The sequence below is a fragment of the Sphingobium sp. EP60837 genome (assembly GCF_001658005.1).
Taxonomy (GTDB): domain Bacteria; phylum Pseudomonadota; class Alphaproteobacteria; order Sphingomonadales; family Sphingomonadaceae; genus Sphingobium; species Sphingobium tyrosinilyticum.
The window spans coordinates 1940015-1995479 of record NZ_CP015986.1; the positions used below are offsets into that span (position 1 = coordinate 1940015).

The 55465-nt window shown below is 63.7% G+C and carries 57 protein-coding genes and 2 tRNA genes (2 of these 59 cut by a window edge); 29 read left to right on the forward strand and 30 right to left on the reverse strand.

Annotated elements, in window-relative coordinates; genetic code table 11:
- Positions 1–76, forward strand: partial view of a DUF1176 domain-containing protein gene (locus EP837_RS09400; RefSeq protein WP_066526747.1) — the 3' end only. It extends 977 nt beyond the left edge of the window; only the last 76 of its 1053 coding nucleotides appear in the window; its start codon lies beyond the left edge, outside the window; it ends in the stop codon at positions 74–76.
- An 11-nt stretch (positions 77–87) separates the two neighbouring features.
- Here the strand turns inward: EP837_RS09400 and egtD are convergent, their stop codons facing one another.
- From egtD to gluQRS, 5 genes are all read right to left on the reverse strand, one after another.
- On the reverse strand, positions 88–1047 hold the full coding sequence (egtD, locus tag EP837_RS09405) for an L-histidine N(alpha)-methyltransferase (RefSeq protein ID WP_066526750.1): 960 nt from the start codon (positions 1045–1047) through the stop codon (positions 88–90).
- A gap of 3 nt (positions 1048–1050) precedes the next feature.
- Entirely contained in the window at positions 1051–2319 is a 1269-nt protein-coding gene (gene egtB, locus EP837_RS09410) for an ergothioneine biosynthesis protein EgtB (protein WP_066526752.1), read from the reverse strand.
- Positions 2320–2398: 79 nt separating this feature from the next.
- Positions 2399–2968, reverse strand: a complete 570-nt coding sequence (locus tag EP837_RS09415) for a cob(I)yrinic acid a,c-diamide adenosyltransferase (RefSeq protein ID WP_066526755.1) — start codon at positions 2966–2968, stop codon at positions 2399–2401.
- Positions 2969–2975: 7 nt separating this feature from the next.
- Positions 2976–3209, reverse strand: a complete 234-nt coding sequence (locus tag EP837_RS09420) for a twin transmembrane helix small protein (RefSeq protein WP_066526757.1) — start codon at positions 3207–3209, stop codon at positions 2976–2978.
- Positions 3210–3218: 9 nt separating this feature from the next.
- Positions 3219–4151 carry a tRNA glutamyl-Q(34) synthetase GluQRS gene (gluQRS, locus tag EP837_RS09425; RefSeq protein WP_082919598.1) on the reverse strand — a complete coding sequence of 311 codons (933 nt, stop codon included), beginning with the start codon at positions 4149–4151 and terminating at the stop codon, positions 3219–3221.
- A gap of 95 nt (positions 4152–4246) precedes the next feature.
- Between gluQRS and EP837_RS09430 the strand changes: the two genes are divergently transcribed.
- Positions 4247–4813, forward strand: a complete 567-nt coding sequence (locus EP837_RS09430) for an HNH endonuclease (protein WP_066526759.1) — start codon at positions 4247–4249, stop codon at positions 4811–4813.
- Positions 4814–4860: 47 nt separating this feature from the next.
- Here EP837_RS09430 and EP837_RS09435 read toward each other — a convergent pair whose 3' ends face one another.
- Entirely contained in the window at positions 4861–5595 is a 735-nt protein-coding gene (locus EP837_RS09435) for a Crp/Fnr family transcriptional regulator (RefSeq protein WP_197486262.1), read from the reverse strand.
- A gap of 214 nt (positions 5596–5809) precedes the next feature.
- Here EP837_RS09435 and murA point away from each other — a divergent pair, with 214 nt between their 5' ends.
- Both murA and EP837_RS09445 read left to right on the forward strand, forming a co-directional pair.
- Positions 5810–7093, forward strand: coding sequence for a UDP-N-acetylglucosamine 1-carboxyvinyltransferase (murA, locus tag EP837_RS09440; RefSeq protein WP_066526764.1), 1284 nt, complete (start codon positions 5810–5812; stop codon positions 7091–7093).
- The gene (locus EP837_RS09445) at positions 7086–8609 is read left to right on the forward strand and encodes a sensor histidine kinase (RefSeq protein WP_066526767.1); all 1524 of its coding nucleotides are present in this window, start codon (positions 7086–7088) and stop codon (positions 8607–8609) included. Before murA ends, EP837_RS09445 begins: the two co-directional genes overlap by 8 nt.
- Here EP837_RS09445 and EP837_RS09450 read toward each other — a convergent pair.
- The 3 genes from EP837_RS09450 to EP837_RS09460 all read right to left on the reverse strand — a co-directional run bounded on the left by EP837_RS09450 (position 8554) and on the right by EP837_RS09460 (position 9914).
- Positions 8554–8991 carry a response regulator gene (locus tag EP837_RS09450; protein ID WP_066526770.1) on the reverse strand — a complete coding sequence of 146 codons (438 nt, stop codon included), beginning with the start codon at positions 8989–8991 and terminating at the stop codon, positions 8554–8556. The two genes, EP837_RS09445 and EP837_RS09450, sit on opposite strands and share 56 nt — an antisense overlap.
- Before the next feature lie 71 nt (positions 8992–9062).
- Positions 9063–9293 (reverse strand): DUF2188 domain-containing protein, encoded by a 231-nt coding sequence (locus EP837_RS09455; RefSeq protein WP_066526773.1) that lies wholly within the window; start codon positions 9291–9293, stop codon positions 9063–9065.
- Between the two features lie 3 nt (positions 9294–9296).
- Positions 9297–9914, reverse strand: coding sequence for a DNA-3-methyladenine glycosylase family protein (locus tag EP837_RS09460; protein ID WP_066526775.1), 618 nt, complete (start codon positions 9912–9914; stop codon positions 9297–9299).
- A gap of 75 nt (positions 9915–9989) precedes the next feature.
- Here EP837_RS09460 and EP837_RS09465 point away from each other — a divergent pair, with 75 nt between their 5' ends.
- Positions 9990–10307, forward strand: coding sequence for a 2Fe-2S iron-sulfur cluster-binding protein (locus EP837_RS09465; protein ID WP_066526782.1), 318 nt, complete (start codon positions 9990–9992; stop codon positions 10305–10307).
- A gap of 21 nt (positions 10308–10328) precedes the next feature.
- Here EP837_RS09465 and EP837_RS09470 read toward each other — a convergent pair whose 3' ends face one another.
- Positions 10329–11075 (reverse strand): hypothetical protein, encoded by a 747-nt coding sequence (locus EP837_RS09470; RefSeq protein ID WP_066529102.1) that lies wholly within the window; start codon positions 11073–11075, stop codon positions 10329–10331.
- Positions 11076–11130: 55 nt separating this feature from the next.
- Entirely contained in the window at positions 11131–11871 is a 741-nt protein-coding gene (locus tag EP837_RS09475; RefSeq protein WP_066526785.1) for a TrmH family RNA methyltransferase, read from the reverse strand.
- 105 nt (positions 11872–11976) lie between these two features.
- On the opposite strand from EP837_RS09475, the gene EP837_RS09480 reads away from it, so the two are divergent.
- From EP837_RS09480 to EP837_RS09500, 5 genes are all read left to right on the forward strand, one after another.
- A tRNA-Tyr gene (locus EP837_RS09480) sits at positions 11977–12063 on the forward strand.
- Positions 12064–12162: 99 nt separating this feature from the next.
- On the forward strand, positions 12163–12483 hold the full coding sequence (locus EP837_RS09485; RefSeq protein WP_066526786.1) for a DMT family transporter: 321 nt from the start codon (positions 12163–12165) through the stop codon (positions 12481–12483).
- A gap of 180 nt (positions 12484–12663) precedes the next feature.
- Positions 12664–14928, forward strand: coding sequence for a glycoside hydrolase family 3 N-terminal domain-containing protein (locus tag EP837_RS09490; protein ID WP_066526787.1), 2265 nt, complete (start codon positions 12664–12666; stop codon positions 14926–14928).
- Between the two features lie 42 nt (positions 14929–14970).
- Positions 14971–16839 (forward strand): ABC-F family ATP-binding cassette domain-containing protein, encoded by a 1869-nt coding sequence (locus tag EP837_RS09495; RefSeq protein WP_066526789.1) that lies wholly within the window; start codon positions 14971–14973, stop codon positions 16837–16839.
- A 42-nt stretch (positions 16840–16881) separates the two neighbouring features.
- Complete coding sequence (locus EP837_RS09500) at positions 16882–17334, forward strand: MaoC family dehydratase (RefSeq protein WP_066526794.1); 453 nt, start codon at positions 16882–16884, stop codon at positions 17332–17334.
- A 73-nt stretch (positions 17335–17407) separates the two neighbouring features.
- On the opposite strand, the gene EP837_RS09505 is transcribed toward EP837_RS09500, so the two are convergent.
- Positions 17408–17854: a nuclear transport factor 2 family protein gene (locus EP837_RS09505; RefSeq protein ID WP_156518458.1), complete on the reverse strand. Its 447-nt coding sequence runs from the start codon at positions 17852–17854 to the stop codon at positions 17408–17410.
- A gap of 192 nt (positions 17855–18046) precedes the next feature.
- Between EP837_RS09505 and EP837_RS09510 the strand changes: the two genes are divergently transcribed.
- From EP837_RS09510 to EP837_RS09535, 6 genes are all read left to right on the forward strand, one after another.
- Complete coding sequence (locus EP837_RS09510; protein ID WP_225870527.1) at positions 18047–19246, forward strand: GGDEF domain-containing protein; 1200 nt, start codon at positions 18047–18049, stop codon at positions 19244–19246.
- Between the two features lie 468 nt (positions 19247–19714).
- Entirely contained in the window at positions 19715–21025 is a 1311-nt protein-coding gene (locus tag EP837_RS09515; RefSeq protein WP_225870528.1) for an MFS transporter, read from the forward strand.
- On the forward strand, positions 21022–22152 hold the full coding sequence (locus EP837_RS09520) for a Gfo/Idh/MocA family protein (RefSeq protein ID WP_066526796.1): 1131 nt from the start codon (positions 21022–21024) through the stop codon (positions 22150–22152). The genes EP837_RS09515 and EP837_RS09520 overlap by 4 nt, the downstream gene beginning before the upstream one ends.
- A 6-nt stretch (positions 22153–22158) precedes the next feature.
- On the forward strand, positions 22159–23217 hold the full coding sequence (locus tag EP837_RS09525; protein ID WP_066526800.1) for a sugar phosphate isomerase/epimerase family protein: 1059 nt from the start codon (positions 22159–22161) through the stop codon (positions 23215–23217).
- Positions 23214–24161, forward strand: coding sequence for a sugar phosphate isomerase/epimerase family protein (locus EP837_RS09530; RefSeq protein WP_066526803.1), 948 nt, complete (start codon positions 23214–23216; stop codon positions 24159–24161). The genes EP837_RS09525 and EP837_RS09530 overlap by 4 nt, the downstream gene beginning before the upstream one ends.
- Before the next feature lie 12 nt (positions 24162–24173).
- The gene (locus tag EP837_RS09535) at positions 24174–26327 is read left to right on the forward strand and encodes a pyrroloquinoline quinone-dependent dehydrogenase (RefSeq protein WP_156518460.1); all 2154 of its coding nucleotides are present in this window, start codon (positions 24174–24176) and stop codon (positions 26325–26327) included.
- Between the two features lie 287 nt (positions 26328–26614).
- On the opposite strand, the gene EP837_RS09540 is transcribed toward EP837_RS09535, so the two are convergent.
- A tRNA-Ser gene (locus tag EP837_RS09540) sits at positions 26615–26705 on the reverse strand.
- A 202-nt stretch (positions 26706–26907) separates the two neighbouring features.
- On the opposite strand from EP837_RS09540, the gene ald reads away from it, so the two are divergent.
- Both ald and EP837_RS09550 read left to right on the forward strand, forming a co-directional pair.
- Positions 26908–28023: an alanine dehydrogenase gene (ald, locus tag EP837_RS09545; protein ID WP_066529113.1), complete on the forward strand. Its 1116-nt coding sequence runs from the start codon at positions 26908–26910 to the stop codon at positions 28021–28023.
- 208 nt (positions 28024–28231) lie between these two features.
- Positions 28232–29062 carry a sulfite exporter TauE/SafE family protein gene (locus tag EP837_RS09550; protein ID WP_066526808.1) on the forward strand — a complete coding sequence of 277 codons (831 nt, stop codon included), beginning with the start codon at positions 28232–28234 and terminating at the stop codon, positions 29060–29062.
- A 3-nt stretch (positions 29063–29065) separates the two neighbouring features.
- Here EP837_RS09550 and EP837_RS09555 read toward each other — a convergent pair whose 3' ends face one another.
- Entirely contained in the window at positions 29066–30268 is a 1203-nt protein-coding gene (locus EP837_RS09555; protein WP_066526810.1) for a phospholipase D-like domain-containing protein, read from the reverse strand.
- Between the two features lie 123 nt (positions 30269–30391).
- Here EP837_RS09555 and rpoZ point away from each other — a divergent pair, with 123 nt between their 5' ends.
- On the forward strand, positions 30392–30736 hold the full coding sequence (gene rpoZ / locus EP837_RS09560; RefSeq protein ID WP_066526813.1) for a DNA-directed RNA polymerase subunit omega: 345 nt from the start codon (positions 30392–30394) through the stop codon (positions 30734–30736).
- A 163-nt stretch (positions 30737–30899) separates the two neighbouring features.
- On the opposite strand, the gene EP837_RS09565 is transcribed toward rpoZ, so the two are convergent.
- Complete coding sequence (locus EP837_RS09565) at positions 30900–31346, reverse strand: hypothetical protein (protein ID WP_066526816.1); 447 nt, start codon at positions 31344–31346, stop codon at positions 30900–30902.
- A 133-nt stretch (positions 31347–31479) separates the two neighbouring features.
- Between EP837_RS09565 and EP837_RS09570 the strand changes: the two genes are divergently transcribed.
- The gene (locus tag EP837_RS09570; RefSeq protein ID WP_066526819.1) at positions 31480–32151 is read left to right on the forward strand and encodes a spermidine synthase; all 672 of its coding nucleotides are present in this window, start codon (positions 31480–31482) and stop codon (positions 32149–32151) included.
- 131 nt (positions 32152–32282) lie between these two features.
- Here the strand turns inward: EP837_RS09570 and ung are convergent, their stop codons facing one another.
- A complete protein-coding gene (gene ung, locus EP837_RS09575; RefSeq protein ID WP_066526822.1) occupies positions 32283–32990 on the reverse strand; it encodes a uracil-DNA glycosylase in 708 nt (235 codons plus the stop codon).
- Positions 32991–33077: 87 nt separating this feature from the next.
- On the opposite strand from ung, the gene EP837_RS09580 reads away from it, so the two are divergent.
- The 3 genes from EP837_RS09580 to EP837_RS09590 all read left to right on the forward strand — a co-directional run bounded on the left by EP837_RS09580 (position 33078) and on the right by EP837_RS09590 (position 35595).
- Positions 33078–34049, forward strand: coding sequence for a serine hydrolase (locus tag EP837_RS09580; protein ID WP_066526824.1), 972 nt, complete (start codon positions 33078–33080; stop codon positions 34047–34049).
- A 61-nt stretch (positions 34050–34110) separates the two neighbouring features.
- Complete coding sequence (locus tag EP837_RS09585; RefSeq protein ID WP_066526826.1) at positions 34111–34476, forward strand: DUF962 domain-containing protein; 366 nt, start codon at positions 34111–34113, stop codon at positions 34474–34476.
- Positions 34477–34524: 48 nt separating this feature from the next.
- The gene (locus tag EP837_RS09590) at positions 34525–35595 is read left to right on the forward strand and encodes a GNAT family N-acetyltransferase (RefSeq protein WP_066526829.1); all 1071 of its coding nucleotides are present in this window, start codon (positions 34525–34527) and stop codon (positions 35593–35595) included.
- On the opposite strand, the gene EP837_RS09595 is transcribed toward EP837_RS09590, so the two are convergent.
- Positions 35573–36433 carry a cupin-like domain-containing protein gene (locus tag EP837_RS09595; RefSeq protein ID WP_066526833.1) on the reverse strand — a complete coding sequence of 287 codons (861 nt, stop codon included), beginning with the start codon at positions 36431–36433 and terminating at the stop codon, positions 35573–35575. The two genes, EP837_RS09590 and EP837_RS09595, sit on opposite strands and share 23 nt — an antisense overlap.
- Positions 36430–37560 carry a GNAT family N-acetyltransferase gene (locus EP837_RS09600; protein ID WP_066526834.1) on the reverse strand — a complete coding sequence of 377 codons (1131 nt, stop codon included), beginning with the start codon at positions 37558–37560 and terminating at the stop codon, positions 36430–36432. Before EP837_RS09600 ends, EP837_RS09595 begins: the two co-directional genes overlap by 4 nt.
- Before the next feature lie 191 nt (positions 37561–37751).
- On the opposite strand from EP837_RS09600, the gene EP837_RS09605 reads away from it, so the two are divergent.
- From EP837_RS09605 to EP837_RS09620, 4 genes are all read left to right on the forward strand, one after another.
- Positions 37752–38750 (forward strand): NAD-dependent epimerase/dehydratase family protein, encoded by a 999-nt coding sequence (locus EP837_RS09605; RefSeq protein ID WP_066526835.1) that lies wholly within the window; start codon positions 37752–37754, stop codon positions 38748–38750.
- A 295-nt stretch (positions 38751–39045) separates the two neighbouring features.
- Positions 39046–40053, forward strand: coding sequence for a KpsF/GutQ family sugar-phosphate isomerase (locus EP837_RS09610; RefSeq protein ID WP_066529115.1), 1008 nt, complete (start codon positions 39046–39048; stop codon positions 40051–40053).
- A gap of 8 nt (positions 40054–40061) precedes the next feature.
- The gene (locus tag EP837_RS09615) at positions 40062–40856 is read left to right on the forward strand and encodes a 3-deoxy-manno-octulosonate cytidylyltransferase (RefSeq protein ID WP_066526838.1); all 795 of its coding nucleotides are present in this window, start codon (positions 40062–40064) and stop codon (positions 40854–40856) included.
- A 153-nt stretch (positions 40857–41009) separates the two neighbouring features.
- Positions 41010–41600, forward strand: coding sequence for a histidine phosphatase family protein (locus EP837_RS09620; protein ID WP_066526842.1), 591 nt, complete (start codon positions 41010–41012; stop codon positions 41598–41600).
- 81 nt (positions 41601–41681) lie between these two features.
- On the opposite strand, the gene EP837_RS09625 is transcribed toward EP837_RS09620, so the two are convergent.
- The 4 genes from EP837_RS09625 to EP837_RS09640 form a co-directional block, all read right to left on the reverse strand.
- Positions 41682–42497 carry a hypothetical protein gene (locus EP837_RS09625; RefSeq protein WP_225870529.1) on the reverse strand — a complete coding sequence of 272 codons (816 nt, stop codon included), beginning with the start codon at positions 42495–42497 and terminating at the stop codon, positions 41682–41684.
- A gap of 137 nt (positions 42498–42634) precedes the next feature.
- Positions 42635–43180: an LptA/OstA family protein gene (locus EP837_RS09630; RefSeq protein WP_066526844.1), complete on the reverse strand. Its 546-nt coding sequence runs from the start codon at positions 43178–43180 to the stop codon at positions 42635–42637.
- A 2-nt stretch (positions 43181–43182) separates the two neighbouring features.
- Entirely contained in the window at positions 43183–43827 is a 645-nt protein-coding gene (locus EP837_RS09635; RefSeq protein ID WP_066526847.1) for an LPS export ABC transporter periplasmic protein LptC, read from the reverse strand.
- A gap of 19 nt (positions 43828–43846) precedes the next feature.
- On the reverse strand, positions 43847–44464 hold the full coding sequence (locus tag EP837_RS09640; protein WP_066526849.1) for a ribonuclease D: 618 nt from the start codon (positions 44462–44464) through the stop codon (positions 43847–43849).
- A gap of 237 nt (positions 44465–44701) precedes the next feature.
- Between EP837_RS09640 and EP837_RS21905 the strand changes: the two genes are divergently transcribed.
- Positions 44702–45517, forward strand: coding sequence for a cold-shock protein (locus tag EP837_RS21905; RefSeq protein ID WP_066526852.1), 816 nt, complete (start codon positions 44702–44704; stop codon positions 45515–45517).
- Between the two features lie 247 nt (positions 45518–45764).
- A complete protein-coding gene (locus EP837_RS09650) occupies positions 45765–46361 on the forward strand; it encodes a LysR substrate-binding domain-containing protein (protein ID WP_066526855.1) in 597 nt (198 codons plus the stop codon).
- 56 nt (positions 46362–46417) lie between these two features.
- Here EP837_RS09650 and EP837_RS09655 read toward each other — a convergent pair whose 3' ends face one another.
- The 8 genes from EP837_RS09655 to hflK form a co-directional block, all read right to left on the reverse strand.
- Positions 46418–47737, reverse strand: coding sequence for a cell wall hydrolase (locus EP837_RS09655; protein ID WP_066526857.1), 1320 nt, complete (start codon positions 47735–47737; stop codon positions 46418–46420).
- An 18-nt stretch (positions 47738–47755) separates the two neighbouring features.
- Positions 47756–48685 (reverse strand): cysteine synthase A, encoded by a 930-nt coding sequence (gene cysK / locus EP837_RS09660; RefSeq protein ID WP_066526867.1) that lies wholly within the window; start codon positions 48683–48685, stop codon positions 47756–47758.
- Positions 48682–49986 (reverse strand): MFS transporter, encoded by a 1305-nt coding sequence (locus EP837_RS09665; RefSeq protein ID WP_066526869.1) that lies wholly within the window; start codon positions 49984–49986, stop codon positions 48682–48684. The genes cysK and EP837_RS09665 overlap by 4 nt, the downstream gene beginning before the upstream one ends.
- 106 nt (positions 49987–50092) lie before the next feature.
- Positions 50093–50497: a hypothetical protein gene (locus EP837_RS09670; RefSeq protein ID WP_066526875.1), complete on the reverse strand. Its 405-nt coding sequence runs from the start codon at positions 50495–50497 to the stop codon at positions 50093–50095.
- Positions 50498–50514: 17 nt separating this feature from the next.
- Positions 50515–52143 (reverse strand): helicase HerA-like domain-containing protein, encoded by a 1629-nt coding sequence (locus tag EP837_RS09675; protein ID WP_066526877.1) that lies wholly within the window; start codon positions 52141–52143, stop codon positions 50515–50517.
- 114 nt (positions 52144–52257) lie between these two features.
- On the reverse strand, positions 52258–53769 hold the full coding sequence (locus tag EP837_RS09680; RefSeq protein ID WP_066526878.1) for a Do family serine endopeptidase: 1512 nt from the start codon (positions 53767–53769) through the stop codon (positions 52258–52260).
- 141 nt (positions 53770–53910) lie between these two features.
- Complete coding sequence (hflC, locus tag EP837_RS09685; RefSeq protein ID WP_066526880.1) at positions 53911–54759, reverse strand: protease modulator HflC; 849 nt, start codon at positions 54757–54759, stop codon at positions 53911–53913.
- Positions 54759–55465, reverse strand: partial view of an FtsH protease activity modulator HflK gene (gene hflK, locus EP837_RS09690; RefSeq protein WP_197486263.1) — the 3' portion only. Its footprint extends 424 nt past the window's final position; the window shows 707 of its 1131 coding nt (coding positions 425–1131); its start codon lies off the right edge, out of view — the gene reads right to left on this strand; the stop codon is at positions 54759–54761. Before hflK ends, hflC begins: the two co-directional genes overlap by 1 nt.

Sequence of the window (55465 nt, forward strand, 5' to 3'; positions counted from 1 at the left end):
GGAGGCGAGCGCCATGGCGGAATGCCGTGGTGCCTGGCATTGGATAACCACTTGGTCGGCCAAGGTGGTGGACTGAAGCCAGGGGGATCAGGCGGCCGAGGTGAGGATCAGCGAGAATAAGCCTTCGTCATCCGACCATTGACGCGTGGGTTCCCATCCGCCCGCACGTAACAGCAGCCTTTCGTCGCGCTGCCCATATTTGTGGCTGCTCTCGGTATGGATCGTCTCCCCCGCTGCCATGTCGAAGCAGTAGCCGGCGACATGGAAATGGAGTGGCCGTAGCGCCTCCAAATGCATTTCGATCCGCGCCTTGTCGTCGTTCCAGACCGCCCGGTGCGCGAAGGCTTCCAGCGGCAGGTCTCCCTGCAACTCGCGATTGATGCGGGTGAGGAGGTTGAGGTTGAAGGCGGAGGTGACGCCAGCGGCATCATCATAGGCGGAGACCAGCCGGGCGGGGTCCTTGATCCGGTCCATGCCGATCAGCAGCATTGCTTCCTCCCCCAGCAGGCGGCGCATGGCCCTTAAAAGATCGACCGCGCCCGCAGGCTCCAGATTGCCGATGGTCGATCCTGGGAAGAAGCCAAGGCGCGGCAGCCCGTGGATCGCCGCGGGGAGGGAAAGGTCGGCGTTAAAGTCGCCCACCAAGGGCAGCACCGGCAGGCAGGGAAAGGCGGCGGCGAGCGCAGCGCTGCTCGCATGCAGAAAATCGCCGCTGATGTCGATCGGCACATAGGCGGCGGGGTCTATTGCGCGCAGCAGGTGCGGCGTCTTGCGCGCGCTGCCTGCGCCGAATTCGATGACCGCGCGGCCAGGGCCGATAGCCTCTGCAAAGTCGGGGCCGTGACGCTGCAGCAGGCGGGTTTCGGTGCGGGTGGGATAATATTCGGGCAGGTCGGCAATGGCTTCGAACAGTTCAGAACCGCGCTGATCGTAGAACCAGATGGGCGGCGTCGCCTTGGGAAAGCGGGACAGCCCCTCCACTATGTCGCGGCAAAATGCCGGGTCGGCGGCAGGCGCGGTCGATAGCGGTTCTCGGGTCAGCAGCATCCGTCAGAGATCCTTCGCCAGCCGCAGTCCGGTGAACTGCCAGCGCTGATGCGGGTAGAAGAAGTTGCGGTAGCTTGCCCGGACATGGCCGCGCGGCGTGGCGCAACTGCCGCCCTTCAGCACGAACTGACCGGACATGAACTTGCCATTATATTCGCCCAACGCGCCGTCATCGGCGTGAAAGCCGGGATAGGGGCGATAAGCGCTGCCGGTCCATTCCCACACGTCGCCGAACATGCGCGTGAGCGCCGAGTTGTCATCTGTCGCCTGCGGGCGGGGGCATGCGGGGCCGTCCAACTGGTTGCCGCTGGTCGGCGGAACATTGAGTGCGCCGCTCTCCCATTCCTCCTCGGTCGGAAGGCGTGCGCCAGCCCAGCGGGCATAGGCATCGGCTTCATATAGGCTGATGTGGCAGACCGGGGCGGCGGGATTGACGGGCTTGCGGCCGTCCAGGCCGAAGCGGGTCCAGCCCTGCTGTTCCTGCCGCCAGTAGAGGGGCGCCGTTATGGCTTCCGCCTGCGCCCACGCCCATCCGTCCGACAGCCAAAGCGCCGGTTCGCGATAGCCGCCATCCTCGATAAAGCCGATCCATTCGGCATTGGTGACCGGCCGGTGGGCCAGTGCATGCGGGTGGAGCAACGCCTTGTGCCGGGGACCTTCGCAGTCAAAGGCGAAGTCGCCTTTGCCGTCATCGCCAATTTCCACCAAGCCTTGACGCCCTTCGATCCAGTGGATGGCTCCAGGCAGCGCAGCCGGCATGCCGCTGGGCGCGTCGAACAGCGCAGGCTCCAGCGGGTTGAGCGAAAGAAGGTGCTGGATGTCGGTCAGCATCAATTCCTGATGCTGCTGTTCATGCTGGAGGCCGAGCATCACCAGCGCCTGCGCCTGCGGGTCCATGCCGGGCAGGGCGGCGAGCAGCGCGGCATCCACATGGGCGCGGTAGCTCAGGATATCGTCGAGCGAGGGGCGGGTCAGCATACCACGCAGCGGCCGGGCATGACGCTCGCCTTCCCCTTCATAATAGCTGTTGAAGAGATAGGCGTAATTCGGGTCGAAGGGGCGATAGCCGCGCAGATGGTCTCGCAGAACGAAAGTTTCGAAGAACCAGCTCGTATGCGCGAGGTGCCATTTGGCCGGTGACGCGTCGGGCATGGACTGCGCCGTGGCGTCAGCATCGGATAGCGGCGCGGCCAGCGCTTCGCTCAACGCGCGAACGTCGCGGTAGCGGGGCGTCAGATCCTCCTGGCCCGGTGCTGTCCGGCTTTTCGCCATCCTTGCCCCTTCTCACAGGTTTGTGCTGCACATGCAAAAACAAGCGCATGAGGGGCGGGTTAGGTTCCGGAATAGCGGGCTAGCGGGACGCGCCGGGCACCCATTTGACGTCGCCTGCGCCATTGCCGTTGAGGCGCCGGGCGAGGACGAAGAGCAGGTCGGACAGGCGGTTGAGATAGGCAAGCGCTTGAGGATTGAGCGCGAGTTCCACCGCGGCGGCGGTGGCGCTGCGTTCGGCCCGGCGGGTGATGGCGCGGGCCAGATGGACGGCGGCGGCGGCAGGCGATCCGCCGGGCAGGATGAAGCTGTCGAGCGGTTGCAGATCGGCGTTCATCGCGTCGATCTGCTCCTCCAGCCGTTTGACTTGGCTGGCGATGATGCGCAGCGCCCAGGGTTCGTCCTCTCCCTCCGGCACTGGCGTCGCGAGGTCTGCGCCGAGGTCGAACAGGTCATTCTGTATGGTGGTCAGCCACGCAGCCTCGGCCGTGTCGCCAATCGCGAGGATGGCGAGGCCGATGGCGCTGTTCGCCTCATCCACATCGCCGACCGCCTGCATGCGCGGCGCGTGCTTGGGCAGGCGCGACCCATCGACAAGGCCCGTCGTTCCCGCGTCGCCGGTGCGGGTGTAGATCTTGTTGAGCTTCACCATGTGCGGATCAGCCGTTGCCCTTCATCAGCAGCAGGATCGCCACGATGATGATGGCCGCCGCCTGGAACAGGATGCGGTTCATCATCATCTTGTTCTGCTTGAGGCTGGAGGGGCTGGGCGTGCCGTCCGGCGCGTTCAGTTGCTCCTTGCTGGCCTGCAGAAAGGCGATGATGCCGCGGATCAGCGCGAACAGGGTCGCGGCCATGGCGAGGATGAGGGCAATCACGAGAACGGTGTTCATGATGCGAATCTAAGCTTTGGCCAGCGAAATGCCAACCGGAAAGCGCGCGTTGCGCAGATCGGATGCGAGCCTTTGCGGATCCACGCCTTGCGCCCGCAACTCGGCCAGCGCGATCGATCCATCCCGCTTGGCAAGCCGCTTGCCATCCGCGCCCACAAGCAGCGGATGATGGCAGTAGATGGGTGAGGGAAGGCCGAGCAGCGCCTGAAGCAGGCGGTGGACATGGGTGGCGGCAAACAGATCCTGGCCGCGCAAGACATGGGTTACGCCCATCGCCGCGTCATCGAGGGTGCAGGAAAGGTGATAGCTGGCGGGGGCGTCCTTGCGGGCGAGGACCACGTCACCTGCCGCGAGGGAATCGGCCTGAACAAATTCCATCCGCACTGAAGAGAAGGGATGGCCTTCGACAGGCTCCGTTCGAACGGGAAAAGGGATGTTCAGCCAATCACGTTGCCCAACCTGTTGAACCGCCTTCGCCATATCGATCCGCCAGGCATGCGGCTCGCCCGCAGCGATCCGCCTCTCCCGCTCCGTTGGCGATAGACCCCGGCATGTTCCAGGATAGACCGGACCTTCAGGACCATGGGGCGCGCTCGCGCTGGCGGCGATGTCGGCGCGGGTGCAGAAGCAGGGATAGAGCAGGTCCATCGCCCGCAATCGTGCGAGCGCGGCTTCATATTGGCCGAGGCGATAGGACTGGAAGACGATCTCACCGTCCCAGGCCACCCCCAACCAGTTGAGGTCCTCGACAATCCCGGCGACATGTTCCGGGCGGCTCCGCGTGCCGTCAATATCTTCGATCCGAAGGCGAAACGACCCGCCATTTTCGCGGGCGAAGTCCATCGCCAGCAGGGCGGACCAGCCATGGCCGATATGCAGTCTGCCGGTAGGGCTGGGCGCGAAGCGCGTTACCATATGCTGTGGGGCTGGCGAATGGTTCATACAGGCCCTTGACGGGTCGGGGTGGTTAATGCTGTCATGTTGCCGTCACGTTCCTGATCAATCAGGACCTGGCAATTGGGGGTTCGAGGGTTCTTATGTACCATCCCGACCTGATACGACATCCGGAAAACTGTCCGGCATTGGTGTTGAATGCTGATTATACGCCGTTAAGCTATTATCCGCTGAGCCTCTGGCCCTGGCAGACCGCCATCAAGGCGGTTTTTTTGGAACGGGTGGACATCGTCGCCAGCTATGAGCGGGAGGTGCACAGCCCCAGCCTGCAGATGAAAATACCCTCGGTCATCGCGCTCAAGCAATATGTGAGGCCGTCCGAGCATCCTGCCTTCACCCGATTCAACCTCTTCCTGCGTGACCGCTTCGCCTGCCAATATTGCGGATCGCCGCACGATCTGACTTTCGACCATGTCATTCCCCGCCGCGCGGGCGGTCGCACCACATGGGAAAATGTCGCCACCGCCTGTTCGCCCTGCAATCTCAAAAAGGGCGGGCGCACGCCCAAGGAAGCGCATATGCAATTGCATGTGACGCCGATCCGGCCGACCACCTGGCAGTTGCAGGAACATGGCCGCGCCTTTCCGCCTAACTACCTGCATGAAAGCTGGCATGACTGGCTTTACTGGGACGTCGAACTGCTGGCTTGACCTTTTCCAATTTCCCTCCCGCTCGCGGGAGGGGGGACTAAGTCGTGTCAACCCAGCCCTGGAATCCAGTCCAGGTCCACATCCTTGTGCCGGTTGGTGTAATGGCCGATTTCTTCCAGCCGGGCCATGTTGAGCAGGGTGATGCGGCCGTTCGCCCGGCTGATTAGCCCTTCCTGTTCCATCTGGCGCACCATGCGGTTCACATGGACGGAGGTAAGGCCGATGGCATCGCCAATCTCCTCCTGCGTCAGTTTGAGGTCGAAACTGTCGGTCACCCCATCGTCCGTGACGCGCAAACGGTCGAAAATGTCGAGCAGGAAGGCTGCCACCCGCGCCTTGGCCGATGTGCGTCCCAGCGAAGCGAGGCGATCGGTCAGCGCCACCTTTTCCGAACTGGACAGCAGGAACAGCAGCGCCGCAACGCGCGGATATTGTTCGAGCAAGCGGCGCAGGGCATGCTTGTCGAAGGGGCAGATGATCGCGTCGGACAGGGCTACCAATGATTCCGGCGCCTTGCTGTAGATGGTGCTGGCCGATCCGATGAAATCGCCGGGAAAATAGACCCTCAGAATCTGGCGGCTGCCATCCGGCAGGATGACGAAGCTCATCACGCGCCCTTCGCGCAGGACGAACAATTCCGTGACCGTTTCGTTGACGCGCTGGATCATCGCGCCGCGCTTCACCTTGCGCGGATTTTCCTCAAGTCTGGTCAGCGCGTTTTTTTCCGCCTCGGAAAGAGGCACATTTTTGGCCAATCTTTCCGCGAAACAACTTGTCGCCACCCAAAGCACCTTTTTATCAAATTTGTCGTTACGATGGCAAAACGCCCCTTGCGTCTTTTGGCTGCATTTCCGGGCGCTGCACTAAACTCGATCAATATCGCGTCGGGGAGAGTGCAATTGTTTCCCAAAGCGTATCTCCGCGGACACGCATTGCGGAGCCAAGGCCCTTCGTCCCGCCTTGCGCCAGTCGTAATTAACGTTAAGAACCCAGCCGATGGACCGCATTCATATTCGCGGCGGCAAAATGCTGAGCGGCCGCCTTCCCATCTCCGGCGCGAAGAACGCTGCGCTGACCCTGCTGCCTTGCGCGCTGCTGACCGACGAGCCTGTGACGTTGCGCAACCTGCCGCGGCTGGCGGACGTCGATAGCTTCGGGCATCTGCTCAATCAGCTCGGCGTGTCGACGATGATCGAAGGCGCGCGGCCGGAGGATTTCGGGCGAGTGATGACCCTGCGGGCGGGCCGCGTCACATCGACCGAAGCACCCTATGACATCGTGCGGAAGATGCGCGCGTCGATCCTGGTGCTGGGGCCGCTGTTGGCGCGCGCGGGCGAAGCGCGGGTATCGCTGCCCGGCGGCTGCGCGATCGGCAACCGGCCGATCGATCTGCATCTGAAAGCGCTGGAAGCATTTGGCGCGATCATTGAGATCAACGCGGGCTATGTCCGCGCCAGCGCGCCGGATGGCGGTCTACCCGGCGGCATATACACCTTCCCGGTGGTGTCGGTCGGAGCGACCGAAAACGCGGTGATGGCAGCGGTGCTGGCCAAGGGCACATGTGTGCTGGAAAATGCCGCGCGCGAACCGGAGATCGTCGATCTTTGCAAGCTGCTGATCGCGATGGGCGCGGATATCGAGGGCGTCGGGACCGACAAGCTTATCATCCATGGCCGCGATCGGCTGCACGGCGCGACCTACAGTGTCATGCCCGACCGGATCGAGGCGGGCAGCTACGCCTGCGCCGCGGCGATCACCGGCGGCTCGCTGGAACTGGCGGGCGCATGCGCGGACGATATGCACGCCATTCTGGCCGCGCTTCGCGACGCTGGTGTGCAGGTCGATGAGCTGAAGGATGGCATCCGCGTGTCGGCGGACGGCAAGCTCAAGCCCCTGACCCTGTCCACCGCCCCCTTCCCGGCTTTCCCGACGGACATGCAGGCGCAGTTCATGGCGATGCTGACCAAGGCGGACGGTGCGTCGGTGCTGACCGAGACGATCTTCGAAAACCGCTACATGCATGTACCCGAACTGGCGCGCATGGGCGCCGACATCGGCGTAAATGGCCGCACCGCCGTCGTGCGCGGCGTTGACCGGCTGGCCGGTGCGCCGGTCATGGCGACGGACCTGCGCGCGTCGATGAGCCTGATCCTGGCAGGACTCGCCGCAGAAGGGGAGACGCAGGTCAATCGCGTCTATCATCTGGATCGCGGGTATGAGCGGCTGGAAGAAAAGCTGTCAGCTGTCGGCGCTGACATCGAGCGAGTCAGCGATGGCTGACACGCGGGGGCTGGAGACGGACCGCGCCGCTGTGCTGGCGCGCTATGATCTGGATGCCGGTGGCTTCCGCACGCTGGACCAGATAACCGACTTCGCCGCCGCACTCTGCGACGCGCCCATCGCCTTGGTGAGCATCGTAGAGCATGAGCGCCAGAGATTTCTGGCCAGGACCGGGCTGGATGCGGAAGAGACCCCGCGCGACCTGTCCTTTTGCGCCCATGCTATGCAGGGCCGTGATATCTTCGTTGTTTCGGACGCCCGGGCAGACACGCGTTTCGCCTCCAACGACCTGGTCACCGGCGCGCCCCATATCCGTTTCTACGCCGGCGCGCCCTTGCTGGGTGGCGAGGGCATGCCGCTGGGTGCGCTCTGCGTCATCGACGACAAACCCCGCAATCACCTGACGCCCTTACAGCGGCAGGGTCTTTCTCTGCTGGCGCATCAGGTGATGATGGAACTGGAGGGAAGGGGCCGCGACCGGGACATGATTGCCCGCCAGGCGAAGGACGCCGAAGCCGTGGCCGAAAGCGACCGGCTGTTCCGCACCCTGGCCGACACCATGCCACAGATGGTTTGGTCGACCCTGCCCGACGGTTATCATGATTATTATAATGCGCGCTGGTATGAATATACCGGCGTCGCGGAAGGATCCACCGACGGCGATAGGTGGAGCGGCAACTTCCATCCCGATGATCGTGAAGCCGCATGGACGCGCTGGCGCCATTCGCTGGAGACTGGCGAGCCCTATGAAGTCGAATATCGGCTGCGTCATCACAGCGGCGAATATCGGTGGACCCTGGGACGCGCCCTGCCGATCCACGATGACGAGGGCAGGATCATCCGGTGGATCGGGACCTGCACCGAAATTCACGAACAAAAGCTGATGATGGAGGAGCGCGAGATCATCGCGCATGAACTGTCGCACCGGATCAAGAATATTTTTTCAGTGATCTCTGGCCTGATCGGCCTGTCCGCGCGGCAGAACCCAGCTATCCGGGCCGTGGCGGACGACCTGCGCGACCGGATCATGGCGCTCGGCCGCGCCCATGATTTCGTCCGTCCGCACAGCGCCGAAGCGGACGAGGATATGGCGCAGGGCCGGCTACGCGGCATATTGGAGCAGATTTTCGCGCCCTATGACGACGCTGGCGAGAGCCGCATCGTTTTTTCAGGAGAAAATCCGGCGATCGACGACCGGTCGGCGACGCCGCTCGCGCTGCTGTTCCATGAGCTTGCGACCAACGCGGCGAAATATGGCGCTCTGTCAGTGCCGCACGGACGTGTGCATATCGACGTGCGGGAAGAAGGTACGGACATTCGCGTTCAGTGGCGCGAGGAAGGTGGGCCGCTGGTTCAGCCGTCGATGCACGAGGGCTTCGGCAGCCGCCTGATGCAGCTCAGCGCAGAGCGTCAGCTTGGCGGCCGGTTGCAACGCGATTGGCGGCCGAACGGGCTGCTGGTCAGCCTGTGGATCCCATTCCGCTCCATGAGCCGGGTCGCGGCGGAAATGGCGTAAAGCCGGAAATCTCGGCCGTTTCCAAATCATCCTCGTTCGACGCCGCAAGGCGGAGCGTCGCGGCGATGCTTTGCGGGCGAAAGGGTTTGGTGATGACGCCCAGCGCAGCCTGTGACGCAGCGCCGATCTGCGCAGGATTGGCGGTGACGTAGATCACGCGCACGCCATAGCTGGTGGCAAGTTCCATGCCGATGCTGGGGCCGGTGGGGCCGTCGCGCAGATTGAGATCCACGAGCGCGATGTCGCAATCCGCCGCCGCCACGAGCGCGCTTTCGCGATCTGCCGCAATGGCGCTGACCGCGAATCCAGCATCCTCAACGATCTGTTCGATTTCCAGTGCGACGAAAATTTCGTCTTCGACAATCAGAACCTTTTTGCTCATGCCTCAGCCCGCGAAACTGGAGGCAATAAATGTCCGGGCCGCCTACTGGTTCCCGACAAGGGGCAAAAAAGTCAGGATGACGCTCCGTCAGCCTGGTTCGTCCAGAGCGTTTCGAAGCGTGTGCCCTGCATCAGCAGCACGCTGGCGGGATAGCCGCCTTCTGCCGCCTTGCGCGCGGTGCCGGTCGCATTTTCCACCGCCGCCTCGCGCGTGGCGAAGGGGCCATAATAGCGATTGTCGAGATTGATCTTCCACACGCCCTCATGTTCGAGGACGATGTAGCGGGCGTGGGGCAAAGACATGAATCAAAGAACCTCTGTATTATAATGGTGCCAGGCCATGATGGCTGCCGCGCCCCGATGAGGACGCCAGCGTTCCGCCAGTGCGCGCGTTTCGCGTTCGCTGGGGCGCTCGGGAAGGCCGAGGATGCGGCCGACCTCGATCTGGACGGCCAGGTCGCCCGCAGGCCAGACATCGGGACGTCCCTCAGCAAAGAGCAGATAGATTTCCGCTGACCAGCGACCGATCCCTTTGATCCGCGTCAGCAGGGTGATCGCCTCTTCATCATCCTGGGGGAGGGCATGCAAGTCGATCTTCCCGCTCATGACCAGGTCGGCTAGGCTGCGGGCATAGCCCTGCTTCTGCCGGGAAAGACCGCAGGCGCGCAATGCGTCATAGTCGCGGGCCAGCAGCTTGTCCGGCGCGCAACCTTCGCCCAGCTCCAGCTCCAGCTTGCGCCACACCGCTGCCGCTGCTGCGACGCTGACCTGCTGGCCGACGATGGTGCGCAGCAGCGTTTCATAGCCCGGCTCCCGCACGCGAGGCAGGGGGTAGCCGACCCGCGCCAGGGCGGCGGCAAAGCCGGGTTCAAGGACGGCGATCGCGTCCAGGCTGGCGCGCAGCTGCTCCGGGGTGGTCACCATGCTCTGCTCTTCCGGCTCTTGATTTATCAGCGCCCCCGCCTATGAGCGGCGAGGGATATTTTGGGATCGAGGTACATGGCTAAACTGATTGTGGTCAACCGTTCGGGTGAAGAGCAGGCCGTCGAAGGCGATAATGGCCTGTCGGTGATGGAAGTCATCCGCGATAACGGCTTCGACGAGTTGCTGGCGCTGTGCGGCGGTTGCTGCTCCTGCGCCACCTGCCATGTCTATGTCGATCCCGCCTTCGCCGACAAGCTGCCTGCGCTGAGCGAAGATGAAAATGATCTGCTCGACAGTTCCGACCACCGCAACGATAGCAGCCGCCTGTCCTGCCAGCTGGTGTTGAACGACGATCTGGACGGCCTGCGCGTCACCATCGCGCCGGAAGACTGATCTACCTGATCGAGGCGCCCGCTAACGGCTGACGCGCAGCGTCGCCATGGGCGCCTCGCCGGTTAGTGGCGTGATCCGCCAGACGATCCGCTTGCCCTCTGCGGCGCTTTGCGCGCCGTCTTCCTGATTTTGGCTGACGATTTCCGCATTGGTGGTGAGCGTGAAGCGGCCGTCGAGCGCCTTTGCCGCATCCTCGTCCGCGCTGCTCTGTCCCATGGGGCCACGGCTCTTGTCGAAGCCGTTGGAATAGCCAGGGGCTTTTACCCGCACACGATCCTTGCCGCGCAGTTCGATCGCGACGAAGGGCAGGACGATCTCCGCATCGCTATTGAACGGGAAGAGGAAGCTGTGGGTCAGCCGTCCGCTGATCGCATAGTCGATCTCGAAGCGGTGATTGCCGACATAGCGGGCGGATCGAAACCCCCTTTCCTTGGACAGTGCTGCGGCGATGGCTTGCATCTGCGCCTCGTCGTTCCGGTCGCTGCCGCTGTCGAACCGCTCTTCCACTCCCTTTTGCAGGGCGGTCTTGCGCCAGGCGCTGTCCTTCTTTTCGGGCGCGCCGTCGCCGATCGGATCGCCTCCGGGCGTAGCCGAAGAGCCGCCCATGCCCTTCATGTCGGACGATATGATCTCGCCCTTATAGGTAAAGCTGAACTGCCGGTCCGCGCGTATGTCCAGCGTCGATTCGAACTTGCCTGGCGTCACCAGGCAGGCTCCCAGCATGAGGCAGAAGGCGAGTGCGCTCGCGGCACGGAAGAAAGCGGCCATATCATCCCCCTTTTCGCGCACACCGCTGGCAGGCAGCGCGCTTCATGCCCCGACGCTACCGGCTGGCGGCGGCGTACAGGGCGATCGCGGCCGCGTTGGAGACGTTCAAGCTCTCCATTCGCGGGCTGATCGGCAGTTTAGCCAAAATATCGCAATGGGCCATGCTGTTATGGCGCAGCCCTTCGCCTTCCGCACCCAGCACCAAGGCCACGCGCGAATCGCCGATCGCTTCGCCCAGATGGGTATCCGCTTCGCCGTCCAGGCCGATGCGCCAATAACCCGCCTCGGCAATCTCATCGAGCGCGCGGGCAAGGTTCACGACGCGTACCCAGGGCATGATTTCCAGGGCCCCCGAAGCAGCGCGGGCCAGCACGCCGGATTCGGGCGGCGCATGACGATCCTGCGTGACGATGCAGAGCGCATCGAAGGCCGCAGCCGATCGCAGGATCGCGCCGACATTATGCGGATCGGTCACCTGGTCCAGCACCAGCACCGGGCGCTTGTCGTCAACTCCCGCCTCCAACGCGTCGCCCAGCCACACATCGTCGAGCGGTTCCACTTCCGCGACGATGCCCTGGTGCGGCGCGTCGGACGGCACCATGCGGCCAAGGTCCGCGCCATCGGCATAGACGATCGGCAGGATCGGCGGCAGGTCGAGCGCACCTAGCGCTTCGCGCGTGCCCCATATCTTGCGTACGACGCGGTTGGGGTTGGCCAGGGCCGCGATGACGGCATGGCGGCCGTAAAAGCGGGGAAAGTTGCCCTTGGGCTTTGCGCTGCGTTGTCCTCTTTTCATGGAAGCGCTCTTTTCACATCGGACCATTGACAGGCAAGCCTCCTTTCGCCATTGAGCGCGCCTCCAGCGCGGTGAAAGGCATTTTGTCCACCGCGTCAGGGCACTGGACAGGTGGCCGAGTGGTTAAAGGCAGCAGACTGTAAATCTGCCCGGGTTTCCCGTACGCTGGTTCGAATCCAGCCCTGTCCACCACCCTTTGGTCTTTTGACCTATTTTGGGCGCGCCGCCTCTTTCGGGTTTCCGGCCTGCGCGCCTTTCCTTCCGAGCCCGCCTGAAAGAAGGAACGCTGTCATGGCGTGGCTTGTGCTGGGCATTGCCATATTCACCGAAATCTGTTGGGCGCTCAGCCTCAAATGGGCGGCGACCATCGGCAGCTGGCAGGCATCGTCCGTGCCGATCGCCCTGAGCTTCCTCAACATGGGCCTGCTGGCGCTTGCGATGAAGGGCCTGCCTGCGGGCACGGCCTATGCGATTTGGACCGGGCTGGGTGCGGTCGGTGTTATCATTGGCGGCGTGATGCTGTTTGGCGACCGGGTAACGCCCATGCAGGCGGGTTTCATGGCGCTGACCGTCATCGGTGTAATCGGCACGAAGCTATTCGCCGCTGCTTGAGAGCGCCGCCAGGAAATACGCTGCCTGCAATATCATTCGCGCTGAGTTTGTCGAAGGGCTTCACTTCCTTCGAGAAAAGAGAAGAGGGCTTCGGCAGCTCAGCCCGAACGGGATAGGTGGTGCGTTTGCCCGTTCGACCGGCCTTCGCAGGAGCACGGAAGTGCTTTACCTTGACCATCGATGAGCATCGACCGACGCACCCTGCTTTCCTCCGCGCTGGCTATCGCCCTGCCATTTCCCCGCCGGGCCTTTGCCGCCGCCGAAGTGGCGCGGGTCGATGACCTGATCGGCCGCATGACGGTCGAGGAAAAGGCGGGTCAGATGACCTGCCTCACCGACAGCTTCCGTCCCTATAACCCGCCCAATCCGCAGGTCGGCATCCAGGATGAGAAGCGGCTTTCCGACGAAGTACGCAGGGGCCGCGTTGGGTGCCTGTTCAACGGCATTGGCGTGGCAGGGGCTCGCCGCGCGCAGGACATCGCGGTCAAGCAAAGCCGCCTCGGCATTCCACTGCTGCTGGCGGGGGACGTCATCCATGGGCTCAAGACTATTTTTCCCGTGCCGCTCGCCGAAGCCGCCAGCTTCGATCCGTCGCTCGCCGAACGCACCGCGCGTGCGATGGCGCAGGAGGCGAGCGCGGCGGGACTGCACTTGACCTTCGCCCCCATGGTCGATGTCGCGCGCGATCAGCGCTGGGGCCGGGTGGTCGAGGGGGCGGGGGAGGATGTCTATCTCGGCAGCCTGTTCGCCGCCGCCCGCGTGCGCGGTTTTCAGGGCCGGGATCTGCGCCGTGACGACAGCCTGCTCGCTTGCCCCAAGCATTTCGCCGCTTATGGCGCGGTCGCGGCGGGCCTCGAATATGGCAGCGTCGATATTTCCGACGAGACGCTGCGCGAGACGCATCTGCCGCCCTTCGGCTCCGCCTTCGCGGCGGGCGCGCTGACCACCATGGCGGCATTCAGCGAGATAAACGGTGTGCCCGCGACCGCGGATCGGGAGCTGCTGACCGACCTGCTGCGCGGCGAGATGAAGTTCCGGGGTTTCGTCTTCTCCGATTATACGGCGGACGAGGAGCTGATCGCCCATGGCTATGCGGAGGATGAGCGGGACGCGGCGCGGCTGGCGGTGCTGGCAGGGGTCGATATGTCGATGCAGAGCGGTCTCTATATCCGCCACTTGCCCGATCTGGTGAAAAGCGGCGCGGTGCCGATGGAGACAGTGGACGTCGCCGTGCGCCGCATCCTCTATGTGAAGACGGCTATCGGCCTGTTCGACAATCCCTATCGGTCGATCAGTGAGGAGGCGGAGAAGAGCCGCATCTTCACGCCCGCCCATCGCGCGCTATCGCGGGAAGCGGCGACGCGGTCGATCGTGCTGCTTCAGAATAGCGGCGTCCTGCCGCTCGATCCTGCAAAGCGCCAGAAGATCGCTCTGATCGGCCCATTCGGCGAGGATCGGGCGAATATCTATGGCCCCTGGGCCTTCTATGGCGACAAGGGGAAGGGCGTGGACATCGCCGCCGGGCTCCGCGCCGCCATGTCGGACCCGGCCTTGCTCAGCATCGCCAAGGGCTGCGAGATCAGCGGGTCGATCGATGGCGGCATCGCGCAGGCGGTGGAGGCGGCGAAGGCATGCGACATCATCCTGCTGGCGGTCGGCGAATCGCAGGACATGTCGGGCGAAGCGCAATCGCGCACCGCGATCGAACTGCCGCCCGTGCAGCAGGCGCTGGCCGAGGCGGTCGCCGCCACCGGAAAGCCGATGATCGTGCTGCTGCGCCACGGCCGCGCGCTGGCGCTGCATGATTCGGTGGCCAATGCGCAAGCGGTCCTCGCCACATGGTTCCTGGGGTCGGAAGCGGGCCATGCGATCGCCGATATTCTCTTCGGCCGAATTGATCCTTCGGCCAAGCTGCCGGTCAGTTTCCCTTGGGAATCGGGGCAGGAGCCGTTTTTCTACGACCGCAAGTCAACCGGCCGGCCGGTGATCGACAACCGCACCGAATATCGCGCCCGCTACATGACGACCGACAACAGCGCCCGTTTCCCCTTCGGTCACGGCCTCAGCTACACCACGTTCGCACTCGACAATCTGAAGCTGTCGGACAGCGCGCTCCGCTGGGACCGGGCGATCGAAGTTACGGCGCGGCTGACCAACAAGGGTGGCCGGCGCGGCAGCGAGGTGGTGCAACTATATGTCCGCGACCGAGTGGCCAGCCGCACCCGGCCAGTTCGTGAACTGAAACGGATCGAGCGCGTCACGCTGAGTCCGGGAGAGAGCAAGACCGTCCGCTTCTCCCTTTCGCGCGCCGACCTGCAATTTGTGGGGGCGGGTAACAGAATCATCGCGGAACCTGGCCTGTTCGACCTATGGCTTGGCCAGTCTTCGGACGGCGGCCTGCATGCGCAGTTCACGCTCTACGCCGCGGAATCGCCCAAAGCCTAACCCACCCTGACAACCGCCCCAACAACTGCTACGGGGCCGCCCATGCTGAATCTGAAGGACATCACCGTGCGCCTCGGCGGCCGCACCATTATCGACCGCGCCAGCGCCGCGCTGCCGCCGCGTAGCCGCGTGGGCCTCATCGGCCGTAACGGCGCGGGCAAATCGACGCTGATGAAAGTGATGATCGGCCAGCTCGACCCGGACGAAGGCAGTTGCGAAATGCCGCGCGACACGCGCCTGGGCTATATCGCGCAGGAAGCGCCCGCCGGCACTGCCACGCCGTTCGAAACCGTTCTGGCGGCCGACAAGGAACGCGCCGCGCTGATGGCGGAGAGCGAGGCGACGCATGATCCCGATCGCCTCGGCCATATCTATGAGCGGCTGAATGCGATCGACGCTTACACCGCGCCTGCCCGCGCTGCCCGTATCCTCGTCGGCCTCGGCTTCGATGAGGAAATGCAGGGCCGTCCGCTCGACAGCTATTCGGGCGGCTGGAAGATGCGCGTGGCGCTCGCCTCGCTGCTCTTTTCCAATCCTGACCTGCTGCTGCTCGACGAGCCTTCAAACCACCTCGATCTCGAAGCGACGCTCTGGCTGGAGAATTTCCTCAAGGCCTATCGCGGCACGGTCGTCGTCATCAGCCACGAGCGCGACCTGCTCAACAATGTCGTCGATTATATCCTGCATCTGGAAGGGGGGAAGATCACTCTCTATCCGGGCGGCTATGACGCGTTTGAGCGCCAGCGTGCCGAACGGCTGGCTCAGCAGGAGGCCGCTCGCGCGAAGCAGCAGGCGGAGCGCGAAAAGCTGCAGGACTATGTCGCTCGCAACTCTGCCCGCGCTTCGACCGCCAAGCAGGCGCAGTCGCGCGCCAAGGCGCTGGCGAAGATGCAGCCCATTGCCGCGGCCATCGAAGACCCGACGCTGCATTTCGGTTTTCCCAATCCGCCCGAATTGCGCCCGCCGCTCATCACCATGGACATGGCGGCGGTCGGTTATGATGAGACGCCGGTGCTGCGCCGGGTCAATCTGCGCATTGATCCGGACGACCGGCTGGCGCTGCTCGGCCGCAATGGCAATGGCAAGACCACGCTCGCGCGCCTGATCGCGGCGCAGCTGAAGCCGATGGAAGGCGCGATGAACGCCTCGTCGAAGATGAATGTCGGCTATTTCACCCAGTATCAGGTGGAGGAGCTGGACATTAACGACACGCCGCTCGAACATATGACCCGCGTCATGAAGGGCGCGACGCCGGGAGCGGTGCGCGCGCAGCTCGGCCGTTTCGGCTTTTCGGGCGAGCGAGCCACGCAGAAGGTCGGCAGCATGTCGGGCGGGGAGCGGGCGCGGCTGGCGCTCGCGCTCATCACCCGCGACGCGCCGCATCTCCTCATCCTCGACGAGCCGACCAACCACCTCGACGTCGATAGCCGGGAGGCGCTGGTGCAGGCGCTCAATGACTATTCGGGCGCGGTCGTGATCGTCTCCCACGACCGCCACATGATCGAACTGGTCGCCGATCGTCTTGTGCTGGTCGATGGCGGCACGGCCCAGCCCTTCGACGGCAGCCTGGAAGATTATACCGACATCATCCTGCGCAAGGCTGATGGCAACGGGTCCGGCAGCGACGCGCCCAAGGCCGATCGCAAGGCGGAAAAGCGCAACGCCGCTGAATGGCGTGAGAAGCAGAAGGCGGCGAAAAATGCCTTGAGCAAGGCTGAAAAGGAAATGGCGGTGCTGGCGGCGGAGCGCAGCCGCATCGACCAGGCGCTGTTCGACCCCAAATCGGCCACGGGGGCGGAAGCGAAAATGACCATGACCGACCTGATGGTGAAACGCGCTTCGGTCGAAAAGAAGCTGGAGGCCGTCGAGGAAGTCTGGATGGAGGCGAGCGCGGCGCTGGAGGAACTGTGATTTCCCGCCTATCAGGGGCGTGATAGGCAGAGGAGCGCGCAGGTGGCTGGACTATATTTCGAGGAGCTGACGCCGGGGCTGGAGATCGATCATCCCTGGTCGCGCACGGTCACCGAAACCGACAATATCCTCTTTTCCAGCCTGACCATGAATGTGCAGCCGCTGCATCTTGACGCGCATTTCGCGGCGGGGACGGAATGGGGCAGGCCGCTCGTCAACAGCCTCTTCACGCTGGGATTGATGATCGGCATGTCGGTGAACGACACGACGCTCGGCACGACGGTCGGCAATCTCGGCATGACCGACGTGATCTTTCCCAATCCGGTATTTCAGGGCGACACGATCCGGGTGCGCAGCAAGGTCCTGTCTGCGCGCGAAAGCACATCGCGGCCCGCGACCGGCATTGTCGAATTTGAACATGTCGCCCGTAATCAGGATGGCAAAATCGTCGCCCAATGCCGCCGCCAAGCGATGATGCGCAAGCGCCCGGCTTAGCCCCTCCTCAAGAGAGAGACGAAGAGGCCCCTGTGCATGGCCGCGAAGGTCGATCGGCGGCCATGCCACTCGCTCAGCCGACATCGACCCGCAGCCGCGTCAGGCGGATTTCCTTGATCCGCCATCCGTCGGCCAGCCGGACATAGCGCTCATGATAATGGCCATAGCCATGCATCCAGCGGAACGGCAGCGGCGCGCCTTCCTCGACCCACAGCTTGTCTTCCATCGCCCACACGCCGCTGGCCTCCCTCTCCGTCTCGATGTGGATTTCGGGCATATGGCCATGATGCACGGTGCAGACCTTTTCCAGCATCGGCGCCAGCTGTGCGACATAGGCTGCGGCGCCATGAACCAGCATAGCCTCGTTCCACTCGCCAGCCGCCGCGCGAAAGTCGGCGACAAGGTCCGGCGCGAATGCCGCCTCCAGACCCGCCCAGTCCTTCATGTCCATGGTCCGGAAATAGCGTGCCTTGAGCGCGTGGATTTCCAGAATAGCGGCGACCTTGTCCTGTTCAGTCAAGCAATTCCTCCTCATCTTGTGATTATCCATTGCCCATAGGTCTTTGCCGGCGAAGATAAAACTTATCAAATTCAAGGCCACCCGCTAAGTGCACCGGGCATTTCCCGGCTTTCGGGCGTTGCATGACGATGCGCTGAGTGCTTGGAGCAAGATTTGACGCGGGTCTCGAAAAAGCCGAACCGGATAGCGAACATGATGAGGCGCGCGGTCCGCGCCCTGTTAAAGGGGCCGTCACCGCCGCCGCTGCCCGATGCGGTCTATTGCGAGCTGGTGGAGGCATTGTTCGCGATGCGCCTTCCGATCGCCGGGATGGGCGTCTTGTTCGGCGTCGCCGGAGCGATGATCTTCATGGAACATCGTAGCGTCATCGTCGGCCTTATCACCGCCGCGGCCATCCTGGTGACGATCGCGCGACTTGCTCTGCTGACCGCCTATCGCCGTAATGCGCATCAGGCAGCCCTGACCATCGATCGCGTGAAGCAATGGGAATGGCGATACGCGGCGGGCAGCTGTGTGTTCGCCGCGCTGCTCGGCGCGTTGAGCGCGGCCGTACTCGGCACGCATACGCCGCTCAACCACCTCGTCGCCGTCAGCCTGATCTTCACGTTCGGCGCGGGCATCGTGTCGCGCATCGGCGGCAGGCCGCGTATCTGCGTGACCAGTCTGTTGCTGGCGACCGTTCCTACGGTCGCCGCCCTGGCGCTGCATGCCCGCACGCGCGACGCCGGGGCCATGCACGCGGAATATTTCATCATCGAGGCGTTGCTGGTCACTGTTGTCACGCTGCTCAGCCTGGAGTCGGTACGCCATCTCTATCGATCGGATGTCGAGCATCTGACTGCGAAACATGATCTGGCCGCCCTGGTGCGGCAGGACGCCCTGACCGGTCTCCCCAACCGCCTGCTGCTGAGAGAGCGGTTCCAGAACAGTCTCAGCGTCACCGCGTCCGAGGACAGGCAGCTCGCAGTCCATTTCCTCGACCTGGATGGCTTCAAGATCATCAACGACCGCTATGGCCACCCAATGGGAGACGCGGTTCTGCGAGAGGTGTCCGCCAGGCTGCGGGCGACCGTCCGCTCCGTCGATACGGTCGCCCGCATCGGTGGCGACGAATTCATCGTCGTCCAAGAAGGCGTCCTGCACGAAGGCGAGGCCGAGATGCTGGCCCGCCGCATCATCAAGCAACTAAGCGCGCCCTATCAGTTGATGGGCGAGCAGATCCGCATTTCCGTCAGCATCGGGATAGCGATGGCGCCGCGCCATGGATTGGGCCTGGAACATCTGACCGCCTGCGCTGACGCCGCCCTCTATCGCTCCAAACGGGGCGGCAAGGCGCAGCTCTATTTCTGCACAGCGGAAGATGTAGCCGAAGCGGGCCGCGCAGTAGCCTGAACCGCGGCGGAGCGATTATGAAAGCGGTTGCGGCGGGGGCTTTAGCCGCTTCGTCGGACGAGATCGTTGTTACAGCGAAGAAGCGCTCCGAGAATGTTCGGAGCGTCCTGAAGCAGGTTGCTGTCGCCTCTCAGGCCCAACTGGCGGTCGCCTGCGTAACGCGGATCACCGATCTGCAGACGGTTTTCCCAACTGTCACGGCCACATCGCAAGCGCAGAACAGCAAGGCACCTGGCATTCGCCGTATGGCCCCATCGCCAATTCGGTCGGCGTGCAGGCGCAGACGGGGATTATCGTGGATGATTTACCGCAAGCCGCTTCGTCCACCCTGGCCGACGGACGTGGAACGCGTGGAAGTGTTCGCTCGCCCGCAGGCGACACTTAGCAAGGTTGGGCTCACACATGACGATTGGCCGTTGGCAACGCACTACCGTTGTTGCACAACGCGTTTCGCAGGGAGGACAGGCCGTGGCGCGGACCAGTAAACAACATGTCATAGCTGATCCCCTGCTCCGCACTCGCTTGTTCTTGATGATGGCGCTTCAAACGGCGGTGTGGGGCGCCTGGGCGCCAAAGCTATTTCCTTACATGACGATGCTTGGCTTTAGTGCGGCGGAACAGGCGGTCGTCGGTAGCAGCTGGGGTATCGCAGCTGTTATCGGTATCTTCGTTTCGAACCAATTTGCCGATCGCAACTTCGCGGCAGAGCGCTTCCTGTGCGTCAGCCATCTTCTGTCTGGGCTCTGTCTGATCGGGGTGGCTTTCTCGCAAAGCTTCGCCGGTTTCTTCGCCTGTTACCTCGGTTACAGCTTGCTGTATGTTCCCACCATCTCGGTCGCGAACTCGATAGCTTTCGCCAGCTTGCCCGATCCGGCACGCGATTTCGGGACGGTTCGCATGGGCGGCACGGTAGGCTGGATTCTCGCAAGCTGGCCGTTCATTTTCCTGTTGAGCGCGCATGCGGATGCGGAACAGGTGCGGTGGATTTTCCTGGTGGCGGCAATTATTTCCTTCGCCATGGCGGCCTTCTCGCTGACTTTGCCCCATACGCCGCCGAAACTGGACGGGTCTGTGGATCAACTGGCGTGGCGGCGCGCTCTCGGCTTGTTGCGCCAACCCTATCTAGCCGTGCTTTTCCTCGTCACTTTTCTCGATGCGGTCATCCATAACGGCTATTTTGTGCTTTCCGATGCGTTCCTGACCGATCGTGTCGGCATTGCGGGCAATCTCAGCATGGTCGTCCTGAGTCTTGGACAATTAGCGGAAATATTGACGATGCTGGTGCTCGGTAGGGTGCTGGCAAAGTTGGGCTGGCGCACGACGATGGTCATCGGGATACTTGGACACGCAGCCCGCTTCGCGATTTTCGCGTTCGCCGCCGACAGCGTGCCGCTTATCATCGGGGTGCAGCTGCTGCATGGGATTTGCTACGCATTCTTCTTTGCAACGGTTTACATCTTTATCGACGACGCGTTCCCCAAGGATGTGAGAGTGAGCGCCCAAGGGTTATTCAACCTGTTGATCCTGGGCGTCGGCATGGTGGTGGCGAGCTTCCTGTTCCCCTATTTGGCAGCGCTGCTCAGCAGCGAGGTGGTCACGGAGACCGGGCGTCACATGGTGGTCGATTATCGCACGCTGTTCCTGGTGCCGACCGGACTGGCGCTTGTCGGCGCACTGCTTCTCGGCTTTGCCTTTCGCCCTCTGTCGCGCGGACCCAAGGCCGCCATTGAGGATGAGGCTCCTTATCTGAGCATGGACCCGGGGGCGGCGACGCCATGAGCGGAAAGACGCATCCTGCTCCCGTTCGCATGGCGATGGTCGGCGGGGGAGCCGGTTCCTTTATCGGTCCTGTGCATCGGATGGCCGCTCAGCTCGACCGTCAGATCGTGCTGGTGGCGGGTGCGTTCAGCCACGATCCGGATCGTTCCGCCGCCACCGGGCGCAGTCTTGGCCTGGAGGACGACCGTATCCATTCCGACTGGCGCGCCATGCTCGCTGCCGAGGCAGCGCGCGAGGACGGTGCCGAGTTGGTGGCGATCGCTACCCCTAATCACTTGCATTTGCCCATAGCGCTCGCCTCGCTTGCCGCAGGTTTCCACGTGGTCTCCGACAAGCCGGCGACGGCCACGCTCGCCGAAGCGCTTGAGCTTCGCGATGCGGTCTCGGCGACCGACCGGATTTATACGCTGACCTACACTTATACGGGTTACCCGATGATACGCCGCGCCAGAGAGATGGTGGCGAACGGCGCGCTGGGCGACATTCGCAAGATAGTCGTCGATTACCCGCAAGGCTGGCTGGCCGAACCCATCGAGACCGAGGGCAACAAGCAGGCCGCTTGGCGCGCGGACCCCTCCCAGGCGGGAGTCGGGGGATGCATCGGCGACATCGGCGTTCATGCCTTCAACCTTGCCGAATATGTCAGCGGGGCAAAGGTGGCCGCGTTCGTGGCCGATCTGGCGGCCGTCGTTCCGGGGCGCTTGCTGGACGATGATTCCAATCTGCTGCTGCGCTTCGACAATGGGGCGCGCGGCGCACTCCTCGCTTCCCAGATTGCGACAGGAGAGCGCAACAACCTGACCCTGCGGGTTTACGGATCGAAAGCTGGGATGGTCTGGAGCCACGAGACCGCGACAAGTTTGACGATCAACTATCTGAATGGCGAGACACGAATCCTCCACGACGGCGCCGACGGCCGCTCGCGCTTGCCAGCCGGGCATCCCGAGGGTTTCATCGAAGCATTTGCCAACATCTATCGCGATACGGCCGCCGCCATCCGTGGCGCCCCCGGCATTGTTGACGCGCTGGTGCCGGGGATCGCCGCCGGCGTGCGGTCAATGCGGTTTGTCGAGCGCGCAGTGGCAAGCAGCGCGGCGCGTGCCGGATGGACAAATTTGGAAGATTGACAGTTTATGAAAACGCTAAAGGGCCCGGGCCTGTTCATCGCGCAGTTTGTGAATGAAACGCCCCCGTTCGACCGGCTGGATTCGATCGCCCGCTGGGCAGCCGAGCTGGGCTATAAGGGACTGCAACTCCCGACCGGGCCGGGCAGCTTCGTCGATCTCGAACAGGCCGCTGGATCGCAGGACTATTGTGACGAGATCACCGGTACGCTCGCTGCGCATGGGCTTGCGGTCACCGAACTATCGACTCATCTGCAAGGGCAGTTGATTGCTGTTCACCCGGCCTATGACCCGTTGTTCGACAGCTTCGCTGCGCCCGAGGTCCGGGGCAATCCGGTCGCGCGCACCGAATGGGCGGCCCGCCAATTGAAGCTCGCTGCAAAGGCGAGCCGCCGGATGGGGCTGGACGTCCATGTTACTTTCTCCGGTGCGCTGGCGTGGCCCTATATCTATCCATGGCCCCAACGACCGGCCGGGCTGGTCGAAGAAGCCTTTGCCGAGTTGGCGCGGCGCTGGCAGCCATTGCTCGACTGTTTCGCCGATGAGGGCGTGGATCTCGCGTTCGAGCTTCATCCGGGCGAGGACCTGCACGACGGCGTGACGTTCGATCGCTTCCTTGATCTGGTCGGCGGTCACCCGCGCGCTGCCATCCTTTTCGATCCGAGCCACTTCCAGCTCCAGCAGCTCGATTACCTCTCCTTCATCGATCATTACCATGATCGGATCAGGGCGTTTCACGTCAAGGATGCCGAGTTCCGGCCGAACGGACGAAGCGGAACATATGGCGGCTACCAGTCATGGGTCGATCGGCCGGGGCGCTTCCGTTCGCTGGGTGATGGGCAGATCGATTTCCGCGCCATTTTCTCGAAGCTCGCTCAATATGACTTTGCGGGATGGGCGGTGCTCGAATGGGAATGCGCCATCAAACACCCGGAACAAGGCGCGCGCGAGGGCGCGCCGTTCATCGCAGACCATATCATCTGCGTGACTGACCGCGCATTCGACGACTTTGCCGCCGCGCAGAGTGATGCCGCCCGCAACCGCAAGCTTCTGGGACTTGCCGAATGACCTTGCTCGATCGCCGCTCGATCCTGTTTTCCGGCCTGGCCCTCGGCGCGATGGCCTCGACCCCGTCTTTCGCGCGGCGGCGCGGTTTCTTCGCCCGGCATGGACTGCCGGTCGGGGTTCAGCTCTACACCGTCGGGGCGGAGGCGGCGAAGGATCTGGACGGCACCCTGGCCCGGCTGGCCGCGATCGGCTACCGAACCGTGGAGTTGGCCGGACTGCACGGGCATAGGGCGACGGAACTGCGCCAGGCAGCGGACAAGGCGGGGCTGCGCTTCACCAGCATTCATCTCCAGGCGACCGCGCGCGGACGGGAACCGGGGATCGACAGCGACCCCGCCCGCATCGCGGCGGAAATGAACATCCTTGGCATCAAGGACGTCGTGCTGCCGTTAATGCCCTGGCCGGAGGGCGGACGGCCCAAGGCAGGCGAGGGAATTGGAGACTATCTGGCGCGTGTCGCTGCGACGCCGGGCGGCGATATCTGGAAACGAACAGCCGCATTACTGAACGCGCGCGGCGCGCTGCTGAAGCGTGAGGGGCTACGCCTGGGTTACCATAACCATAATGTGGAGTTCGCCCCAGTCGATGGGCGGACCGGCTTCGACATCCTGATGGCTGAGACCGATCCTGCCCTGGTCAGCTTCGAGATGGACGCAGGCTGGGTCGTTGCGGCCGGGTTGGACCCGATCGACCTGCTGCGGCGCTATCCGCGCCGGTTTCGCCAGATGCATGTCAAGGATGTGTTGGACAGCACTGTCCGGAACTTCGCCATCAGGCAGGACCCGACTGAGGTCGGCAGCGGGATCATCCCCTGGGCCAAACTGCTGCCCGCCGCCTATGCCGCCGGCATCCAACAGTTCTACGTCGAGCAGGAACCGCCCTTCGCGGGACCCAAGTTCGATGCCCTCACAAAAAGCTTCGCCTACCTGACCGGCCAGATCTGAAAGCCTGTCAGCATGACTAGAAAACCCTGTCTTTCGGCCGGCCGCGGAACCTTGTTGTTGGGGCTGACGACATTCGTCGCGGCCTGTGCGATGAACGCGCGGCCCGGCAGCAACACCGTGTCGGATCGCGGTGACTGGCCGGTATATGGCGGAAATGCGGGCGGCGACCGCTATTCCGAGCTTGGCCAGATCGACACGCGCAACGTCGGCAAGCTGGAGCAGGTCTGGCGGGTCGATTTCGGTCCCGGCGGCTTGCAGACCACGCCGCTGGTCATTGGCGGTGTGCTATATGCCACGACCCCGGGGCAGAAGACCGTCGCGATGTCGCCGGAGACAGGCGCCAAGCTGTGGGAATATGATCCGGGTTCGCGAAGCACGCAACCGATCCGCGGCCTAGCCTATTGGCGCGAAGGCGCTGAAGCCCATCTATTCACCAGCTATGGTTCTTACTTGGTGGCGCTATCGCCGGAAACGGGCCAGCCCATTCCCACTTTCGGCAAGGATGGGCGCGTCGATCTGCGCGACGAACTCGGCCGCGATCCCGCGACCATGGCGACATTCCTGACCTCTCCCGCTACGGTGTTCAAGGACCTCGTCATCGTGGGTTTCCGGACTTCCGAGACGGCGCCGGCGGCGCCCGGCAGTATCCGCGCCTATGACGCGCGCACCGGCAAGCTGCGCTGGAAATTCGACGTCATCCCCCATCCCGGTGAGCCCGGCTACGATAGCTGGCCGACGGACGCATGGAAGACCGCTGGCGGGGCCAACAACTGGGCCGGAATGGTCGTCGATGAGCGGCGCGGTATCTTGTTCGTTCCCACAGGTTCTGCGGTGAACGACTTTTACGGCGCGGATCGGGTCGGCAATAATCTATATGCCAATTCGCTGATCGCGCTCGATGCCGCGACCGGGCGTCGCCTATGGCACTTCCAGGGGGTCCACCACGACCTGTGGGACCGGGACTTTCCCTCACCACCGGTGCTGCTGACGGTCCGTCGCGGCGGAAAGTCGGTCAATGCCGTCGCGCAAGGATCGAAGCAGGGCATGCTGTTCCTGTTCGACCGCGTCACCGGCAAGCCGCTCTTCCCCATTGAGGAACGTCCCGTTCCCGCCAGCGACGTGCCCGGAGAAGTCGCCTCGCCGACGCAGCCCTTCGCGCTGACGCCTGCGCCATTCGCGCGCCAACATCTGACCGCCGACATGCTGACCAACCGCACCCCGGAAGCGCGCGCGGCCGCGGAAAAGGCGTTCGCCACTTTCAATAACAAAGGCCCATTCACGCCTTTGACGGTGGGCAAGCAGACGGTGGTTTTCCCAGGTTTCGACGGTGGAGCGGAGTGGGGTGGCCCTGCGGTCGACCATCGGCGCGGGGTCATCTACATCAATAGCAACGATGTCGTGTGGACTGGCGGACTGGCTGAAACCAAGCCGGCGCCGGCTGCGGGGAACGGCGCCGCGCTCTATCAGGAGCAATGTTCCGCCTGCCACGGCGCGAACCGCGACGGCGCCCCGCCAGAGTTCCCGCCCCTTACAAATCTTAGCCCCCGTTTGGACACAGCCCAGATCGCAGCCATTATCGCAGGCGGTAAGGGACGTATGCCGGGCTTTCCGCAAATTCCCCCCGCGGATCGCGCCGCCATCGCCAGCTATTTGGCAGGCGGCAGGGCCGAGGCGAGCAACGGCGAGCAGCGGGAAGCCGAAAGCGCCGCCCCGGCGGTGCAGCGGGCGCGCTACAGGTTCACCGGTTATCGCAAGTTCCTCGATGCCCAGGGCTATCCCGCCGTCGCCCCGCCATGGGGTACGCTCAATGCCATAGATCTCAACACCGGCAGATATCTGTGGAAGATCCCGTTGGGAGAGTATCCAGAACTCTCCGCAAAGGGCATGCGCGATACCGGATCGGAGAATTATGGGGGCCCCATCGTAACCGCGGGAGGGCTCGTGATCATCGGCGCGACGATTTACGATCGCAAGTTACGCGCGTTCGATAGCCGCACCGGCAAGCTGCTCTGGCAAACGGAGTTGCCTTTCGCCGGGGTCGCCACGCCAGTCACCTATATGGCTGGCGGTCGGCAGTTCATTGTCATCGCGACCAGCGGTTCGCGCAATCCCAAAGGGCCACAAGGCTCAGCCTATGTTGCTTTCGCATTGCCGACTGGTCGGTAAGTGCCAAGCCTTCCGAAGAACAGCGCCGAGTTGGCCGACTACATCCTTAAACGGAAAGACTAGCAAGGTCAGCTGGTACGCCTTGGGCGCATCTATGCGTGACAAAGGCCAAAGCGGCGAGGCGGCGCGTTCTCGCTCCCCATCTGGCGAGCGACAAGGCCACGCCATAAAACCAGAATGGTTAAGCGTCCAATTGGAGGGGCAACTTGACGCCGCCAGAGGCAAGGCGCGGCCAATATCAGTTGTTGGACGATTTATAGCTATTTTCAGTAGCTTAAGGAAAGGGCTGGCGGAGCGGGAGGGATTCGAACCCTCGATACGCTTTTGACGTATACTCACTTTCCAGGCGAGCGCCTTCGACCACTCGGCCACCGCTCCGCATGCACTGGAAGGCGGCTCCCTATCGTGCAGCGCGGCGCTAGGCAAGGGGTGGTTGATATGCCTCCTGTAATTCCGTTCCGGCAGACTATATCGGATAAGGAGATCGTTCCGGTCGCAGGCCCGATTCCGGAACAATCGTCGCTTGCCCGGCGATAAAATCCCTGACGACGATATGCCCTCAGGGATGGAAAGGCTGAACATGATTGTAGGCACGGTACGGGAGATCAAGAATCACGAATATCGCGTCGGCCTGACGCCTGAGAGCGTGCATGAGCTGACCGCCCATGGCCATCAGGTGCTGGTGGAAACCGGCGCGGGCGACGGGATCGGCGCGCATGACTCGTTATACGCAAAGGCCGGGGGCGAGATCGTCCCGTCGGCGCGCGAGGTTTTCGCCGCTGCCGAGATGATCGTGAAGGTGAAAGAGCCCCAGGCCGAGGAACGCGCGATGCTGCGGCCCGGCCAGATACTCTACACCTATCTTCACCTCGCCCCCGATCCGGAGCAGACCCGCGACCTTATCGCGTCGGGCGCGACCTGCATCGCCTATGAAACGGTGAGCGACGATCATGGCGGCCTGCCGCTGCTAAAGCCCATGAGCCAGGTTGCTGGACGCATGGCGATCCAGGCGGGCGCGACCGCGCTTGAAAAGGCGAATGGCGGCCGGGGCGTGCTGCTGGGCGGCGTGCCCGGCGTGCTTCCAGCCAAGGTCTGCGTCATCGGCGGCGGCGTCGTCGGCTTCAATGCGGCGCAGATGGCGGCGGGCCTTGGCGCTGACGTCACGATACTCGACCGCAGCCCCGAGGTGCTCGAAAAGCTCGGCATCTATTTCGAAGCGCGGGCCAAGACCCGCTTTTCCAACCGCGCCAACCTTGCCGAATGCGTGGCCGACGCGGACCTGGTCATCGGCGCTGTCCTCATTCCGGGGGCCGCCGCGCCGAAGCTGGTGACAGCGGACATGCTCAAGACCATGAAGAAGGGCGCAGTGCTGGTCGATGTCGCGATCGACCAGGGCGGCTGTTTCGAAACCAGCCATGCCACCACCCATGCCGAACCCACCTATGTGGTCGATGGCATCGTCCATTATTGCGTCGCCAACATGCCGGGCGCGGTCGCGCGCACCAGCACCTATGCGCTCAACAATGTGACGCTGCCCCATGCGCTGCGCATCGCCGACCTGGGGTGGAAGGAAGCGCTGCGGTCCGACCCGCATCTTCTCGCGGGCCTGAACGTATGGAACGGCAAGGTGACCTATCAAGCCGTCGCGCAGGCGCTCGACCTGCCCTACACGCCCGCGCAGGAGGCGCTGGGCTGACACGCGCTTAGCCGCTCCTAATCTTTTCCCGCAGCCTTGCGGGTTCCCCGGCCTCGTTCGTCTTGCTTGTCGGGGGCAGTCTGGTTCCCTGCCCCCAACCAAGCACATTCGACGAAGAGAGGCCCGGTTACCCCGACATGGTCCAACATATTTGCATTGCCGCCTTGCCGCCGCGCTCTGTCCTGCATCGCAGCAGGGGGGTGCGCTGATGCACGGCGACCTCATCAACTGGTTCGTGCCGCTCGCCGCCATGCTGGGCGCGGGGCTTTTCGCGGGTTTCGCGGCTGGCATCTTCGGCATCGGGGGCGGCTTCGTCGTGGTGCCGGCGCTGTTCGTGGTGCTGCCCTTGCTGGGCGGCACGCATGAAGCGGTCGCCCATGTCGCCATCGGCACGTCGGCCGCCACGATCATCGTCACGTCGATCCGTTCCTTGCTCGCTCATGCCAAGCGCGGCGCGGTGGAGTTCGAAGTGCTGAGGGCGTGGGCGCCGTGGATCATATTGGGTGACGGGGTAGGGGTGTTGCTGGCGGGGCATGTGGACGGCCGCGTGCTGACGATTATCTTCGCGTCGGGCGTCTTCCTCATGTCCTTGAATTTCCTGCTGCCCAAGGTCGGCGGCAAGGTGATCAGCGACGAAATGCCTTCCGGCATCGCCCGCGTCGGCATCGCCGGGGGCCTGGGCACTTTCTCCGCGCTGCTCGGCATCGGCGGCGGCACGATCGCCATCATGGTGATGACCCTGTGCGGCCGTTCCATTCATCGCGCCATCGCGACCGCGTCGGGCATCGGTACGCTGATCGCCATTCCCAGCGCCATCGGCTTCGCGCTGATCGGGCTTAAGGAAACGGGCCTGCCCTGGGGGTCGCTCGGCTTCGTCAACATGCCGGCTACGCTGGCGATCGCCTCCATGTCGATCCTCACCGCGCCGCTCGGCGTTGCCGCCGCGCACAGCCTGCCCGCCAATCTGCTGAAGCGGATATTCGGCATCTATCTCGTGATCATCGCCTGCATCATGTTCCGCAACGCGATCCACATGTGATCGTCAATCGGCGTCAGGATTGCGGAAATTCAGGCGGCGCGTGACGGTATAATCCAGCACGCCGACCAGGAAATAGCTGATCCACTGCTTGATCAGCGTCAGCACGCCGCGTTGGGCCTTATAGCTTTCGAGCGTCACTTGCCGGCTCTCGCCCGCGCGGCGGCTGATGAAGTCCCGCGCTTCCTGCGCCAAAGCCTTGTCCTCGATCCGCAGCATGATCTCCAGGTTCAGGAACAGACTGCGCATGTCGAAATTGGCTGACCCGATGAAGACCGCATCGTCGATGACGATCAGCTTCATGTGCAGCTTGCAGGTCTGATATTCCCAAATCTCCACCCCACGCCGGAGCAGCGGGCCGTAGAGCAGCCGCGCCGCGGCCACGGTCGCGCCATTGTCGGATCGCGACGGCAGGATCAGCCGCGCGCCTTGCCGCTTCGCTGCCCGCGCGATGCGCTTCAACATGCCGCGTCCGGGCGAGAAATAAGCCGCCACCATGTCCACCCGGCTGGCCTTTTCGAGATCATGCTTCACCACCTGCGCCCAGGGGCTCAGTCGCCGGGTCGGCCCGCCGATCAGCCAGCGCATCGGATCGGCTGGATCGTGATGCAGGGAAGGATGCCAGTGCCGCACCATCCGCCGCAGCGTGCGGAAACGCTGCCGCTTGGTGGAGACCCATCGCCACAGTTGCCCGAACCAGGTGCTCATCGCCCCCACCTGCGGTCCTTCGAGGATCAGCCCCAGGTCCACCCAGGCGTCATCCTCCGGCAATCCGAAATAGGCATCCTCGACATTGAAGCCGCCCAGCAGCAGCCGCCGGTCGTCGGCGATGGTCATCTTCTGATGGTTGCGGATCAGGTAGCGCGTCGATCGGCGCGCGCCGAAACGCCCGAAATGACCGCCCGCCTTGAGCAGCGGATCGAAGAAGGCCGCTGGTGTATCCGCCGATCCGAAAGCGTCGATCATCAGTGTCACCGCGACGCCGCGCCCGCGCGCCGCCACCAGCCGGTCGAGCACCATCCGCCCGCTCTCATCATCGGCGAAGATATAATAATAGAGCTTCAGACTGTCCGTGGCGCCGTCAATCAGCCCGATCAGGGCCTCGCGCAGTGCCGGGCCATTTTCGATCACTCTCAGCCGATTGGCCCCGATGGACAGGCTGATCCCGGCCTCTTCACGCTTCGCTGTGGACTGCCGGTGGGTCGCCATATCCCGTTCATGCCCCCAATTGTCGCGCCGCGCCACGGCTTTATGGGCTTTTCATTGACTCTCGGGGACGCCGCTGTTAGGCGCGGGCCTCACGATTTTCATTCCTTTGTCAGGAGCGCCCGTTTGGCCCGCGTTACCGTCGAAGATTGCGTCGACAAGGTTACCAATCGCTTTGATCTCGTCCTTCTTGCGGCGCAGCGCGCCCGTGAGATTTCTGGCGGGGCCGAACTGACGCTGGACCGCGACCGCGATAAAAACCCCGTCGTCGCCCTGCGCGAGATCGCTGAAGAAACGGTCCTCCCGGCGGATCTTCATGATTCGCTTGTTGGTTCGCTGCAGAAGGTGCAGATCGACGATGACGACACGCCCGACGAAATCGGTTCGATCGCCCAGTCGGCGGAGGCCCTGCGCCTGACCGCCGCCGCCCCGCCGCGCAACCAGAATGTCGGCGGCGACTACGACGGCTGATCACTAACATCGGTTTGGAGAGGGAATGGGGCTCGGCCTGCGCAAGCAGGACCGGGCCTCGATCCGTTTTGGGGCGCCATGAAGAGGACGCCCACTGCTTTGTCTCCCCGGCTCAAGCCCAGGGTGACGGATCATGAGCGCCGCTGTAACGCGGATTGCTCCGTTAATTTCCCAAACAAAAATCCCGCAACGCGCGCGCATCATGCAGCGCATTGTGCGGAATACGGCTGTTCGCCGCCGCACTGAAGCCCGCCGCGTTTACCAGCTGCAACTGCAGCCCGTTCATATCCACCATCTGTCCCGGCCCCGTCACCAGCAGCGCGCAGAAATGCGCCAGATCCTCCGGCCAATCCGCCACGATGACAGGATCGGGATCGCCCGCCAGATAGTCGGCGAGGTGATGCGCCGCCTCGACCCGGCTTAGCTCCATGTCGATCCCCGGCGGAACATGGCGCAGATAGGGGATCACGTTGCGCTGGACCCAGCCATGCGGCTCCTCCGCCAGCGGCAGCGACACGTAAAATTCATCGTCGCCAAATTCCGGCACCAGCGCGACGCTGATCAGCGCGCCCGCAAATCCGTTGAATTCGGTGTCGAGGAAATAACGCATTGGGAAAATGACTGCCTGGCTGGTCGGGGGAAGGGCTGGCCCGCGAGATAGGGGCCTATACTCACTTGCGCCAGAAAATTTGCGTGCGCCCCGGCAAGCTGTCATGCGCCTGTGACCAAGGAAGGACCTCATAGTGACGCCGCGCGAACTCATCGACACCGCCCCTGTGCCGGGCGGACAGGAATTGAAGCTCTACCGCCGCGGGGCCGATCACATGATCGTCCTCGACCGCAATGAACTGATGAGCAGCCGCATGAGCGGATCGGAAAAGGCGCTCGCCGTCATGACGTTGGAGCGCCTCAAGGGGCGCAAGGACCCGCATTTGCTGATCGGCGGCTATGGCATGGGCTTCACGCTGCGCGCCGCCTTGGCCGAACTGGGGCAGGGCGGCCGCGTCACGCTCGTTGAGCTGGTGCCCAAGATCATCGCCTGGGCGCGCGGGCCGATGGCGGAGCTTGCCGCAGGCTGTCTCGACGATCCTCGCGTACGGCTGATCGAAGGCGATGTGGCGGCCGAAATCGCCTCGGCGCGCGGCAGCTATGACGCGATCCTGCTCGACGTCGATAACGGCCCGGACGGCCTGACCGCCCCCGCCAACGACCGGCTCTATTCGGCCGGTGGCCTCGCCATCGCGAAGGCCGCGCTGAAGCCCGGCGGCATCCTCGCCATCTGGTCCGCCGCCCCGGACGCCGCCTTCACCCGCCGCCTGCGCGATGCCGGTTTCCTAGTCGATGAAGTAGCGGTCAAGGCGCGCGACAATGGCAAGGGCCCCCGCCATGTCATCTGGTTCGCGCAAAAACGCTGACCGGCCTCCGTTCGAAGCGAACGAACTTGATCACCTAATCTCGTCACCCCGGACTTGATCCGGGGTCCCGCTTCCTTACGCTATCCAATTTTAAAATAGCGCGACCCCGGCTCAAGCCCGAGGTGACGGAGCTAAAGGCCGCTCACCCCCACCTCACATTCCGGCAAAGCCCAATCCACCGCCCCGCGCCCTTTCGCTTCCAGAAAGGCGTTGGCCTTCGAAAAATGCCGGCACCCCAAAAAGCCGTTATGCGCAGACAGCGGCGAAGGATGCGCCGCCTTCAGCACCAGATGCCGCGTCTCATCGACAAATGCCGCCTTGCGCTGGGCATAGGCACCCCACAGCAGGAACACGACCGGCTCCGCCTGGCTGTTGACCAGCCGGATGATCGCGTCGGTAAACTCTTCCCAGCCCCGCTTCTGATGCGATGCCGCCCGGCCCATCTCCACCGTCAGCACGCTGTTCAGCAGCAGCACCCCCTGCTGCGCCCAATGCTCCAGAAATCCATGGCGCGGCGGCGTGAGGCCCAGGTCGCTCTTCAATTCCTTGTAGATATTGACCAGCGACGGGGGCGTCCGCACCCCCGGCTGCACGCTGAAGCACAGGCCATGCGCCTGCCCCTCGCCATGATAGGGGTCCTGCCCCAATATCACGACCTTTACCTTGTCGAGCGGCGTCAGGTCGAGCGCGCGGAAATATTCGCTGCCCTTGGGGAAGATGCGTTTTCCCGACGCTTTCTCCTCCGCCAGAAACTGCTTGAGCGCCTGCATGTAGGGGCGGTCGAATTCCTCGCGCAGCGGCGCGCGCCAGCTTTCGTCTAGCTTGATCATTGCGGTCATGCCGGGCGTGATGACGCTGTCGGCGCAACCCTGTCAACCCGCGCAAACAGCCTTGCTCCGGCCGCGCGAATCGGGGAAAGAAGGTTCATGCCGCGTTTTTCTTTCACTGCCGCCTTTCTGGCGGGCCTTGGCCTGTTTCTGGCGCCCCTGCCTACGGCCGATGCTTTCGGTCCCAAGCCCAATATGGTGCAGCAGACCGCGCAGTCGCGGCTGCTTGGCGAATTTGCCCGCTTTGCGACGCTGAGCGACGGCACGGTCGGCATCGCGGTACGCGACCTGAACAACGGGGAGACGCTTCAGCTCAACGGCGATACGCTCTTTCCCATGGCCAGCACCTATAAGGTCGCGGTGGCGGGCAAGATTTTGTCGCTCGCCGATGCGGGCACGCTGCGCTTCGATGAAAAACTCGCGCGCCTGGGCACGCCGCTGACCGTCACGATGCTGCTCGACCTCATGCTGACGCGCAGCGATAATGAAGCGACCGATGCGCTGGTCGCACGCGCGGGCGGTCCGCAGGCCGTCAATGGCTGGCTCCAATCGATCGGCATTCGCGGCCAACGGGTGGACAGCAACACGGCCCAGCTTCTCGCCCGCGCCAAGCTCGGCGGCGGGTCGGCGGGCGATGAGGCGGAAAGCACGCTGTCCTCACGCCTGCGGGACGCGCGCGACATGCCCAACATCGCCTTCGCTGCGGACCCGCGCGATACCTCGACGCCCCGCGCAATGAACGACCTTCTCTCCGCCATCCAGCATGGCAAGGCGCTGAAGGGCGCCAGCACCGCCATGCTGCTGGGCATCATGTCCCGCTGCAAGACCGGCAAGGCGCGTCTGGTCGGCATGCTCCCGCCCGGAACGCCGGTCGCGCACAAGACCGGGACGCTCAACGGCCTTGGCAATGACACGGGGATCATCACGCTACCGGACGGGCGGATGATCGCCATTTCGGTGTTCGTCATGAAGGATCATCGCGGTCACGCTGCCCGCGACCGCATCATGGCGGAAGTGGCGCGCGCCGCTTACGACTATTTCCTCTTCGCTCCCGATTTGCGCACGGCCTGACGCATCCCCCTTAACTCGGACCGAGCCCAGCCCTAGCTCTGTCGGCCCGGAGGGGGAGATGATGAGCGATATTGCGGCGTTCAGCGAATTCTGGCCCTATTATCTGCAGGAACATGCCCGTCCTGCTACGCGGGCGCTGCATTATGCCGGGACCAGCATGGTTATCCTGTTGCTGGCGGCGCTCCCCCTAACCGGCCGTTGGTGGATCATTCCCGCCCTGCCGTTCGCCGGCTACGGTTTCGCCTGGATCGGCCATGGTTTGATCGAACGGAACCGGCCCGCCACCTTCCGTCATCCGTTCTGGTCGCTTCGCGCGGACTTTCGCATGTGGTTCCGTTTTCTCACCGGCCGCATGGGCCGCGAATTGGCTCGGGCGGGGGTGCGGCGCGATGGATCGGTCGATCCGCAGATGCGGCGGCATCTCTGACGCGCCCATGACTTGACCGCTTCGGCGGCTCTGTCACAAGAGGCGGCGATGGCCCTTACCGCCCACTTTTCCTGCTTGCCCGATACAGCTGAATTGGCGCCGCGCTGGCAGGCGCTGGAGGGGGCGTCCGATGCGTCCTTTTTCGTGGGATGGACCTGGACTGGCAGCTGGCTGGAAAGCTACGGCGTTCGACCCGATCTCCTGACGGTCACGGATGAGGAGGGGAAAGACGTCGCCCTTGCGCTTATCGGTCACGCGATGCAGCCCCGCCTGCTTGGCCGCTGCGCGACGCTTTCGCTCAACCAGTCGGGCGACCCCGCCGCTGATCGTCCCTATGTCGAATATAATGGCCTGCTCACCGCGACCGGCAGGGAAGGGCGAGCGGCCCAGGCTTTCCACGCCGCACTCCTCCGCCGTGCCGACTGGCGCGCCTTGCGCGTCAGCGGCATCGCGCCGAATTCGCCCTTGCTCAGCCTGTCGCTGCGCCGCGCCACCCGCCTGGACCGCTCGCCCGTCTATCAGGTTGACCTCGACGCCGTGCGGGCTGCGGCGGGCGATTATCTCTCACTGCTCAGCGCCAACACCCGCAGCCAGATCCGGCGCGCGATCAAGGACCATGGCGGCATGCCCAACATCGCCGCCGCTCAAAGCGCTCCGGAGGCGGAAAGCTGGCTGGAGGACATGCGCGTCCTCAACGAGGGCCGCCACGACGACAATGCCTGGGCCGACCCCGCCTTCCGCCGCTTCGTCGCCATCCTCGTAGAACGCGGCCGGGTGACTGGAGAAGTCGAATTGCTCCGCTTCACCGATGATGGCGGCACAGTCGGGCTGCTCGTCAATTTCATCCATCGCGGCCAGGCGATGAACTATCAATCCGCCTTCGCCGCCCCGCGCACACCCAAGGACAAGCCGGGCCTGCTCTGCCACGCCGCAGCCGTCGCGCATTATGCCGATCGCCACCTCGGGCTCTACTCCCTGCTGGCAGGCAAGGACCGTTACAAACAAAGCCTCGCCACCCGCGAGGAAGCGCTGGAATGGTGGCAGATCGAACGCTTTTCACCCCGGCTCGAGGCCGAAGCGCTGCTCCGCCGCTTGGCTAAACGCCCAGCTTCCGCGTGATGCGATAGGCCAGCCGCCGGACGCCCTGCCGCTCAGGCCGCGCCCCGATCCGCCCAGTCGGCAATCCCCGCCGCCGCATCAGCGCATTCAGGCCATGCAGTTCACTTTCCGCGACGCTCCGCTCCGAACGCCATGTCACAGACAGGCTGACCGACACCCCCGTGCCGTTCTCCACAAAATGCGGCGCTTTGACCGGCACATGGATCGCATCGCCCGGCAGCAGCTTAACCGCCATCCCACGCCCGTGGAAATCCTCCCGCCACACAAGGTTCCGGTGCCCGCCCGCGTGAAACGCCTCGCTCTGCAGCGCAGGCACCAATTCCTCGTCCCCCGCCGGAAAGACGGTCATCACCTTCTCGCCCCGGATCTGCAGCAGGATATTATGCTCCGGGTCCATGTGGAACGGCGTCACGCTACCCGGCGAGGACAGGAAGATGAACGCCTCCCGGTTCAGCATCGCCCCCGTCCGCGCCTCGACCAGCGGCGCCAGTTCGGCAAGCGCCGCGTCCAGCAGCGCGCCATAGGCCGCGTCCCGCTCGACATTCTTCAGCACCGCCCAGCTGCCATTGGTCTCGATCGTCCGGATCGTCTCGCCCAGGCTCAGCCCGTTGGATGGCGTATCCTCCGGCCGCACGCCCAGCGGCAGCTTGCCCAGATTATATTCGACGGACGCGGCGGGCATCCGCTCCGCCAAGCCGGCGAGCGCCTCGATCGACAGCAGCGGATGCCCCGCCAGCCCGTGCGACAGCTTCGCCGCCTCATCGGGATAAACGGCCGCGAACACGCCCCGCGCCTCGTCGGGGAAAATCTGCGCCGCGATCGGCGAATGGGCAGTCATGACAATCCTTTCACGCGGCTGGCGATCGCCTCCGCCCCATTGGCAAGCGCAAAGGCCGCCGCGCGCCCCACGCGCTGAAAACCCCGCCCGCGCAGCGCGATGCGATATTGCACGATCGTCCGCCGCTCCGCCCACAGGCTGTCGATCATCGGATGATCCGCGGCCGCGCAGCTGTCCATCCACGCGATCCCCGGATCGCCCTGCACCGCATACAGGTTCGCCAGCTCGATCAGCACGCCCGGCGAAAAGCGCCCCAATTCCTCGTCAAAGGCGATCTTGAAGGAAAAAGCGCCCTCGCCATGACGGAAATTGGCCAGCATCGCGATCGCACGCCCATCCAGATCGATGCGCAGGAAATGCAGCCGCCCCGCATCGAAAGCAGCCGCGCATGCCGCCCGGAAAAAGGCCGCGTCATTGGCTGAGCAGGCAAGTGCCGTCCCCTCGCGTCCCTTCCAGCCCGACGCCTCCAGCGCCAGGAAATCGGCGCACCAATGCGGCAGCTCCGCCCGGTCTGCCAGCAGCCGCTGCTCCACCGTCCCCAGCTCTGCCAGCCGCTTCTGCAAGCGCCTGATCTCCTTGCGCTTCTTTGCGCGCACATGCGTTTCCCAATAGCTCTCCGCATCCAGCGCAGAGCGCAGCATCGCCCGGTCATAACGGTGTACCTCGCGCCGCCCGCGCCGCTGCTCGACGCATAGCGCCTCCAGCGCCGCGGCATTGGCGCCCGCCGCATCCAGCCCCTGCAGATAGAGAAAGCCCGCCGCCCAATGCGCCGCGTCCAACTGCGCCAGCAATCCGCGCCAGGCCGCCACTTCCTGCCCCCGCCGGATCAGCGGCGCTCCGAAGAAACAATGGTCGTGCATCCAATTGCCCACGCAGGCGACCGGCAGCCGCCCATGACGGGGCGTCACCATCACCGGCAACAGCCCGATAAGTTCGCCTCCCGCCTGCGCTTCCACTAACCGCACGCCCGGCGCGCCCGCCAGATGATCGAGCGCGGCGCACAGCATGTCGGGTGCATAAAAGGCGTTGGCTTCCGCCGCTTGCGCCGCCAGGTCCGTCCAGCGCGCGCGCTGCGCCGGACCATAGGCGCGGTTGCCGCTGGCCAGGGGGTGGGATGCCATGTCCATGACACAGCGCATAAGCATCAATGATTAGGGAAAGGCTAAACTGACTCATTTGGGTCAGCCGCCCGCCTCTTTGGGGGAAAGCTCTTTACATCACGCCCCGGATTGTCTGTTTACAGGATGGCTAAGATCCCACCGCTGAAAGAGATTCCCATGGCGACCGACCCGATCCTGTCACGTGCGGCGGTGGCTGCATGACCATTCTCGTCACCGGCGCCGCAGGCTTCATTGGCATGGCCGTCGCCGACCAGCTTCTCTCGGCAGGGCGAGCGGTGATCGGCATCGATAATATGAATGATTATTATCCGGTGTCGCTGAAGCGCGACCGGATCGCCGCGTTGCAGCAACGCCATGGCAAGCTCTTCACCTTCGCGGAGCTGGATTTCGCGGACATGGATGCGCTCAATGCCGCGCTTGCGGGTCATGCGGTGGAGGCGATCATCCATTTGGGCGCGCAGGCGGGCGTGCGCTATTCGCTGATCAACCCGCATGCCTATGTCCGCTCCAATCTCGCGGGCCATGTCAACATGCTGGAACTGGCGCGGGAACGGCGGGTGCGGCACTTGGTCTATGCTTCTTCCTCGTCCGTCTATGGCGGCAATGACGTGCTGCCTTTCCGGGTCGAGGATCGCGCCGATCATCCGGTCTCGCTCTACGCGGCCACCAAGCGCGCCGATGAATTGATGAGCGAAACCTATGCCCATCTTTTCCGCATCCCCATGACGGGCCTGCGCTTCTTCACCGTCTATGGGCCTTGGGGCCGTCCAGACATGGCGATGTGGATCTTCACGAAGAAGATCCTCGCAGGGGATCCCATTCCCGTATTCAACCATGGCCGGATGCAGCGCGACTTCACCTATATCGACGATATCGTCAGCGGGGTGATCGGGTGCCTCGATCATGCGCCCGCCGACGACGGGGCGCCCAAGGCTGGCGGCAGCCGATCGCCGCATCGGCTCTACAATATCGGCAACAATCGGCCCGAAGAGTTGATGCACCTGATTTCCGTGCTGGAACAAGCGATTGGCCGCAAGGCGGAGATTGATTTCCAGCCGATGCAGCCGGGCGACGTTCCGGCCACATTTGCCGACACCAGCGCGATCGCTCACGATATCGGTTTCGCGCCCGCCACCGGCATAGACGTCGGCGTGCCGCGCTTCGTGTCCTGGTATCGGGACTATCACGCAGACTGATCGCGACGGGAAAACCGCGCCACTACGCGCGCGCGCTTTAAAAGTTCCGCTTATCTACAAAAGAGCAATGATTTGCATCCGATGTGGCAATAAAGGCGCGCTATTTTCGTTCGCGTTAGCAAAAGGAATTGCCATTCCGCTCTCAAACGGCCTATTTCTTTCGGCGGGGTCGGCTTGCAGCCGAAAATGGGTCGCGAAATGAGGTAAGGGCGGTGTGCCAATCATGGCCACTGCCGCCATGATTGAGTCAGCGCGGGACAACCCGGCGGCGCTACATGGAAAAAAGGGCGAACACGTGTCGACAGTATCGAAAATCGTGCCTTTTGGTTCAGGCAGCCGGATTGTGGAAACGGCCTGCAGAACCTTATCAGTCGCGTCCCATGGGTTGAATGCTCTGGAAGCCAAATTCTCGGATCGCGATTTCGCTGCCATCTTCCTGCGTATGGTCGGGATGATCATGAATGTGCGGGGCCGCCTGATCGTCACCGGCATGGGCAAAAGCGGCATCGTCGCGCGCAAGATGACGGCGACGCTGACATCGACGGGTACGCCCGCCCTCTTCATGCACCCGGCTGATGCGGGGCATGGCGACCTTGGCATGGTGACGCCGGACGACATCGTGCTGATGCTGTCCCATTCGGGCGAGTCCAACGAACTTGGCCCCATCATCCAATATTGCAAACGCTTCGGCATCCCGCTGCTCGGCCTGACCGCGCGGGGGGAAAGTACGGTGGCCAGCGCCTCGGACGTTTGCGTCCTGCTGCCCGCTGTTCGCGAAGCTTGCCCCAATGAACTGGCGCCGACCACATCGACCACGGTGCAGATGGCCTTTGGCGACGCGCTCGCCATTGCGCTCATGGAAATGCGCGGTTTTTCGGCCGACGATTTCCACAAATTCCATCCTAACGGCCGCCTCGGCGCGCAACTTTTGAAGGTCCGCGACCTGATGGCGGCGGGCGAGGCCGTGCCGCGCGTGCGCGAAGATGCCTCGCTGCTCGACGCCACCATAGAAATGACGCGTGGGCGGCTCGGCGGTACGGCGGTAATCAACCAGAATGGGGAACTCATCGGGGCCTTCACCGATGGCGACTTGCGCCGCACCGTCACCGGCACCCAGCAACTGACTGAGGCGGTGGGCCGGTTCATGACCGTGCCGCCGCTCTCCGTCGGCCCCGACGAACTGGCGTCCGAAGCGATCCGCCTAATGCATCTGCACAACATCACCCTGCTCTTCGTCTGCGAAGGCGGCCGTCTGGTTGGGGCGGTCCACATGCATGACTTGCTTCACGCCGGGGTCGCCTGAACAGCATCATCGTCATCCCGGCGCGCGCGGGTTCATCCCGTTTGCCGCGCAAGCCGCTGCGCCTGATCGCCGGGCGCACATTGCTGCACCGGACCATCGCCATGGCTCGCGCGGCGATCGGCGGGCTGCCTGACACGGAACTGGTCGTTGCGACCGATGACCAGGAAATCGCCGATCACGCTCGCGCCGCCGGGTGCGACGCCGCCATGACCGCCAGCGCAGTCGCAACGGGTTCGGGTCGGGCGCTTGCCGCTGCACTGCAACGTCCCACACCGCCGCGCTTCGTCGTCAACCTCCAGGGGGATTCCCCCTTTCAGCCGCAGGGCGCGCTGCGCGCCGTCCTCGCCGCGCTTCAATCAGGGGCAGAGGTCGCCACCCCCGTCATTGCGCTCGACTGGTACGCCCTCGACGCGCTTCGCGATCATAAGCGCCGATCGCCCTTCAGCGGCACGACCTGCGCCCGCGCACCCGATGGCCGCGCCCTCTGGTTCTCGAAAACGATCATCCCCGCCATCCGCAACGAAGACGCCGTGCGCGCCAGCCAGCCCTTATCGCCCGTTTGGCGTCATGTCGGCCTTTATGGCTTCACACTCGACGCCCTCAAACGGTTCGAAGAAACCCCGCCGACCGCGCTCGAAAATTTCGAAGGGCTCGAACAGCTGCGCCTGATCGAACTTGGCATCCCCATCACCACCGTCGCCATTGATCCGCCCCTGTTCGACAGTAGCGGCATCGACACGCAAGCCGATATCGAGCGCGTCGAAGCCCTGATTGCGACCCACGGCGATCCCACGCCGATCTGACGACGCCTTCACCCTCCGTTCGTTTCGAGCGAAGTCAGAAGCGATATAACCGTCAACCCTCTGCCCGCTCGCCCTGAGCCTGTCGGAGGGCTCCACTTCTTCTCAATGGAGCTGCCCATTCCTCTCCACCGCACAAAGCCCTAAACCAACCCCATGCGCCGCATCTTCATCATCCGCCACGGAAACACCTTCGAAAGCAGCGCCACCGCCTGCCGCATCGGCGCGGGCACGGACCTGCTGCTCGTCGAAAGCGGCCGCGCTCAGGCCGACCGCCTCGGCCAATGGTTCGCCGCCCAGAAGCTGACGGCCGCCCATCTCCACAGCAGCCCGCTCCAACGCGCCACCGAAACCGCCGCGCGGATCGGCGCGGCCATAGGGCATGCCCCGGACGGCACGCTCCCCTGGCTCAATGAAATCGACCATGGCCCAGACGAAGGCCGCCCGGAATCGGACGTCATCGCCCGCATCGGCGAACAGGCGCTTACCGATTGGGACGAGCGCGGCATCGCGCCCGATGGCTGGACCGTAAATGCGGAGGCCCGTGTCGCCGCCTGGCAAGACTGGTTCGCGCGGGGAGGGGAGGGTGCGGACCTCCTCGTCACCAGCAACGGCGCAGCGCGCTTCGCCCTGCTCGCGCTCGGCTTGTCTCCTGCATCCCTCAAACTGCGCACTGGCGCCTTTGGCGAGCTTGCGATCGGGGAAGACGGAATAGTTACTCTCCAAGCTTGGGATCAACGCCCTTAAGCAAGGAAGCGGAAAGGATGCGGCACTGATCTTTCGCCCGCTGTCCTGCCTCGCTTCCTTCCTCCATCGGCATGCCTCTTCTCACCCAACAGGCGCTGCACTCGCCGTCACCGGCTGCATCACCGCTGGCTTGGCCTCCGGAACCGCTGGGGCAGGTTTATCCGCCGCCGGAGCCGCCGGTTGGGCCTTCAGGCTCGCCGCCGCATTCTGCAAAGCCACGGCCGCGGCCTCCAGAGCCGCCGCCGCCGAAACTGGCTCCTCAGCCTTGGCAGCCGCCACCGCTGCAGGAGCCGAATCCGTCGCCGTGATCGCCTCATGCGGGGCAGCCGTTTCCGCCACGACCTCGGCCGCCGCCGGAGGGGCCGTTGTTACCTGGGTAACCGTCGGAGTCGCCTCCGCCACCACAGGCGCCGCTACAGCCTCGCAAACCTCATCGATGCCCAGCTGACTTTCGGAGAAGTTGGTCGCCAATTGCGGCAATTCCCCGTCCTGCGCCGCGGCGGCCAGGGTCAACAGCGTGTCCGTCATGTCGCAATAGCTCTTCGCCTGCACCAACCCGGAATGACTATTGCCCAGCCGAGTGTTGAAGGCTTCATAGGCGCGCTGCCCGTCGCTGATGCCGTTCACCCGCATGAAGTGCGTCTTGAGCGCATTATTATAGCTGCTCAGCAGCCCACTCTTCTTCGCGGTAAATGCCTCATATTTATCCATAATATCCTTGTTCGCCGCCTTGCAGCGCAGCGCGCCCAGCATCAGCATGATATGCAGGTCCCGGACCTTGGCGGCTTCGACCTCATAGGACTGCCAGCACTGCCCCGCTTCCGAGGCGGCTGCCTGGACTGAAGAGAGCGCAACGATACAACAGGCGGCACCCGCCGCCATCCGCAACCGTGACATGATGGACCTCGCAGAATCGAGAGACGACCCCGCTGATTCCTACTCTACCACTTTGCCCTAAAAACGCCATGATTCGTCTGTTGACAGTGGCATTTTTGCCGCAGCAAAACCATCAACTCACCGCGCTCGCAACGACCTTAATTCTTCCGCTGCGGCACCGTGAACGTGCCCGACACGCGCCCGCCCGAACCGCCGCTCACGCCTGGAGCCCCGCCGCCCGCAGCCCGCCCATCCACCGTCGATCGCCCGCTGGTCAGATCGATCACCAGCCGCCCGCCGGTCAGCCGGTTGGCTCCCTGCGTCAGCGTCACATTGCCCAGCATCGTGATGAGGCGGCTGTTAAGGTCGTAGATCGCCACATTGCCGCGCGCCGTCTCATTCCCCTTGGTCACGACGACATTGCCCGACGCGTCGATCCGGTCGACCTCCACCCCGCTGCCGCCTGCGCCATTGCGATAGGCCACCGTCATGCGCGCGGCGTTGAGCTTCATGCCCGCCTGCGTCACTTCGACATTCCCCGACACCACCACGCGATCGGCGCGGTCCTGCACCTCGATCCGGTCGGCGGTGAAATTAACAGGTGCGTTGCTGTCGTGATTTTTCAGCACCTGCGCCCCAGCGCCAGCATAGAGCAGGGCCGCGCCCAGCGCGCCGGTCGATAGCAGGATCCGCGATCTCTTCATCACTATCGCCCTTTGATGCCATTTTGTTCGATGCGCAAGCTTGCCCTGCCGTTCAGAGTCACCGTCCGCGCGCCCAGGTCCGCTTCCAGATGGTCGCCGCTGAAGGTGCCGATCGGGATGCGTCCATCGACCCGCCCGGCGCTGCGCATACGCCGCGTCTTTAGGTCGATGCCAACGTCCCGCGTGGTCAGCCTGTATCCGCCCGCCGCCTCGAACTGCACCGGCCCATCCACCGCCACCCGCTCGCTGTCCATATCATAGCGGCCCTTGCGCGCATTCAGCACCGCTGGCCCTTCGCTCAGCAATATCCGCGCGGACATGTCATTCAGGTCGACGATCGGCTCGCGCGAGCTTTTCTGCACCGCGCTGCCCGCGCGCAGGGAAAAGGGTTGCCCCTTGCCGTCCTCGCCGCGATAGAGCGCCTCGGTCACGCGCATGCGCTCCTTCGCCACTTCGACCTTGTTCTTGTCGAGCACGAAGCTCACCTTGTCCCCTCCGGTGAAGGGCGCCGTCACCAGCAGCGCCGCTAGCACGCCCACCGCCATCGGCAGCCAGTTTTTCAGCCGCGCGACCAGCCTGTCATGGCTGCCGCCCGGCCGCGCCCAATGACGCCTGACGTGACGTTGCTGTTCGGCCTGAATGGACATGGAAAAGCGCTGCAGCTCCTCACATATGCGCGAAGATGTCGATCTCCGGCCAACCCGCCAGGTCCAGCTCGGCCCGGTGAGGGAGGAAATCGAAGCAAGCCTGCGCCAGTTCCATCCGGCCTTCGCGCACCAGCCTCTTGTCCAGTTCGGCCTTCAGCGCATGCAGATACCGCACGTCCGACGCCGCATAATCCTTCTGCGCGTCGGACAGGATGGGCGCGCCCCAGTCGCTCGACTGCTGCTGCTTGCTAATCTCCTGCCCCAGCATTTCGCGCACCAGCTCTTTCAGGCCGTGGCGGTCGGTATAGGTGCGGATCAGGCGCGACGCGATCTTGGTGCAGTAGACGGGCGCCGCCACCACGCCCAGATAATGCCGGATCGCGGCAATGTCGAACCGCCCGAAATGATAGAGCTTCAGCCGCCCCGGATCGGCCAGCACCGCGCGCAGGTTCGGCGCGGCATAGTCGCTGCCCGGCATGAAGCGCACCAGATGCTCGTCGCCCTTGCCGTCGCTGATCTGCACGACGCACAGCCGGTCGCGCGGGGTGATCAGGCCCATGGTTTCGGTATCGACGGCGACGGGGCCGGGGGCCAGGACGCCTTCGGGCAGGTCCTCTTCATGAAAATATACGCTCATCGCACCCCTCTATGGCGAAAGCGGCCGTAACTCAATCGACGCTTTTGGACGTGCCGAAAAGCCTCACCGTGTCCCATTCTCGGAAATGTGGCGGCAATCGGGCTAAAATCATTCGCTCTGCCCTGAAAAGTTGATATAGTGATTCCCAAACCGCATGTGTTGCGGTGGATTCTGCATGTCTTCGCCCGGCATGTTTATCCGTTATCGTATGGGCGAAGCGAAAGTGACCAACAGGGCATGAGTTTTGATAGAGGTCGCCGCGGCGGGCGCGGCAAGGACAAGCGCGACAGTTTCGGCGACGACAATTTTTACGGCGGCGATCGCGGTGGTTTCGGTGGTGGTTTCGATCGCGGCGGTTTCGGCGGTGATCGTGGCGGTTTCGGCGGTGGTGATCGCGGCGGCTTCGGCGGCGGTGGCGGCGGCGGCTTCCGCAGCGGCGGTGGCGGCTTCGGCGGCGGCGGCGGTGGTGGTTTCGGCGGCGGCCGTGGTGGCGGCGGCATGCCAGCCCAGGTCGTTGGCGAAGGCACCGGTGTAGTCAAATTCTTCAATGGTCAGAAGGGCTTCGGCTTCATCGTCCGTGACGATGGCGCGGAAGACGTGTTCGTCCACATCAGCGCTGTCGAGCAGGCGGGCCTGACCGGCCTGGCCGAAGGTCAGCAGCTCGGCTTCACTCTGGTGGATCGTGGCGGCAAGATTTCGGCGACCGACCTCAAGATCGAAGGCGAGCCGCTTCCCGTTCAGGAACGCGCACCCCGCGAACCCCGAGCAGGCGGCTTCGGCGGTGATCGCGGCGGCTTCGGCGGCGCGGAACGTGGCCCGCAGCGCCAGCTGACCGGTGAACGCGCCAGCGGCACCGTGAAGTTCTTCAACGCCATGAAGGGCTTCGGCTTCATCCAGCGCGACGACGGCCAACCCGACGCGTTCGTCCACATCAGCGCTGTGGAGCGTGCAGGCATGTCCGCCCTCAACGAAGGCGACCGCCTGGACTTCGAACTGGAAGTCGATCGCCGCGGCAAATATGCCGCCGTGAACCTTCAGTCGAAGGCCGACTAAAAGCACACCCGACCGCTTTCGCGGAGAGGATAGAAGGGGTCGCCTGCCCGGCGGCCCCTTTTTTGTTGTATAGAATATCGGCGGTTGAAGGGGGATGTTGAATGAGGAGCGAGTTGCTCGATCAACCGGGATTAGGCTATCGGAATTGGCCGTTTTGATGCAGCAAGCGGGGTGAAAGCTGAGCCTCTAAAGTAAAGCAGACCTGTTTACCCACGCGACCTTTACGGCTCGTACGCGGGCCAAAACTATGATGCCACTCGGCCGCACGCGTCTTGCCCCGCTGGTCTGCCATTATGGCCTGCTCGATCCCGACGTCGCGGTGCATCTGGAAACCGTCGAGCAGACCCCCAACATCGTGGAGAGCGGCCACGACATCGCCATCTATTTCGATCCGCCGCCGGACTCGTCGCTCAAGATGAAGTGGCTGACGGACAATCCGCGCATGCTTTGCGCCTCGCCCGCCTATCTGCAGCGCCGTGGATCGCTGTCCAGCGTCAGCGACCTTGCCGTCCATGACAATGTCGTCGTCGGGCCGGTGCAGCAGGAAATCTGGCGCTCCATTGCGGGGGAGGGAGCCGCGCCCCGCGTCACGCTCAGCACTAATGATGGCGAATTGGCGCGGGCCTGGGTACTGGACGGTGCGGGCATCGTGATCAAATCCTCTTGGGAAGTCGCCGACGATATCCCCACCGCACGGCTGCAGCCGGTGCTGGCCGGTCTCAGCCTCCCCGCCTCCACCATCGCCGCCGTCTATCTCCGAGCGCAGGGGGAGACCGCCAAGGTCCGCTCTTGCCTCGACTTCCTGGCCCGCCATCTGAAGGACCCAAAGACCGCGCTCTTGTGAAAAATAGGAAAAGTTGGATTCCAATTTCCGCCCAGAATCCCGTTTTTCTCGCTATTTCATTCACTATTTCCAGTCACCGGCGCCGTCGGCGGCACGATCTTCACCGTCTCGAACCGTTCTTTCCGCCGCACTCCGGTCAACGGCGGCGGAACATTGACCTGCTCCACCGGCACCCGCTGCCGCATACATTCCGCCTTGTTCTCCCGCGGATCCTGCTGACAATTCCAAAGCGCCCGCTGCAATCCGGTCCCGGCATTGTGGATATAAGCGAAGCTCATGCTTTCCATCTGATCGCCAGACAGCGGGAATCCGGCAGGCGCGCTCCCCGCTCGCCAAGCCATGATCCGGCATTCCGGCCGACCTGCGCAGAATGTCTGCGCCATCATCGGCCAGCTCTCTGGCGCCGCCGCCTTGCTCAGTTCGACGAGAAAGCTCTTCGCTCCCGGAGCAATCGCGATCAACCGGACTCCGCCCATAATCCGCCCCAGGGATTCCGCCCCGATCGCCTCCTGGGGTTTGGCCGTCAAAGCCGCCAACGCATCGCCGTTCCCCGGCAGCAATATAGCCGGAAGGCCACCAATGCCCTGCTGATGCGCGATCGAGAGACGGGCGATCCGGGGGATCATCGGCTCGATACTTTCGCGGGCCAGGCGGAAGGCGGGCGGCGTTCCCCACCATCCTCGCCAGCGGAAGAAGAGGTGTGTCCCCACCGCCGCGATCTTGTCCAGGCTCCCGCTCCAATAGGGCACCACCCAGTCGGTATGATAATGGGTGGCATAACCCACCGGCTTGAACACCTTGCCGGCCAGCGCCGCCCTGGCGATCTCCCGCGCCCGGTCCCAAGCCGCCTGCCCCGGCGTCGTCGCGAGTGCGCCATCGCAGGTGAAGGTGAACTGACAGCCCGTCGATCGCTCCTGCCCCTGGAAGACGACGCCGCACACCGTCTTAGGGAAAGCCGGATGCCTCACACGGTTCAGCACCACTTGCGCAACCGCCCGTTCCCCGACTGCGTCGTCGCCCGCTTCATAAAGCTGCGCCGCGGCCAGGCAGTCAGTGGCCCGCGCCAGATCGGCCTCCGACCCTGCAAAGACAAAAGGCCGGGCCGCCGGGTTAGGCAGTCGCGAAAAGGGCACCGCTTCGTTGAATGCCCGCGCCTGATTACTATCGAGCGCATAAAGTTCTACCGGCTGCACAACCGGCGCAGCCGTCGTCGGCCGCTTCAGCCGCGCCTGCTGCACCAGCGCCGCTCGCGCAGCGTCGGCGGCAGGCGCGCGCGCTTCCCATCTCGCCACCAGCGCAGGCAGACCAGCGAACAGAAGGAACCATATCAGCCACATCGCGCGATGCGGCTGGTTGCTGATGGAAGCGTTGGTCATGCCTGTTCCGGCGCGAAGCTATTCGGGCAGGAAGTCGGGAACCGACAGATAGCGTTCGCCAGTGTCATAATTGAACCCTAGAACGCGGCTGCCCGCTGGAAGCTCCTTCAGCTTCTGCGCGATCGCGGCCAGCGTCGCGCCCGACGAGATGCCCACCAGCATACCCTCCTCCCGCGCGGCGCGCCGCGCATATTCCTTGGCATCGGCCGGATCGACCTGGATCACGCCATCGAGTAATTGGGTGTGCAGGTTAGCCGGGATGAAGCCCGCGCCAATTCCCTGGATGGGATGCGGACCCGGCTGGCCACCGCTGATGACCGGGGAGAGGGTGGGTTCGACCGCATAGACCTTCAGGTTTGGCCATAGCTTCTTCAGCACTTCGGCAACCCCCGTGATGTGGCCGCCCGTGCCCACGCCGGTGATCAGCACGTCGATGGGGCTGTCGGCAAAGTCCGTCGCAATCTCCTGCGCCGTCGTGCGGACATGCACATCGATATTGGCGGCATTTTCGAACTGCTGCGGCATCCATGAGCCCGGCGTCTGCTCGATCAACTCCAGCGCCCGTTCGATTGCGCCCTTCATGCCTTTCTCACGGGGGGTGAGGTCGAAGCTTGCGCCATAGGCCAGCATGAGCCGCCGGCGCTCGAGCGACATGCTTTCCGGCATGACCAGGATCAGTTTGTAGCCCTTGACCGCCGCCACCATGGCCAAACCGACGCCGGTGTTGCCCGATGTCGGTTCAATGATGGTCCCGCCGGGTTTCAGGTCGCCGGAGGCTTCGGCCGCCTCGATCATTGCCAGCGCGATACGGTCTTTAATCGATCCGCCGGGGTTGGAACGTTCCGACTTGATCCAGACCTCGGAGCCCGCAGGCGCGTCGGCGAACAGGCGGCTCACCCGGATATGCGGCGTGTTGCCGATGGTTTCGAGAATGTTGGCAGCTTTCATAGGGCCTTCTCCTGGCTGATGTCCGCCTCCCTTAGGTCGGGTGGGTCAAAGGTGCGTGCAAGGCGCAGCTCGGGAAAAAGCCGTGCCCATATGAGGGTAATGACAATCGCACCGATTCCGCCACCGATTACCGCAGCGACAGGGCCAACGAGAGCGGCGAGGAACCCTGATTCCGCCTCCCCCAACTCGTTCGACGCTGAAATGGTGAGTTGCGACAGGCTCGACACCCGGCCGCGCATGGCATCGGGCGTATGAAGCTGGATTAGGGATTGCCGTACATAAACTGACACCATGTCCGCCGCCCCGAGCAGCAACAGCGCGGCGATACCGATCTCAACGGCAATATTCCGGGGCATGAATGCGGTGGCGCCGAAGAGAATGGTAGCGAGCCCGAAGACTATGACTGCCGCCAGCATCTTAAGACCCACCTCCGATTTCATCGGGCGGAAGGAGAAGAACAGCGCGACAATTCCAGCACCCACTGCGGGCGAAGCGGCAAGATGCCCCAAACCTGTGGACCCGACCTTTAATATATCCCGGGCGTAGACCGGCAGCAGCGCCGTTGCCCCTGCCAGCAGTACCGCAAACAGATCGAGCGTAATGGTGGACAGCACCAGGCGGTTGGAACGGACATAGGTCAGGCCATCGACCATCTGGCGAACGGGATGGCGGCTCGTGTCGCGTGGCGGTTGCGGCACCGGGCCGATCAGCAGCATCCCGCCCAGCGCTACGGCGAACAGCGCCGACGCCATGGCATAAGCGCCCCAGGGGGTCATCGCATAAACATATCCGCCCAAGGCTGGACCGATGATCATTCCTGCCTGCCATGCAACGCTCGACATGGCGATGGCATGCGGCAGCACGTCGCGCGGCACCAGGTTTGGCGCGAGGGCGCTATAGGCGGGTCCGTTGAACGCGCGTGCGACGCCCACGATGGCGGCGATGCCGAAGATCAGCGGAAGGCTGACCCACCCTTCATAGGTCGCGAACGCCAGCAGTGCCGACGCCGTCATCAGCATCGCTAGCGTCAGCCGCGCGATCATGCGCCGGTCGAAATGATCCGCGATCCAGCCTGTGACGGGGGTGAGGAAAAAGAGGGGTACAAACTGCGCCAGCCCAATCAGGCCCAGCTGCGCGGCGGCACCGGATGTGCTCATGCTTTCCCGGGCGACGTTATAGGCCTGCCATCCGAGGACCGTCATCATCCCATATTGCGCCAGCACCCCGGCTAGCCGCCCCAGAAGATAGGCCCGGAAATCGCCGAAGCTCAGCGGATGACGGGGATGGGCAGGGGCCTTCATGTGAATTCCTTAGCGCCTGCACCACGATACGCAACTATGCGGGTAGAGAATAAGGACAGCAGTTTTTGGAACCGCACAACCGCTGCTTTGTGCTCCCTTCCATCGCTCAGCGGTCTGGATCGAGCAGGATGCCGCTCACCGACCCGTTCCGTACCGAGCAGACGAAAGGCACCCAGCGTTGATCGTCAAAGGGGCCGACTTCGCCTTCGACTTCCCAGCCGGTGGACATGGAGCTGGCGGTAATTCTTCCCCGGATGTTCGAGCCGCGTCCGACTTCTTCGCGGGCCTTGGCCGCGCACGCGCTCCGCGCTGCTGCAGCGGTGCGGATGGGGCCGTATCCGGGCGAGCCATAGGGTTGCCGTTTCGCATCACGCTCCGCCTGTTGGTCGCGCACGATATCGCTGGCAATAGCAGCGTCGGCGGCGCGGTGAAGGTCGCGATAGTCCTGCGCATGCCCGGGCAGGGCAAGCGCCAGGGTCGTGACGCAGACGGCGAATCTTGCGCTAGACATTCTCTTCCTCCCACGCCTTATTTGAACAGGCTGCCCAAAATGCCGCGAACCAGTTGCCCGGCCAAGCCTCCCGATGAACGACGGCTCGACCCGCCGAAGACGGCGCGGCCAAGTTCATTGGCCACCTGCCGTCCCACAGATGATGCTGCAGAGCGCGTGGCCGACTGTACTGCCCGATCAAGGGAAGAGGGCTTTTCTGCCTCCCGAGCGGCAACTGCATCACGCTTTGCCTGCTCCCTCAACTCCGCTTCGCGCTGCTTCGCCTCAAGCTTCGCCTGGGTGGCGGCAGCCTTGTCAGACGCCTCTTTGGCTTTTGCAGCCTGCACTGCTGCGGCGGCGGCCTGACCTCGGGCGGCGAGGATTTCTTCTGCGGACTCCCGATCAATCGCCTCGTCATATTTGCCCGCACAGGGTGAAATACACTGGATGATGGCACGTTCCTTCGCATCGACCGGTCCCAAACGGGAGCGCGGCGGCGCGATAAGGGTGCGCTGGACGATGCCGGGTGATCCATCCTCCTGCAACAGCGAAACCAGCGCTTCGCCGATCTTCAGTTCGGTGACCGCGGTCTCGACATCTAGATCTGGGTTGACGCGGAAGGTTTCGGCCGCAGCCTTGATCGCCTTCTGATCGCGCGGAGTGAAAGCGCGCAGGGCGTGTTGAACGCGGTTGCCAAGTTGCCCTGCCACGTCCTCGGGAATATCGATCGGGTTCTGAGTGACGAAATAGACGCCGACCCCCTTCGACCGGATCAGGCGGACGACCTGCTCGATCTTGTCGGTCAGCGCGCCTGGCGCGTCCTCGAACAAGAGATGCGCCTCATCGAAGAAGAAGACCAGCACCGGCTTTTCGGGGTCGCCAACTTCAGGAAGCGTCTCGAACAGCTCACTCAGCAGCCATAAGAGGAAGGTGGCGTAAAGCTTTGGGCTCTGCATCAGCTTGTCAGCCGCCAGGACATTCACATATCCCCGGCCCCGATCGTCCGCCTTCAGGAAATCATGAATGTCGAGCGCCGGCTCTCCAAAGAAGTGCGCGCCGCCCTGGCTTTCCAATTGCAACAACTGACGCTGGATTGCGCCGACGCTCGCCTTGGTTACATTGCCGTAGCGGGTTGATAGCTCATCGGCATTTTCCGCGCAGTAGGCGAGCATCGACTGAAGGTCGCCAAGGTCGAGCAGTAGCAACCCTTCCTCATCGGCATATTTGAAGGCGATGGAAAGCACGCCCTCCTGCGTTTCGTTGAGGCCCATCAGGCGGGCCAGCAGCAGCGGGCCCATCTCGCTGACGGTGGTGCGGATCGGATGTCCCTGCTCGCCATACAGGTCCCAGAAGATGGCGGGATTGTCGGCGTAGCTGTAATTGTCGATGCCGATCTCTTTCGCACGGGCCACCAGCTTGTCGGCATTTTTCGCAGTGGGCGATCCGGCCATCGAAATGCCCGACAGGTCGCCTTTCACATCGGCGAGGAAGACAGGTACGCCGCGCGCGGAGAAACTTTCGACGATCCCTTGCAGCGTCACTGTCTTGCCGGTGCCCGTGGCGCCTGCAATCAGGCCGTGTCGATTGGCTCTGCGCAGATCCAGTGTCTGAGGAATGCCGCCATCCTTGCCGGGTGCGCCAAGGCCGATAAAAATGCCGTCGCTCATTGCGTCATGCTCCCCAAAAGCTTCGGGCCGCGCCCGCCGGAGTCTGCCTGCACTCTAGTGGTGAGACAGGGCTTCCGGCAAGCGCGGCCCGTAACGATCCGCGATTCGAGGGGTTTATTTGTTGCGAAGGCGCACCGGCAGGAAAACGGCGGGCTGGCCACGGCGCAGAACCTGCAGCAGGATCGCATTGCGGCCCTGCGAGGACACTTGCCGTACCGCCGCATCCAAATCCGCCTGACTTGCGACCGGACGGTTGTTCGCGGTGATAATCACATCCCCCCGGCGGAGGCCCTTTGCGCCTGCGTCGGTAGAGGAATCGACCGCCGTAATGACAATGCCGCGCGTGTCGGCGGCTATGCCCAGCTGGCGGACGATGTTGGGGGTCAGCGGGATGGCTGAGATGCCCAGCGACTGCTGTGTCGCTTGGCCACCACCGGATTGATCGTCCTGTTGCTGGCTGAAGTCGTCATCCTGCTGCTGGGCGAAGCTGTTCAGCTCATCCTCAGAGGGGCGTTGGCCGACAATCGCCGTCACAGTCTGGCGCTGACCATTGCGGAGCAGCACGATCGGCACGCGCGACCCAATGGGCTGTGACGCGACGATGGACGACAGATTCTGGTCCGGCGTCACTTCCTGACCGGCCACGCTGACGATCACATCGCCAGCCTTGATCCCGGCCCGATCTGCCCCCTTGCCAGGTTCGACGCCCTGCACGAACTCGCCCCGATTTTTGGCAAGGCCCAGGGAGTCTGCTAGATCTTCGCCCAGCGGGCTGATCTGGATGCCCAAATAACCGCGCTTCACGCTCTGACCCCGGCGCAGCGTATCGACGATCGGCGCGGCCTGTTCGGACGGGATGGCGAAGCCGATGCCGACATTGCCGCCCGAAGGAGACAGGATCTGGCTGTTGATGCCGATCACATTGCCGCGCATGTCGAACATTGGGCCGCCGCTATTGCCCTGATTGATCGACGCGTCGGTCTGGATGAACTTGTCATAGGTACCGCCGGTGCCGCGATGGACGGCGGAGATGATGCCCGCCGTAACCGTGCCTGACAGAGCGAAGGGATTGCCGATAGCGATCACCCAGTCGCCGACGCGCGCTTTGGTGCTGTCGCCGAACTTGACGAACGGCAGCGCTTTCTTCGGCTCAATCTTCAGGACCGCGATATCGGTCGCGGGATCGCGGCCGATCAACTTGGCGGGATATTCCTCGCGATTAGTGAGGGTGACGGTGATCGAATCCACAGATGCGCCTTCGGCACCGGCCGATACGACATGGTTGTTGGTGACGATATAGCCGTCCGCCGAAATGATAAAGCCGGAGCCGAGTGACTGCGCTTGGCGAGTCTGAGGCTTCGTGCCCTGGCCTTGGCCGAACAGATCCCCAAAAGGAGTGCCCGCAAACGGGTTCTGCACCTGAACTCGCTGCCGTGTCGAAATGTTGACGACTGCCGGCTGCAGCTTTTCAACCATGTCGGCAAGGCTGGCGGGCGCGCCAGCTGGAGCAGCGGCCTGCATCCCTTCATTCTGCGCGATTTGCGCGCCGACATTCGGGCTGGAGGTGACAGCGATGGCGGTGCCACCGAGCAGCAGGGCGCCGGTAAGGGCATAAGCGTAACGCACTCGTGACGGTCCTCTCGTGAACTTGGCAAAGGAAAGGGCGGGCCTCTGCGGGAGTCGGATGCGCCGCCCATCCTTAACCCTCATTGAATGACGCTGGTTCCGAAATGATCTATAGTCTTGTTTTCCGGGATTTTGCGCCGATCACTGCCTCCCCTGAAACTGCTTCAGGAAATCATTGTCTCGCGACAACAGCATCGTCGTTGCCCCTTGCCGATCCGGCGCGAAGGTGAAGCGATACGCCTGCATCGCCCTGTAGAAATCGTAGAATTGCGGATCCTTGCCGAAGCTTTCCGCATAGATGCGGGCGGCATTGGCATCAGCCTCCGCGCGGATGATCTGCGCCTGCTTCGCGCCCTGCGCCCGGATCGTCAGCGCTTCTTGCTCGCGCGCCGTGCGCATACGAGTGAAGGCGCTTTCCAGCGGGGCGCCATCGGGCAAATCGGCACGTTTGATCCGGACATCGACGATCTGCGCGCCATATTGACGGGCCACGCGGTTAAGCCCGGCCTCGATATTGTCCATCACCTGCCCGCGCTCGGGCGAGAGCAAAGCCGCAAAGGGTCGTTTGCCCAGTTCATTGCGCAGCGCCGACCCCAGGATCGGCCGCAGCGCGTCCGACACGCGCTCCTCATTACCCGCGGCGATATACATGCGCAGCGGATCGACGATGCGATAGCGGGCAAAGGCATCTACCTGCAGTCGTAGCTGGTCGGTGGACAGCACCTGCTGCCGCTCCATTTCGACGGACAGGACGCGCTTGTCGATCCAGACGATCTGGTCGATGAACGGCCAGCGAAGGATGACGCCCGCGCCAGTTTCGCCGAAATCTTCCTTCGGGCGATAGCGGTTGACGATCTTCTTGGGATCACCAAAGCGAACGATCACGCCCTGCTTCGTTTCTGGGACGATGGCGACCGTGCTGCCGATGAGCAGCAGCAGGGCGATCACGGATAGGGCGAGCGCTACAGGATGGCGGACAAGCGTTGGCATCACTGACCCTCCCCGGTGGTGGCGGGGCCAGAAGAGGCGCTGGCCCCTTGGGCGCGGCGCTTCAGTTCCGGGAGGGGCAAGAAGGGGGTCACATTCCCGCTTTCAATGATCGTCTTATCGACGTTGGACAGCACGCCCTCCATGGTTTCATAATACATGCGGCGGCGTGTGACGTCTGGCGCAAGCCTATATTGTTCATAAACCTTATCGAATGCCGCAGCCTCGCCTTGAGCCTTGGCCGTCACCTGCTGAGCGGCCGCACGCGCTTCGTTGAGATAGGTCTGCGCGGTCTGCTGGGCGGCCGATACGGCCTTGAACGCGTCATTGACCGCCGTGGGCGGATCAGCCTGTTTGATGGCGACGCCCTGCACGCGGATGCCGGACCTATAGCCGTCCAATATCTCCTGCATGCGCTGCTCGACTTGCTGCTCGATCTCCGTGCGGCCTGCGCCCAGAGCATCGTCCAGACTGACGCTGGCGACCACGGATCGCATCGCGCTTTCCGCGACTTCGCGCACCGTTGCGTCCGGATCGGACAGTTGGAACAGATAAAGCTCGGGATTGCGAATATTCCAGCGCACCGAATAAGCGAGGTCGATAATATTCTGATCGCCGGTCAGCACCAGATTTTCGCTCTGCGCGCTCGGCGACCCGATGTCGATGGCGCGGATTTCCTCAACATCGACGGTGGTGACATTTTCGAACG

Bases quoted from the DNA above. Each gene is read 5' to 3' on its own strand.
- ald (WP_066529113.1), top strand. From the start codon at position 26,908: ATGATTGTAGGCACGGTACGGGAGATCAAGAATCACGAATATCGCGTC.
- EP837_RS09650 (WP_066526855.1), top strand. From the start codon at position 45,765: ATGATGCCACTCGGCCGCACGCGTCTTGCCCCGCTGGTCTGCCATTAT.
- EP837_RS09665 (WP_066526869.1), bottom strand. From the start codon at position 49,986: ATGAAGGCCCCTGCCCATCCCCGTCATCCGCTGAGCTTCGGCGATTTC.
- EP837_RS09430 (WP_066526759.1), top strand. From the start codon at position 4,247: ATGTACCATCCCGACCTGATACGACATCCGGAAAACTGTCCGGCATTG.
- EP837_RS09590 (WP_066526829.1), top strand. From the start codon at position 34,525: ATGGCCCTTACCGCCCACTTTTCCTGCTTGCCCGATACAGCTGAATTG.
- EP837_RS09470 (WP_066529102.1), bottom strand. From the start codon at position 11,075: ATGGCCGCTTTCTTCCGTGCCGCGAGCGCACTCGCCTTCTGCCTCATG.
- EP837_RS09595 (WP_066526833.1), bottom strand. From the start codon at position 36,433: ATGACTGCCCATTCGCCGATCGCGGCGCAGATTTTCCCCGACGAGGCG.
- EP837_RS09520 (WP_066526796.1), top strand. From the start codon at position 21,022: ATGAGCGGAAAGACGCATCCTGCTCCCGTTCGCATGGCGATGGTCGGC.
- EP837_RS09565 (WP_066526816.1), bottom strand. From the start codon at position 31,346: ATGCGTTATTTCCTCGACACCGAATTCAACGGATTTGCGGGCGCGCTG.
- EP837_RS09490 (WP_066526787.1), top strand. From the start codon at position 12,664: ATGAGCATCGACCGACGCACCCTGCTTTCCTCCGCGCTGGCTATCGCC.
- ung (WP_066526822.1), bottom strand. From the start codon at position 32,990: ATGACCGCAATGATCAAGCTAGACGAAAGCTGGCGCGCGCCGCTGCGC.
- EP837_RS09625 (WP_225870529.1), bottom strand. From the start codon at position 42,497: ATGTCACGGTTGCGGATGGCGGCGGGTGCCGCCTGTTGTATCGTTGCG.
- EP837_RS09460 (WP_066526775.1), bottom strand. From the start codon at position 9,914: ATGGTGACCACCCCGGAGCAGCTGCGCGCCAGCCTGGACGCGATCGCC.
- hflC (WP_066526880.1), bottom strand. From the start codon at position 54,759: ATGCCAACGCTTGTCCGCCATCCTGTAGCGCTCGCCCTATCCGTGATC.
- EP837_RS09580 (WP_066526824.1), top strand. From the start codon at position 33,078: ATGCCGCGTTTTTCTTTCACTGCCGCCTTTCTGGCGGGCCTTGGCCTG.
- EP837_RS09445 (WP_066526767.1), top strand. From the start codon at position 7,086: ATGGCTGACACGCGGGGGCTGGAGACGGACCGCGCCGCTGTGCTGGCG.
- EP837_RS09670 (WP_066526875.1), bottom strand. From the start codon at position 50,497: ATGTCTAGCGCAAGATTCGCCGTCTGCGTCACGACCCTGGCGCTTGCC.
- EP837_RS09450 (WP_066526770.1), bottom strand. From the start codon at position 8,991: ATGAGCAAAAAGGTTCTGATTGTCGAAGACGAAATTTTCGTCGCACTG.
- EP837_RS09675 (WP_066526877.1), bottom strand. From the start codon at position 52,143: ATGAGCGACGGCATTTTTATCGGCCTTGGCGCACCCGGCAAGGATGGC.
- EP837_RS09510 (WP_225870527.1), top strand. From the start codon at position 18,047: ATGATGAGGCGCGCGGTCCGCGCCCTGTTAAAGGGGCCGTCACCGCCG.
- EP837_RS09475 (WP_066526785.1), bottom strand. From the start codon at position 11,871: ATGAAAAGAGGACAACGCAGCGCAAAGCCCAAGGGCAACTTTCCCCGC.
- EP837_RS09465 (WP_066526782.1), top strand. From the start codon at position 9,990: ATGGCTAAACTGATTGTGGTCAACCGTTCGGGTGAAGAGCAGGCCGTC.
- EP837_RS09630 (WP_066526844.1), bottom strand. From the start codon at position 43,180: ATGAAGAGATCGCGGATCCTGCTATCGACCGGCGCGCTGGGCGCGGCC.
- cysK (WP_066526867.1), bottom strand. From the start codon at position 48,685: ATGAAAGCTGCCAACATTCTCGAAACCATCGGCAACACGCCGCATATC.
- EP837_RS09525 (WP_066526800.1), top strand. From the start codon at position 22,159: ATGAAAACGCTAAAGGGCCCGGGCCTGTTCATCGCGCAGTTTGTGAAT.
- gluQRS (WP_082919598.1), bottom strand. From the start codon at position 4,151: ATGAACCATTCGCCAGCCCCACAGCATATGGTAACGCGCTTCGCGCCC.
- EP837_RS09605 (WP_066526835.1), top strand. From the start codon at position 37,752: ATGACCATTCTCGTCACCGGCGCCGCAGGCTTCATTGGCATGGCCGTC.
- EP837_RS09620 (WP_066526842.1), top strand. From the start codon at position 41,010: ATGCGCCGCATCTTCATCATCCGCCACGGAAACACCTTCGAAAGCAGC.
- EP837_RS09555 (WP_066526810.1), bottom strand. From the start codon at position 30,268: ATGGCGACCCACCGGCAGTCCACAGCGAAGCGTGAAGAGGCCGGGATC.
- egtB (WP_066526752.1), bottom strand. From the start codon at position 2,319: ATGGCGAAAAGCCGGACAGCACCGGGCCAGGAGGATCTGACGCCCCGC.
- EP837_RS09420 (WP_066526757.1), bottom strand. From the start codon at position 3,209: ATGAACACCGTTCTCGTGATTGCCCTCATCCTCGCCATGGCCGCGACC.
- EP837_RS09415 (WP_066526755.1), bottom strand. From the start codon at position 2,968: ATGGTGAAGCTCAACAAGATCTACACCCGCACCGGCGACGCGGGAACG.
- EP837_RS09495 (WP_066526789.1), top strand. From the start codon at position 14,971: ATGCTGAATCTGAAGGACATCACCGTGCGCCTCGGCGGCCGCACCATT.
- EP837_RS09530 (WP_066526803.1), top strand. From the start codon at position 23,214: ATGACCTTGCTCGATCGCCGCTCGATCCTGTTTTCCGGCCTGGCCCTC.
- EP837_RS21905 (WP_066526852.1), top strand. From the start codon at position 44,702: ATGAGTTTTGATAGAGGTCGCCGCGGCGGGCGCGGCAAGGACAAGCGC.
- egtD (WP_066526750.1), bottom strand. From the start codon at position 1,047: ATGCTGCTGACCCGAGAACCGCTATCGACCGCGCCTGCCGCCGACCCG.
- EP837_RS09550 (WP_066526808.1), top strand. From the start codon at position 28,232: ATGCACGGCGACCTCATCAACTGGTTCGTGCCGCTCGCCGCCATGCTG.
- murA (WP_066526764.1), top strand. From the start codon at position 5,810: ATGGACCGCATTCATATTCGCGGCGGCAAAATGCTGAGCGGCCGCCTT.
- EP837_RS09635 (WP_066526847.1), bottom strand. From the start codon at position 43,827: ATGTCCATTCAGGCCGAACAGCAACGTCACGTCAGGCGTCATTGGGCG.
- EP837_RS09485 (WP_066526786.1), top strand. From the start codon at position 12,163: ATGGCGTGGCTTGTGCTGGGCATTGCCATATTCACCGAAATCTGTTGG.
- EP837_RS09455 (WP_066526773.1), bottom strand. From the start codon at position 9,293: ATGTCTTTGCCCCACGCCCGCTACATCGTCCTCGAACATGAGGGCGTG.
- EP837_RS09535 (WP_156518460.1), top strand. From the start codon at position 24,174: ATGACTAGAAAACCCTGTCTTTCGGCCGGCCGCGGAACCTTGTTGTTG.
- EP837_RS09640 (WP_066526849.1), bottom strand. From the start codon at position 44,464: ATGAGCGTATATTTTCATGAAGAGGACCTGCCCGAAGGCGTCCTGGCC.
- EP837_RS09655 (WP_066526857.1), bottom strand. From the start codon at position 47,737: ATGACCAACGCTTCCATCAGCAACCAGCCGCATCGCGCGATGTGGCTG.
- EP837_RS09600 (WP_066526834.1), bottom strand. From the start codon at position 37,560: ATGGACATGGCATCCCACCCCCTGGCCAGCGGCAACCGCGCCTATGGT.
- EP837_RS09585 (WP_066526826.1), top strand. From the start codon at position 34,111: ATGAGCGATATTGCGGCGTTCAGCGAATTCTGGCCCTATTATCTGCAG.